We start from the raw sequence: 57671 nt of genomic DNA on the forward strand, positions 1-57671 counted from the left end.
TAACATAGAAGGCACAGCTCTATGAAGCAGGAAAAATTCTTAGATAAGACTAAGAAGCCACCGTTTCTAAGTCGATAGGTGAAAGTGGTGGAGGTTCACTGAAATAACCAAGGATTATAAAATAATCCTTGGTTATTAATATAACTTAAACTATATTTATTTTTATAATACAGTTTTTACGCAAGCTCTTTATGCGCTTCTTTCAAATGCTCAATTATAGGTAAGTTTTGCGGACATTGAGCTTCGCAATTACCACACTCAACACATTTAGATGCATGTTTATCAGCTTTAGTCATTCTTTGATATGTATCCTTTGATTCTTCAGGAATATCATACATATACATAGCGTTATAAGTACTGAAAATATTAGGGATAGCAATATCTTCTGGACATGGTATACAATATCCACATGATGTACAATCCACTTTGGTTTTACTCTTAATTATATCTTTAACGTCGTCTATTAAACTTATTTCCTTTTGAGATAGTGAGTTTACAAATGCATCCTCAGCAGTTTTTATATTTTCCTTTACTTGATCCATTGTACTCATGCCACTGAGAAGTAAAGAAACCTCTGGATGATTCCATACCCATCTTAGAGCCCAATCTGCTGGCATTCTCGATGTTTCTGCCTTATCCCATATTTCCTTTATTTCCTTATTAGGTTCCTTAGCTAGCTTCCCACCCTTAAGAGGCTCCATAATTACTATTGCTAAATTCCTATCTGCAGCATATTTCATTCCTTCTATACCAGCTTGATAGTCTTCATCCATATAATTAAGTTGAATTTGTGCAAAAGTCCAATCATATGCATCTACTATTTCTTTAAATAAATCCAATTCGTCATGAAAAGAAAAACCGGCATACTTAATCTTTCCATCTTTAATAGCTCTATCTAAGAATGAAAAAACATCTAACTCTTTACACTTTTTCCAAGTGTTTTGATTTAATGCATGAACCAAGTAAAAATCAATATAATCAGTTTGAAGCTTTTCTAATTGTTCATCTAATAATTTATTGAAATCTTCATATTCCTCACACAACCAAATCGGCAGCTTAGTTGCAAGCTTAACTTTCTCTCTATACCCACCCTTTAAAGCTTCTCCTACAAATGGTTCACTCATTTTTTGATGATAAGGATACGCTGTGTCAATATAGTTTACACCATTATCAATGGCATAGTGAAGCATTGCTGTAGCTTCATCTTTATTAATCTTACTAGAATCTCCGTCAATTACAGGAAACCTCATACATCCAAATCCTAAAGCTGAAATCTCTAAATCTGTTTTTCCAAACTTTCTATATTGCATTTTACAACCCCCTAGAATTTAATTCCTTTTATTAACATTTCCATCATTATACTAAATTGCACCTTATATTATGTACATATACACCTTATATAATTATTCTTCGTGTGTCTAAATAATCCTTTTTTTTGATATTATATATTCACTCTCTAATATTTATATCTTACTATTTAATATGGTTATTTCATTACAAATAATAGAATTTCAGTCATAATTATATCTTTTAGATTAAATCACCTTCCTTTTTCCTTATAAATCTTATAAAATATTTATTGATATACAAAGATTTATTAGATAAAAACACCAAAATTAAATCTATTTAGTTTTTATTTAGTATTAATGGGTAAAAATCATAAATATATATGTATTAAGGGAGGTATCAAATGCTACAGGATATATTTCAAATTATATTAAAGAGCGCTGAAAATGCATTTCTACAAGTTACCGTATTTGTAGGAGCTGTACTTCTAATATTTGGTTATATTAATTATAAGAAATCTGGAGCTTTTATTGAAGGAATTGAAAAGTCAAAAAAATGGCAGCCGATAATTGGAGCATTATTGGGACTTTCTCCTGGATGCGGTGGCGCAATATTCGTAATGCCGCTATTCGTAAAAGGATCAGTCTCCTATGGAACTGTAATAGCAACACTAATCGCTACCATGGGTGATTCCGCCTTCGTAATAATTTCTACACTACCTTTACACTATGCTTTAGTAAGTATAATATCCTTTATAGCAGCTATTATCACAGGTTATTTAGTTGATTATTTTAAGATTGGGGATATTTTGCTATCTAGGATTAAAAAACTTTCTAAAGAAGAAAGAAATGAGATACACAGCAAAGCTGACCATATGCTTCTAAATATGGAGTGCAAGGATAATGTCAATTGCCATATAGGTCATGAAGAAGGAGATGAAGTAGACCTAGCTCTTCATCATAAAGCTAAAGGTCATCAAAAACTAGAAACAATAGGATATAAATTTACACATAAAGGTTTCTTATTCTATTGGGTTATGATTTCTCTTGGTCTAGTATTAGGTATTATGCTACTATTCCAAGTCGATGTTAACAGTTTCTCTATTCCAAATTTAGGTTCTATAATTGGTGTCTTTGGAACTATACTATCTATTGCTATGATGTTAATGGGAAAAAAGTTTATACAAGATGATACTCATGAAGAGACAGAGCTCAAGTCAATGTCATTAAAAGAAACTTTAATTCACAATGCTCAGGAAACTGCCTTTGTTGCAACATGGGTTTTTGTAGCATACCTGATATATGAAGTAGGTGTATACGGTTTAGGTGGAGGAAATTATGCTGCCGGTGAAGAGTTGATGAAAGGCTTTATGTCAAGTGCAGGACTTTTGGCAGTAATAGTAGGTGCATTAATTGGTTTAATCCCTGGTTGTGGACCACAGGTAATTTTCGTTGCGTTGTTCACTAAAGGAATGGTTCCATTTGCAGCACTATTAGCTAATGCAATATCTCAAGATGGAGATGCATTATTCCCTCTATTAGCTATAGACCGAAAATCTTCACTCTGGGCTACAGTAATAACTACTGTTCCAGCCTTGATATTAGGAGTTATTGTTTACTTTATCGAGATAAATATATAAAAGAAGTGGAGTCTTCCACTTCTTTTTTTAATAAAGTCTTTTCCTCTATTTACTTTTTTACCTTTAATTTCATCAATAATCTGCCTCGTTTATCTTTTTTCTACGATTCACAAAATATAAATATATAGACTCAAATGCCTCTGATGATATTTTGCCTATAATCCCTACAATTGCTGGATTCCCAGGTCTTAATAGAGTTACACCAAATATAGTTAAAGCTAATGCAATGAGATTCACTATCTTACCATTACTTACATATTTAGTCATATGCTTTTTCATTAATATACCCCAATAATATTGTCTTACAATAACTATCATAGGCAATAATGTCATTACTTTTAGAACATCTAATGACATATTACAAATCTCTTTTGATACTCCAATCAAATTTTTTAATATATAGAAACCAATAGGTGTAAAACCTAATGTTGCTAATATTAAAGATGAAACAATTCCTAGATAAAGGGCAAATCTCTTTACTGGTTCTTTATCCTTTGATGATTCTATAAAATTTAATGGCACTTGATGAAACATCATTAATGGACTCACTATTGTTACCCCTAATCCCCATGCAACTGCATATGTTGAGATAGCTACTTCTGGGCTTATAGTTCTAGCTAAGCCAGAATCTATTATGGGTTTTGCCAAGGATTTAATAAATGAAGTTATAACCAATGGAGCAAAAAACGTAATTATCATCCTATAAGAAATTTCTCTTTTATATTCTTGGGATTTATTAAAAGTCAAGCGATCCATCATTCTAGGAATGTCCTTTATAGTAAACTTAACACCTAAGAGCATAACAATAGCTTCTGTGGCTATTGCCCCTAAGAACATAACTCCAGCTATTACTCCAGGTGGAAGAAACATCAGCTTGTCAATTGAAGTTACTATAATTACTACAAAAGCAACTCTTGCTATAGTGGCAATAGGTGTTAAAAATGTCATTCTAGATTTAATTGCTATCCCTTGCATAAAATTCCTTAATGATACTGCAATAGGGAAAAACACAAATACTCGTAGAATAATTATAGCTTCATCTAATACTCTTCCCTCTACTCCCATAAATCTAGTGAAAATAAACTTAGCTCCTCCACTAAAAGCCAATACAGCAAACATAATTACTATAATAGAAACTAAAGATACAATAAATTTCTTAACTTTATAATAACTTTCACTATCATGTATTAAAGCAGCCATTGTCTGCCTTATCATTGTGGCAGGATTCTGTAACACCTGTAATAAGCTTTTAGCTATATTAAAACCTGCCATATATATTTCAGGTGAAGGTAACCTAGCTAAAGCTGCATTAAATAGGGAATGGGTAATACTGATTAAAAAGAAAGAAGCCGCTAAAGGTAAAAAGAAGAATAATTGGTCAGCTATTGAAAGCTTAGATTTTTCTTCTTTACAGCTCTCTTTCGCTAAAGTTTCTATGCTATCACCCTCTTTATTTTATTTAACGGTTACAGTCTATTATAAATGAGAGTTTTATTCAATTTTGATAACCTTATCTATATTAGTCATTTATAGACTGTCAATTGTTTAAAAAGGTATTTCTTTCGGTTCCCTAAATATACTCCCATTTCCTATATCATTTTAGCATGTCTATATTTATTCTAATAAACAAAATGGACATAGTCCTATAATACTATGTCTATTAGTACCTCTGTACAAGCCACAGATAAAATAGTATAATAAATTTATAAGTAACGGGGGGGTAGGATAAACATGGATACACCAATATCAAGACTTTTTAATTTGTTTTCCAATTGGATAGTTTATGTGCTAAGCTTATTAGCATGTGGGGGACTAGGTTACATCATCTATAATATAAATACTCATATCGGAATATTGGATATAAGTAGTTGGAATACTTTTCTAAAGCTAGTAAAATCAAGTCCTCAAGAAGTGTTTTTAGTACTGGGATCGGCAATATTAATGCTCGCTTTATTAATACTTTTAATTCCAATTACATTAAAAAAATTTGGAAAAATACATATTATAGTACCTGCTTTATTAATTATAGGAAATATAATAGGATATTATCTAGGATTCGGAGTTATAGTTTTTCTAATAAACATCTCTATATTAGTGCTTGCAGTTATAATAGTTGCTCTTTCTATTGCAATTTCTTTACCTAATTAAGAGTTAAAATTTAATATTTAATGTTATAGACTGGATTAATATCTAGTCTTTTTTTTATGAACATACATTCGATATTTTTTCAAAAAACTCTTTACTTATCATTAGTTTTGGTATATAGTTTTATATTAGTTGGAATTATTATTATTTTTGTTTTATTTTTAACTGCGGGGGTAAATAATTAAAAGCTTGAATTCATTATTATATTAACTAAGAGGATTAGCTAAAAGAGGTGGAATAATTATGACAAGAATTATAAACAGATTAAAATACATACTAAGTTTTCCTAATAAGAAAAAGTCTAATTTATCTAATTATCTTATAAGTTACAATATTAAAAAGACTACATATAATAGATAATATTCTCTTACATTAACAAGACCAGTACATAGTTCACTGGTCTTGTTTGTTTCATACGAAGTGGTTTTTTTATGAAAAGAGTTATATAATTAGATTAAATAAAGTTAAAGGGGGATTTCATAATGTTAGTAAGAAAAGCTATGTTAAAAAGAAATGAATTAACGCTTTTAGAAGATGAAATGACTTTAAAACATGCTTTAGACGTTATCGAAGGCAAAGGTTTCTTATCATTACCAGTTACTCAGGAGAATGAGTTTGTTGGTACAGTATCAATATATGATATCTATAGAAAATATTATAGGAATATAGAAACTAGAGAACAGTTTCTAAACTCAAAAATCAATGATTTTGTGAAAACTGATTATAAAACTTTATCACCTTATGATCCTATTGAAGATGCAGCAATAATATTTGCTCAAAAAGACTATCCTTTTATTCCTGTTGTAGAAGAAGGAAAGTTTCAAGGTATTGTAACTCAAAAAGAGATATTCAAATCCTACAGTGACTTATTTGATTTAAACAATAAAGTAGGAACTAGGGTTACAATTCAAGCTTATGAAATGAGGGGAATACTAAGTAAGCTTACAAAGACTATTACAGATCAAGGTGCTAACATACTATCATTAGTTGTAAATGAAGTAGAGACAGCTATGAATATAAGAGAAATTGTAGTTAAATTTGAGGGAGCAGACAAAGAAAAGGTTATTAATGCCCTTGGTAAAGCAGGCTTCAAAATTCAAGAAACTAGATAATAAGTTGAAAATTAATAACATAGTAACAAAAGCTATCAAAAATTTGATAGCTTTTTCTTTTTTCATAATTCTAAGACCTTCGTCATAAGCTTTAGTTAAGAAACTATCTTTCATTATTTATATAGAAATCTAAATTAAAACCTCTAAATCAAGAAATTAATATATAGGTTTGAAAATATATTTTTATAGAAATAATAGATATGTACTTTGCTTAAAGGAGATGTATTATGAATTGGTCTTTCAGTAACTCAAAAAAGAAATACAATTTTTTTATGTTATTAATAATTATGATTATGACTTTTGACTATCTTATTTCATATTGGGGCATTAAAATATTAGGTTATATTCAAGAGGCAAATCCTTTAATGATGCCCTTTATGGAATTACCCCTTTTAAAAGGCGTTTCTTTTCGTATAATATATATTAGCCTTCTGCTATTAATTATAAAAGTTGCTTGTAATAAAACACAGTCCCCATACATATTTAATACTATACTAAGGCTTTTATTAATTGTGCAAATAATCCCTTATACAGTTCATATAGTCTGGATATATAAATATTTTATATACTAACTACTTAACACACTTCGTAAAACAGGTATCAATACAATAGAAATTCCAAGTAAAGAAATAAACATCCCTGCGAATTTATTCCCTTCTTTCCACACAATTACTGCGAATGAGATTGTGTAGTATGCAAAGTATAAAAGAATTAATAATGTTATCCATTTCACTTGTATCATTCCTTTATTTTATTAATATTAATCGGTTTAAGTTGCTTACCAAAGTTTGTTATCTGAACCTTGAAGTTAACCCTTACATCTGCCTGTGGAAATTTATCTATCCAATTATAATCTTCAAATTCAGGTATAGTGAGAAACTCTTTTCTAGCAGATAATGACCATTGAAATATATCTACCTTTAGTTCATTTTGAGCTTTTTTCACTAAGACCATTGAAGCCTCATTTAAATATCCCTCGATAGCCTTTGTAAGAAACTTTTGTTTTTCTTGGTCATCTACATAATCAATAAAGCTTCTCATTAATAATATTTGCATTTTCACTGGCGCTTCAACTGTTATTATAGGTTTAGATTGGCTCACATCTACTTTTATTTTGGGCTTTCCTTGCCTTAAAATTCTTGCCGTTAAATGCTTTTCCTTCTTATAGGGATCTGGATAAGTAGCATACCAACTGGTTGCCTCTGTATGGGGTCTTAAAAGAAGTGTAAGTCTATTTTCTTCTCCATTTATAGTTCCTATCATTCTTCCCTCTTTTATTACTGCTGCACCTATCATTTGTAAAGTATTACCACCAGTTTTATCTACCTCTCCTGCTTTATATTTATCCTCCATTCCATTTGCTTTTGTATCAGTTTTCCCTATTGTAGCATATATAGCTAAAAATCCGCCAGCATCCTCCTCTTCTCTTTGTAAAAATCTATTGATTGTTGATGCTGGAACTAATCCTGAAGCTTTCCACCTTTCATCCATAAGTTCATAATTCTTATGTGGTCTTGTTTCTAAAACTGGATTATTATTCCTTATAAAATCTTCTGCTCTTTCCTTACTTATAATTATATCCATTTGCCTTTTAATTTGAGGATCCCTAGTAACAGCTTCAAAAACCTCAAGAAATTTTTCACTCTTAGCTAGTTCTTCACTTATAATAAATGTTTTGGCATGGGAGAAAGTAACCCTTCTACTTACAGATACATTTGCTAATTCCCTAGCTGAAATTTTGTCTGGTGCAAGAACTGTTATAATTTCTGAAGCTGGCTCTCGCTCTGCATTTGCTCTATCAGAAGATCCAACCTGAGGATTTCCAATTTGATAAGTAATATAATAATTATCCCCTTCTCCCAAATCCATCCCTACTGCTACCACATAGGCTTGTTCCTCTAATTCTAAAGCGTCCCAGCAACCAGTTAAAAATAAAGATAAAATTAATAGTAAACTCATTTTTAAGAATCTCATTTCTTTACTTCTCCTCTAATTTTTGAAATAATCCATAATACCAAAGGTAATGCGAAAAAATATATCCATGTTTTCTTAATTAGAAAATTATCTCTAAGTATAAGAATAGTTTGACTCGGATTACTTGGAATTAAACCAACTATAATCGTCAGAACTGTAATAGGTAATATTAAGGGTTCATACTCCTTAATTTTTAACGTATATCCAAGAATGGCTCCTCCACCATATAAATAAAAAGAGAATCTTATTATTCCGGTTAGTATCCATAGTCCAAAGAAAAATGCATCTAAGCTTGTTATGAACATCCCTATTTCTGTGACTCGAGTTAATTGTGAATAGGGGTGCATCATCATTTGTGGGGCAACATAGTCAAAAATTAATATATATTCGATAAATAGTAAGCTGATTATCAAGCAAGATAGTAGTAATCCCCATAATGTTCCTTTTTTATAAGATTTGTAATCTCTGACATTGGGAAAAAATATAGCTAACAATAAAAATTCACCTATTAATGAACTATGGGTAATTCCACTCTTAATGACTTTTGTTATCCCTGGACCTGTAATTGGATATAAGTATTCAATAATTATGTTATCTCCGAGAATAATAAATAATAGTACTATACCCCCTACCAAATATGGTAAAAGTAACCAACTAGTTCTTCCAATTGTTTCAAGCCCTCTATTAGCAATAAAATAACTACTTCCAATAAGAACTGCATATAATACAATAATTGGAGTTGTTGGAAATATCATAACATTCATTATATCCACATAACTTCTACTATTAAGTACTGTTGCAGTAAAAAGAAGAGCTAAAAGAGATAAACAAATTATAAATCCAATATACTTTCCAGTTAATAAATATATAATTTCAACTATATTTTTTTCTTTATATTTTTTTAATAATGAAAGTGTTGCCCATATAGGTATGGTCATTATCACAAGCCAGACAATAGGAAACATCCAAGTTGCACTTTGTCCACTTGGAAATAAATTTGCAGGCGTCATATCGGCCCCTTTTATTCCAATTATAATTATAACGATAGAAAACAATTCTCTAGCTCCAATTTTTCCATCCAACTTATCCATTATTGATTAGACCTCCCCCTTGGCTTCTTTTTCCTAATATTATTCTTAGGCTTCACATGTGCTGGCCTTATCCATTGCATCCAAACTGGCAACCGAAAAATTGTATCCTTTGAGGAAGGATAATATGGTGCTAAGGGAGCTAGAAACGGCACCCCGAACGATTTAACAGATACAAGATAGCTAACCGTAATGGCTATTCCAGCCATAATTCCAAAGGCACCTAACATGCTACTTAAAATTAAAAACATAAATCTGCTAATCCTAATCATAAAATTTAAGCTATTGTTTGGAATAGCAAATGATGCTAATCCTGTTAATGCTACAATTATCACTAAAATAGGACTAACTATGTTTGCTTCAACTGCAGCCTGACCTAGTATAAGAGCCCCAACAATACCTATTGTAGGACCTATGGGGGTGGGAATTCTAATTCCTGCCTCCCTTAATAGTTCGAAAGCACTTTCCATTATCATCACTTCGATTATAACGGGAAAAGGCACCCTCTCTCTTGTAGCAGTTATTGCCAACAGCAAGTCTGTAGGTAGCATTTCGGAATGAAAAGTAGAGACAGCTATATATATAGAAGGTGTAAGTAATGCTATAAATAGAGATATCATACGAATAATCCTAATAAAATTTCCATATGCCCATCTCTGATACATATCCTCACCAGTATGAAATAATGACCAAAAAGTAACAGGAAGTACCAAGCAATCTGATGAGCTATCCATTAAAACTGCCACATGTCCTTCCATTAAAAATGCAGCTACCCTATCTGGCCTCTCTGTATATAAAACTGTTGGGACAAGTGAATATGGTCTTTCCTCAATATGCTGTTCTAATATATCAATTGTATGTATTGTATCTGCTTGAATTTCATTTATTCTATCCTTTACTTCATTAACGATGTCTGAGTTAGCTAAGTCATCTATATATATAATTTCTACTACACTCTTTGACCTTTCGCCAATCGTAAGTCTCTCAGTAATTAGCTTCTCATTTCTTAATCTCTTCCTGAGTAATGATAAATTAATTTGTGAAGATTCTACAAAGCCTTCCTGAGGACCTTTTATTACATTTTCTCTTATTGGTTTTTCTACTTGCCTATGCTCAAATTTAGATGTATCAACGGAAAAACCGACACTATGCCCTTCAATTAACACTATAGTATTTCCTATTAGAATATCGTCTATAATTTCATGAAAACAGTCTAATTCTTTTATATCTTTTGCTTTAATGATATTTTTTATATTCTTAGCTTCTTCTTTTAAAGTACTTATATCTTCCGATAGTGGATATATTATATGGTCAATAATATTCTTATCATTAGCCATTCCATCTATAAAAAAGATATTAGCTTTTTTATTTATTGATTTTACATATATTTCTCTAAAAATTAATCCCTTATTTCGAGGATAACAAAACGTTGTTTTTAAGTATCTAGCATTTTTCTCAAGATTATTAAATAATACCTTTTTATTCAATTCATTCTTATTATTTTCCTTGTTAAATTTAAAAAATGGTGACAAGTATACCACCTCAGCTTTTATTTCAAATTAATTTATGAAATTACATTTATATTTTATTATTGTTTTTAGGTTTAACTCTAAGTTATTATTTATATTAGCTCTTTTTTATCTAAAATATATAGAACTATAAATCCAACAATAATAAAGACAATTGTAAAAATAGCTTCATATAATAATCCCATATGATTTCACCTTTCCAAATTTTATTTTTTTCTTCTGAGTATAGTATTCTCAAATAGTAGAAAAATAAAAGTATACTTTATATAGAATGGAGGATTACATGAAATTATTAGCAGAAATTATAATACAAACTTTTTTAGCTTTTTTTACAATCTTATTTATAACTAGACTTTTAGGTAGACAGCAAGTAGCTCAATTAACCTTTTTTGAATACATAAATGGAATAACCTTTGGTTCAATTGCAGCAACATTAGCTACGGATATAAACCAAAAAACATACCAACACTTTATTGGTTTATTATTATTTGGAGTATTAACTGGTTTTGTGTCATATCTCTCATTAAAAAGAAGGAGCTTTAGTAAAGTAATTGAAGGTGAACCCATTTTAGTTATACAAAATGGAAAAATACTTGAAAAAAACTTAAAAAGGACACGTTATAGTATAGATGAGTTAAATCTCCTCTTGAGAGATAAAGATATTTTTTCGCCTGAAGATGTGGATTATGCGCTTCTAGAGATAAATGGAAAAGTTTCCGTAATGAAAAAAACAGCTAAAAGAAATGTCACCATTGAAGACCTAGGACTTAACGGCGGTACTCAGTCACTTCCTACTGAAATTATCATTGGCGGACAAGTAATATATGAAAACCTAAGAAAGAGAAAGTTATCTGGGAAAGATTTAATAGATTTACTAAAACCTTTTGGTATAAATAGAATTAATGAAGTATCATATGCTACAATTGATAAAAATAGCAAAATATACGTAGATAAATACGAGGATAATCTTCCGAGTAATATTGATTTGAGTGAAAATAATGATTGAACGAAAAAATTATTTAAATGCCGTATCTGATTCTAGTAAACTTAAATATTAATCAATTAATAGGTGGTGAAAAGATGGTTAATGAAGAAATTAGATATAATGATTCTAACCAAATTTTAGAAATTAGGATGAACAATGAACATATCCTTCAATATCAAAATGTCCCTTATTTTGTATATCAAGGTTTATTAATGTCAGATTCAAAAGAGCATTATAAAAACAATGTTTTAGATTCCCAATATGATAAATCAGAATTCCATTTTAAATAAAAAAGATAAGGCATAAAACATGCCTTATCTTAAAAATTAACACCCCAAAATTTTGCTTTTTCGATTAATAATTCATCATTAGTATTATTAGAACTTGCATGTGTAAGATTTCTATCATTAGTAATATATTCAAATGAGATTAACATAACAACTATTAGCAAAATAATAATTAAGTCTTTTAATTTGTCAAAGCTTATCTTCATAATATGCCTCCTATAAATAGAACACTATCAAGTAAATTGTTGATATTATCAGTGATAATATCATAATAGGGAATCCTACCTTAAAGAATCTCCCAAATGATATTCTATACTCAGTCTTCTCCACCATACCTGCTACTATTAGGTTTGGTGAAGCTCCAACCAAACTACCATTTCCACCTAGACAAGCACCCAATGCTAATGCCCACCAAAGAGGCATAATACTCATTGATGTCATTGTACCAATACTGTTAATTAAAGGAATCATTGTCGCAACAAAAGGTATATTGTCTATAAATGCTGAAGCTATTGCAGATACCCATAATACTAAGATAGTTGTTAAAAATAAATTGCCATTAGTTATTGAAATCAAAGCTTTTGCCATACTTTCAATAATACCAACCTCTTCTAAGGCACCTACTAAAATAAATAACCCCACAAAGAAGAAAATTGTTTGCCATTCAATTTCCAATAAAATCTCTTCTGGATTAAGCTTACTAATAAATAATAAAAGTGCCGCCCCAATAATTGCTATGGTTGCTGACTCAAAGTGAAGATATTGATGAATCACAAAGCCTAAAACAGTTAAAGCCAAAACAAACAAACTCTTTCTTAATAAGACTTTATCCTCTATAGATTTGTTTTCATCAAATTTCAATATTTTTTCTTTTAGCTCTTCCTTTACATGGAGCTCCTTACCATACATAAATTTTAATACAAATATAATAGCTACAATTATCACTGTAACAATTGGTCCTAAGTTTATTATAAAATCCATAAATCCTAAATCTGTAGCACTGCCAATCATAATATTAGGTGGATCACCAATTAATGTTGCAGTACCACCTATATTAGCCATTAATATTTGTGACATTAAAAATGGTAATGGGCTTATTTCTAAGGTTTCAGTTATAACTAGTGTTATTGGTGTTATTAAAAGTACAATTGTAACATTTGCTAAGAATGCTGATGATACAGCTGTTAATATTGAAAAGGCTAATAGTATCTTCCATGGGTCACCCTTTGCAACTTTAGCTGCCTTTATAGCTACATATTGAAATATACCTGTTCTCTTTGTTATTATAACAATAATCATCATACCTATTAAAACGCCAATTGTATTAAAATCAATTGCCTCAAAAGCATGCTCTTGACTAACAATTTTGAAAGCAAGCATTGTAGCTGCTCCTAATAATGCTAAAGATGTTCTATTAAACTTTTCAGAAACAATTAATGCATAAGTAATAATGAATATTGCTGTAGTTATTAGAATACTTGCGGAACTAAACATAAAAACATCTCCTTAAGATATATTGATAATAGCAACATCCTCTATTATACTCCTGTGGTTTTCTTTTTTAAAATGGAATAACTCTTGAAAAACTGTCAAATATCTTCAAATATCACTATTGTATTAGATTAATACTAATATTTGCAACTATGCTTGATATGACTTTTTATCTTTTACAATCATTAGCAATTTAACTACCAAAAATATGGTTTAGATATTTACCGAAACAAAAAAAGAGAACTATGTTAATAGTTCCCCCTATTTTTCTTCTAATGCCTTAGGTTCAGTTTTAAAATATACTCTTTTACTTTCACTTTTAGCTTTTTTAATTAGTTTTTGTATTTCATCTATCTTCTTTTTAATTTCTTCAGTGTATTCATGAGGCACATTGTAGTATAAGTAAAGATCTTCAAATTCTCTAACTGATTTACTAACCTTCTTATTAATATCAATGAATAAAGAAAAATCATGGGACTCAGTAGCATTTTTAAACTGTTCAATATCTGTATATATAATATTTATAACGTCTTCTTCAGACTTAAATGTACCAGCTACTTCTGGATAAGGTTTTATTCTTTCTAGAAAATAATCACCCTTCTTGTTCACATTGTAGCAATATGCTATTTCTGTATTTTTTACATTAAAAGTCACATAACACATAAAGGAATTAATAACTTCAACTTGAGCACCCATTTGTTTTAATAGAAATTTTTGCTTATCTATTTCTGCTCCCATAAATCTTCTCATAAAATCACTCCTTCTTCTTCATCTCAAAACAAAATAATTCATACTAGATAAATTATATCATAAATATATTTATAGTATACATAAAAACCTGTTGAATTAACAACAGGTTTTTATGTAACTCCCTTATTTTATTATATTCAAGTAGATTTTAAATTTTTTTAATTAAATCACATGTTGATTGTGAATAATACCAACTAGATACCATTCTCCATTGTATTCTTCAAACACGAGTCTTAAGCTTCCCCAGTCAAGTCCTTCATAATCAGGATTTGTTCCTTCAAGATAATACTCTACTATTATAGAGTTTGAATATACATTAAACTGATTTTCTTTTATTAGTGACTTGCCGATTATTTCATTATAGCTAATTTCATCTGCATTTTCATAATCCTTATCATAAACAAACTCACCCCAATATTCTCTAGGAGTTAGTTTAATTTCCTTTCCACTTCCATCATAATAACCCCATAAATATTTATTAGAATCTTTTAAGAAGTCTGCTATTTGATTCTGCTTAAATACTAAATCATTCTTTAATGATACATGAGTATATGGAGTAAATCTAACACCTCTCTCTGGATGAACATATTGTGCTAACTCTTCCATATTTCCTTCATTAATTATATTCATAACTTCATTTGCCCTGTCTTTTATTATCTCTTGTGCAGTATCCTCTTCTATAGAAGATTTTTCCTCTCCTTCTACCCCAGGATTAAAAGTTTTAATAACGTTTAAAATCACATCATCATATTCATTAGCATACTCTTTTGTCACCTTGGCATAGAAATGATATTCTATATTATCTTTAACAAATACCATTTCATATATATCCATATCATTTTCCTCACCAGTAATTAAAGTTGCAGTTTGACCTGAATTTAACTTAATATCGCTTTTTGTAAAACCATCTTTTTCTGAGTTCTTATATGGTTTTGATATGTCTTCAAGATAATTTGCACCATAAACCCTTATATCAAAGCTAGAATTATCAGTGTGGAGTACAATTCCGTCATTATTTTGTGAGCTATCTCCTTTATACCATGTCTTAGGAAAATTAATTGAAAATCCAAAGCGAGAATTAACATATTCTTGCCATTGTGATTGATCTCTTATTCCAGAATCAGAGATATCATCTACTTTATCTTTATCTATTGTTTTGTTTGGTTGTTGCGTACTGCATCCAGATGCAATAATCGTTAAAGAAATTAAAACTGTAAATATTGTTAGAATTTTTTTATTTCTAAACATAATTTTCACCCTTCCTATTTTTTTGATGTAATATTCTGTGTTTATTATTTCCTTACAAGTACATTATAGTTGGATGACCATTCAAATCCACTACAACAATGTATCAATCTTGTAACAGTTGTTTTGATATGGGCAAAATTATAGTCACAATAGTTCCACTTTCTTGTTCACTTTTTATTTCAATACTACCTTTATGAGCTTCTACAATCTCTTTAGCTATAGCTAACCCTAAACCAGTTCCTTTATTAGACTTAGTATTTTGTGCTCTATAAAATCTATGAAAGATTTTATCTAATTCATTTTCTGGTATACCGATTCCTCTATCTTTAACTTCTAAAATCACATTATTATCATCCTTTAATAAAGATATCTTGACTATCTGTAACTCTAACGAGTATTTAATAGCATTATCAATTACATTAATTATAACCTGAGAAAATTTTTCCCTATCTCCAATTATATATATTTTTTCATCAACAAAACATTCTAATGAAATAGATTCCAAAGTTGCTCTCATAGTCATAGAGTCAACTACGTTTTTTACAAGATTAGTCAAATTAAATTTACCCATATTATAGTATTCATCTTCAGAATCTAATCTAGATAAAGTAAGTAATTCATTAACCATTTTAGTCAATCTTTCTGTTTCATTATTTAAATGATATACTGCTGTCTCTAAATCCTCATTCCCTTTAACTTCATCAATCAAAAAATCTGAATATCCCTTTATTGCAGTTAATGGAGTACGTAATTCGTGGGAGACATTAGACACAAATTGCTTTTGTCTATTTACATATTCCTGGGTTTTCTGTCCCATTTTACTCAGACTTCCAGACAATTGCTGTATTTCATAAGGACCTTCAATATCAATATGCTTAAAATTTTGCTTAGCATACTGATGAGCTATATATACTAGCTTTTTTATTGGTTTTACAGTAATTCTTGCCAAATAGAAGCTTAATATTATAATAAAAATACTAAATAAAATACCTGCAACTAATAATACTACGGTGGTTTTAGATAGTATGTGATTTAAAAGATTTAATGGATACACAATCTCAAAAACACCTATAGTCTTTTCATTTAGAATAATAGGAGCAGCAAAGTATATATTATCACCATCTGACACATAAGTGTAATTCCCACTAAAGGCATTTCCTATGTTATTCTCCATTATTTTAGTTTCAAACGAGCTTTGTCTAATTCCATCAATATATGAACTTATTAAATTAAGATTTTCATCATATAACCTTATTATTCTATTACCTGCGCTTAAATTCTTACCTATTTCATTAGATAAATCTAAAGTTATATTATCTGGAAATTTACTCTGAAAATATATCGTCTGCTTAATATAATCTAATGAAGATATAGTTTGTTCAATTAATTGATCTTCCACTGTACTCATACCAAAATATCTAACACTAGTATTTACTGCAAATCCAATAATCAAAAGAAAAATAAGAGTTGTTGTTAGATAATACAATATTAATTTTGTACCAAGCTTCATTTTGCTCTTATTTCTATAGCTCATATGTATTACTTACCCCCTTAAAGCTCATTTATTCCCAAATCTGTAACCAAATCCATAAACAGTAATTATGTATTTAGGTTCATTACTATCATCTTCTATTTTCTTTCTTAATCTTGTTATATAAATATCTACTGCTCTGCTGTCACCTGCATAGTCATATCCCCAAGCCTTCTCCATTAACTCATCACGACTAAAAACCTTATTTTGATTTTTAGCTATTACTTCTAAAAGCTGAAATTCTCTCGGGGTTAAACTAATTACCTCATTATTCTTCTTAACAGTTTTATTCGGAAAATTAATTGCAATATCTGAGTATTTAACTATATCTGTATTATTACGACGTTCTTTTTCTTTATTTGACCTTCTGAGTAATGCTTTGATTCGTGCTAGAAGTTCTCTATTATCAAAAGGTTTAGTAATGTAATCATCTGCTCCAAACTCTAGTCCCAATACCTTATCTATAGTTTCAGTTTTTGCGGTCAGCATAATGGTTGGTAAATCATGATTTTTATGAATTTTTTTACATATTTCATGTCCATCTATGTCTGGTAACATCAAATCTAATAATACTAAATCTGGCTCATATGAATCTACTAAAGCCAAACCAGAATACCCATCAATAGCTGTCTCAACCTTGTATCCTTCTCTCTTTAGTACCATACTAAGTAGGTCACGTACTGCTACTTCATCATCTATGACTAAAATTTTATACATATTTTCACTCCTTATTTCATTAAAATACCAATTGAGAAAATTATATAATTACAAATTGAGTGTATTTTAGATTATTGCGTATAGTTTTAATATGTAATCTCGTCAACTACATATCTTAGAATTTTATATTTTAAAGTTGTGTAATACATTAATTACTAAATTTCTCCATACATTATATCATAAGTATCTCCATAATCATGGTGATACAAAACAAACCTACTACTAACTATTTATAGATTTAGTAATAGGTTTGTTTAATTTATAATTAAATCCTTTCCCTTGCCTCAAAGTGAGTATGCAATAATTTATGGGCTTTATCTCCAAATGGTTTGCCTAGGAATTCTTTATAGAGCTTAATTATTTCAGGATTTTCATGACACTTTCTAATTTTCTTGTTTCTGTCTTCTTCATAAATGGCATCCTTTCGTTTTCTAATTATTTCCCTATTGCCATGATGATAAGGCTGTCCTCCACCACCAATACATCCTCCAGGACATGCCATAATTTCTATAGCATCATACTCAGACTTACCTTCCCTTATTTCCTCTAAGATAATACGAGCATTTCCTAAACCACTTGCTATACCTATTCTTAGCTCTTTCTCTCCAATTTGTACAGTAGCTTTTCTTAACCCATCCATTCCTCTAAGTTGTTCAAATTCAACATTTTCAAGTTCATCTCCCGTTATCCATTCATATGCTGTACGAACAGCTGCTTCAATTACTCCTCCAGCAGTACCAAATATAACTGAAGCTCCAGTGGTTTCTCCTAGTGGTCTATCAAATTCACTATCGGGTAAAGACTTAAAATTGATTCCTGCTTCTTTAATCATAGCACCAAGCTCACGGGTAGTTATTACAATATCAACATTATTACGCTCATCTTTAGTTAATTCTGGCCTCTTAGCTTCAGCTTTTTTAGCTATACATGGCATTATAGAAACAACTACAATATTATCTGGATCTATATTATTTTTCTCAGCATAGTAAGTCTTTGCTATAGTTCCAAACATTATATGAGGTGATTTACAAGTTGAAGGAACATGTATTAGCTCTGGAAATTGATGCTCAATAAACTTAACCCATGCAGGACAACAATTTGTTAATATTGGTAATGTTTTATTGTTTTCTAGGCGATAGATAAGCTCGGACGCTTCCTCCATTATAGTTAAGTCAGCCCCAAAATCTGTGTCAAATACACCATCAAATCCCATACGTTTTAAAGCAGTTACCATTTTTCCTGTAACTATCGTGCCTGCTTCCATCCCAAATAACTCTCCAAGAGCTACACGAATTGCTGGCGCCGTTTGTACTATTACATGCTTATCAGGGTCATCGATTGCTTTCCAAACCTTATCTGTGTGAAACATTTCAGTTAGAGCTGCTGTTGGACAAACCTGAACACACTGTCCACAGTATGTACAAGATGATTCTACCATTGGAATATTAAATGCTGGGCCCACAAAGGAATCAAATCCCCTACCGATTCCAGATAGAATTCCACAGGTCTGAACTTCATTACATGCGGTTTCACATCGCCTACAATATATACATTTATTAGAATCCTTAACTATAGCGTCGCTGGATAAATCCTTAGGATAATCCATCCGCTCCCCTTCCCATCTAATCTCTCTAACATTTAACTCTTCTGCTAGAGCTTGTAATTCACATTCTAGATTTTTGGGACATGTAAAGCACTCATTGGGATGATTAGATAAAAGAAGCTCTACTGCCATTCTTCTAGCAGTTATTGCCTTGATTGTATCTGTCCTAATAACCATTCCATCATAGGCTTTTGTTACGCAAGCTGGTACTAACCTGCTATTATTATTTTTATCAATAAGCTCTACCATGCAAACTCTACATGATGCGGTTTTATTATATAATTGTAAATCTTCTAAATCTAAATGACAAAGAGTTGGTATCTTCACACCTATCTTTTGAGATGCTTCTAAAACAGTAATTCCCTCTGTTACAGTTAACTCCTCATGATTAATTTCAATATTTATCATTTTCTTGCTTTCGTATTTTTCTTGTGTCTCACCTTTTCCTATGTCTTTTGCCATAATCTCTTTCACCCCTCCTTATGCTTTTAACATCAAATTATCTTTATTTTTTGCACCATCGTATTCTCCTTCACCTTGAGAATGGTCAACATCCTTAATAAATGCTAGATATTCATCCCAGAAATGTTTCATAGTGCTTATAATTGGATTTGGTGCAGTTTGACATAGCCCACAAAGAGAGCTTCCTTTAACCATATAAGATAGTTGTTTCAATGCATCTAAATCTGCCATTGTAGCTTTGCCACTAGTAATCTTATTCAATATCTCATATAATCTCTTAGTACCAATCCTTCCTGCTGCACATTTACCACATGCTTCATCCATAGTAAATTCTAGATAAAACTTAGCTATATTAACCATATTATCCGTTTCGTCCATAACTATCATTCCGCCTGATCCCATCATTGAACCTATAGAAAGAAGGCTATCATAATCTATGGGTGTGTCCAAATATTCCTCTGTTATTACGCCTCCTGATGGACCTCCCGTCTGAACTGCCTTAAACTTTTTACCACCTTGTATCCCACCACCAATGTCAAAGATTATTTCCCTTAATGTAGTCCCCATTGGAACCTCTACAAGGCCTACATTATTAATTTTTCCAGCAAGGGCAAATACTTTAGTTCCTTTACTCTTTTCAGTTCCTATGGAAGAAAACCACTCTGATCCCTTTGTTATTATAGGCGGTATATTTGCAAAGGTTTCAACATTATTAACATTAGTTGGATGTCCCCAGTATCCTTCTTGAGCTGGAAAGGGTGGTTTAAAGTCTGGTTCACCCCTTTTACCTTCGCAGGAATTGATAAGAGCAGTTTCTTCACCACATACAAAAGCTCCAGCTCCAAATTTAATATCAATATCAAAGCTAAAATCACTATCAAATATATTTTTCCCTAATAGACCGAGCTCTCTTGACTGCTTAATGGCAGTCTTTAATCTAGATATGGCTAAAGGATATTCTGCACGTATATACACTATTCCCTTATCAGCACCTATTGCATATCCGCCTATTGCCATTGCCTCTATTACACTATGAGGATCTCCCTCTAATATGCTTCTATCCATAAATGCTCCAGGGTCTCCCTCATCTGCATTACATATAATGAATTTAACTTCACTTTCTTGAGACTTTGTTATCTCCCATTTAACCCCAGTGGGAAAGCCTCCACCACCTCTACCTCTAAGTCCTGATTCTTTAACTTCTTTAACTACTTCATCTCTAGACATCTGAGTTAAAGCTTTACCTAAAGCTTCATATCCTCCTAAAGCTATATATTCATATATATCTTCTGGATTAATTAACCCACAATTTCTTAATGCAATTCTAAGCTGTTTTTTATAGAATTCCATATCTTCTTGTTTCCCAATTTTTTTATTATGATGTGGCTCCTTATATAAGAGTCTTTCTACTTTCCTTCCCTTTACTATATGCTCATCAACTATGTCCTTTGCATCCTTTGGTCCTACCCTTACATAAAAGACATTATCTGGCTCAATTTTAACTATGGGTCCTTGCTCACAAAAGCCAAAACATCCTGTTTGTATAACCTTAGCTTCTTCCTCATATCCCCTAGCTTTTATAATTAATTCTAAATTTTTAGCAACCTTTTCACTATCACTTGCTAAGCAACCAGTTCCTCCACATACCATTATATTTGTCCTTGTTTTAGACATTATAAACCTCCTTTCCTATGCTCTTTCGAAATCTATATCTAAAACCATATTTTCTACAACTTCACCGTTCTGAAGATGTTTCTCGAATATTTCATGAACTTTGTCCTTCTTGACATTCCCATATAATATAGGCTTTTGTCCTGGTATATTAACTTGTACAGTTGGTTCTGAATGACAGTATCCAATGCATCCAACAGGCACTACCTTGATGTTATTAATCTTAGATTTATCTATTTCTTCTATAAATTCAGTCAGCGTTTCTCTAGCTCCCGATGATATTCCACATGTTGACATACCAACAAGTATTTCTACTTTATCTCCTTTGACATCACCTTTTTCCCGTAAATTCACTTTTTCCAATGATTCTTCTCTAATCTTTTTCAATTCATCTAGCGATTTTACCTTCATATTCCTACCTCCTAGCTACGATAAGCTTCAATAATGTCATCAAGGTCTTCTTCTTTAACCCTGCCAAAAACTTTATCATCGACCATCACGACTGGAGCTAATCCACATGCCCCAACACAACGTACATCCTTTAAAGTAAAAAGACCATCTTCTGTGATTTCATTTGATTCAACTTCTAGCTTCTCTTTAAGTCTCTCAATGATTTTATCTGCACCCCTTACAAAACAAGCAGTTCCCATACATACGCTAATTGTGTGTTTTCCATTGGGTTTAGTAGTAAAGTATGAGTAAAAGCTTACTACACCAAACACCTCAGCTCCAGGAATACCGAGCTTCCTAGCAATATATAGTTGGACATCCCTTGGTAAATATCCAAATATATTCTGTGCCTTATGAAGTATCTCAATTAATGCTCCTTTTGTAGTCTCCATGTTATCTATGAACTCCTCTAATTCATCGAATTTTTCCTTTGGAAGTTCTTCACTTACTGGTTTAGTGACACTAATGGCTTGTGGTTTTGTCAAAGATTTCACCATCCCTTCTAAATTTTTATTAGTACATTAATAGTTTTCATTGCTTTAATTTTATTAGAATATCTAAAGTGTAGTATTGTGTAAAAGAACAATAATTATAGCTCCAATTAGCAATTTTATTTAAGAAGCCCCCATTTTAACACTTTTATAATAATGCAGTTTTAATACTTGAGGAGATCGTATATGTGCAAATCAAATAATTAGTTTTCTACACAAAAAAACTGACACTAGAAAAAGTGTCAGTTATAAGTTTTAAAAGGCTATTAATTTATAGCACTATATCTTCTATTTCTTAAGTCCGTATAGTAATAATTCTATTGTATCTTCAATTTCCTTATCATCATCCCATTCATTATTGGGCAATATTAAAAATCTTGCAATCAAAAATCCTACTACTGTAGTTGTCATGAACCTAATAATTGTCTCTGTAGGGTATTCCTTTATTTCATTTTTATCCTTAAACCTCTCAACTAACTGAAAGACTCTTACCTTTACATGAGTTGTAAGTGCATCTATATACTCCTCTTTGATTTCTGGATGAAAAGCAATTTCTTGAAGAAAAATTTTAATTACAGGTGCTCTTTTTTTCATAAATTCAAATCTATTTTTTATTAGCACTTTTAGAAAATCTTCAAAGGATGCATAATCATCTTTAAAAACACTGTTTACAAAATCCTTGGCTATAAACGGAGCTACTATCTTTGCCAACGTGGGAGTTACTATAGATAGTAATAATTCCTTTTTTGTTTTAAAATGCCTAAATACAGTTCCTTCTGCAACTCCTGCCTTCTTAGCAATTTCACTAGTTGAAGCACCAGAAAATCCTTTCTCTGAAAATACTTGTATAGCTGCTTCAACTATCTTTATCTGTTTTTCACTTAATTTTACATCTTCATCATCAGTGGAAAGTATATCCTTTATCCATTGTTCATCCGTCATTATCTCCATCCTCTCTATTTCAAGTATTTTCAGTAAAGAAACTAATTAATTAAATTGATCTATACCTTTTCAATGCTAGTATATTTAAGATTATAAACAATACAGAAAAGGCAAGCAAGAACAATATATCCATATAAATACTACTCCATCCCTTGCCTCTAATCATTACCTCTCTTAAAGCATTAGCACCATAAGTTAAAGGCATAATCTTACTAACTCCTCTCAAAATTTTATTAAATGTGTCCAAGTTAAATATACCTGAGAAAAAAACTTGAGGAATTACTACGATTGGTATAAACTGCATCATTTGAAGCTCATTATTTGCAAAAGTTGATAATAGAGTTCCTAATGTTAATGCGGACATTGATAAAAGGAAAGTTATCAATAGAACATAAATAAATGAGCCTTTCATCATTATGCCAAGTACACTAATAGCATACCAGGATATGATAGCAGATTGAATAGTTGTAAATAATCCAAACCCAAAAACATAGCCAAGAACTATTTCATATCTTCTTAGTGGAGTAGATAAAAGCTTCTCTAGTGTTCCACTAGATCTCTCCCTAAGTAAGGAAATACCTGCAATTAGAAACACAAAGAAAAATATAAAAAATCCTATTAATACTGGTCCAAGATTATCAAACAACTCCATATCCTCTCCGCCATATATAAATTGTATATCTGGTTTAGGATTATTTTGACTCTGACTTAATTCTTGCAAAGCATTTTGAAAAACTTCTACAACTCTCTTATTGACACTAGGATCGCTTCCCTCTAATGCTATTTTACTTTTCAATCCATCTCTCTCTATTATAGCATCAATCTCTTTATTCTTTATTAATTCATTAGCCTTATCTAATGAAACATCCTTTAAAATAGCACCATTTTCCACAAGACTATCTTCTATCTGTTCAGGAAAATCATATACTGCAATCTTAGGATCATATTCTTCTCCATTGAAGGTCAAGTTTACTAGGAATAATACTAAAATTGGAGCTAATATCATTAATCCTAGAGTTCTTTTATCTCGAAAAAACTGAGTTATTATTCTAGTTATTAGTGCACTAATTCTCATTTTTTACACCTCCATAATAAAGGAAAGCTTCTTCAATAGAATTTGAATTTGTCTTATCCTTTAACTCTTGTGGTGTCCCAACAGCAATAAGTTTTCCATTTCTTATCATTCCTAATCTATCGCACTTTTCAGCCTCATCCATAACGTGGGTAGTTACTATGATTGTTTTGCCAAGAGCTTTCAACTTATTTAGTTCATCCCAAATCGCTTTTCTTAGAACTGGATCAATACCAACTGTTGGCTCATCTAGTATAAGTATATCTGGATCATGTAAAAGGGCAGTTGCTAGTGATAGCCTTCTTTTCATACCACCCGAATAATTAGAAACAATTTTCTTTAAATCTTCATTAAGATCAACTAAACTAATAACCTCAGTTATTCTTTCTGATAATCTCTTACCTTTAAGTCCATATATTTTACCAAAAAACTTTAAATTCTCTATTGCGCTAAGTTCTTCATAAAGGGCATCAGACTGTGCCATGAAGCCAATATTATTCATTATATTTAAGTCTGGCATCCTAGTATTCAAGACCTCTACATTTCCCCCAGAAGAATTTATTATTCCAGAGATTATCTTAACTAATGTTGTCTTTCCTGCTCCTGAAGGTCCTAATAATCCCAATATTTCTTTAGACTTTACCTTAAGATTAATATCATCCAAAACCTTTTTCTTACCATAAAGCTTATCAATATTACTAATGGATATACAATATTTGTCATCCATAAATACACCTCCTTGCAAAATGAGTGATTACTCACTCTATATTACCCCAGTAAGTTGAATATGTCAAGTGAGTACTCACTCATTGTCTTTTCAATAAAAAAGAATGTCTTTTTTTCATCATTAGACATTCTTTTTATCACTTTATTTATTATCTATTACTTGAGATGTTTCACAATTCGACTTTATATTTAATCTAGTATAAACCAACTATGTACAATCAATAGTTAACACCAAATATTGCTGCTATAAGGTAAAATATCCAAGTACTAAAAAATTAAAAAGTAGTTAACCACTTATCTTTATTTTCTATAGTCTTTTCCACTTTTTATATGATTGTCTCATATCTAAGAATTCCCTCTATGGCATGAACAAAGTCTTTTGTTGCTTTTTCTCTCCACTCTTTGTCCTTTGGATAGAACATCTCAAGAAAATCATCCTCTATTTTTTCTTTGGCTTTTTCATCCTTAGTACTATTGAAATATAATCTATTTTCATCGATCATTGTTTTTAATGATTTTATTGATGCACCCAAGCTATCTCCAAAAGTGCCAAATTCAAAGCATGTACCATAATAATTCTTGTCCTTATGATTTTCTTTCATGTAACGATAGAAATAATCTATCATATCTCCTTGTATTGCATAAAACTCATCTAGATTTGCCTTTTGAACTAATGGATAAGAAAATTTCTCAACCAAATCTTGTGATTTCCTAGTCTCAAGAGAAGAATTAACAATGCTCATTTGATTTCTAGGACCATATCCTGTATGAATATCTATATGGATAATTTTTTCAAAATTCTTCACATGATGGTTATATAAATCTATCATATATTCTGTAGATAACTCATAACCATTTCCTCCATAATATATTCCATTTGGAGTCTCATATTGACCAAGTATAGGAGCTGCCTTAAAATTACTTATACCTGATTTTAATATAGATTGAATCAGGTTTTTATAAAAAACAGCATCATTTAAAGTTTTATTCTTTATTTCACCTTCTGGAGCAAAGAATTTATGTAGCTTCTTATAAAAGACATTAATCTTTTTATCAAATCTATTCCAATTCCAAATAAAGTTTCTATTAAGGTCTATATTATTTTCATTAACCCTTCTCTTATACTTCATTCCCCATGGATTTAATCCATGTACAAGTAAAATTCCAGTATTATTGCTATCTAACTGAGACAAATATGTATCAATGAACCTGTGTAACATTGCTACACCTACATAGGCTTCAATTCCATGTTCACCTGTTGTAATTATAATTAAGTTCTTATTATATTCATTAGGATAAGCAGTAATAGTATCAATAGATATGCTTTTATCATCTTTGCTTATTGGATATTCATGATATTCACACTTTGGCCAAATATTCTTAATATCATCAAATGATTTAAGAAATCTTTGTTTAGATTCTTGGTAATTCTCAAGAAAATATTTATCAGTATTCATTTTTTCCCTCCTAAAATGATCCATAGTTTATAATATAGGCTAGGCCTAGTAATAAAGCGGTAATGACCATAGTAACAATTTGTAGCTTAATAATCCATTTAAACCATTTTGGATAGCTCACTACTGTTAGTCCCAAGCCTATAAGTAAAACGGCATTTGTAGGATAAAGAACATTGGAAAAACCATCTCCAAATGCAAAGGCTAAAATAGTTAGCTGATGATTTACACCAACTAAATCTGCTAGAGGCGTAACGATTGGCATGATTAAAAATGCCTTTGCAGAGCCAGAGCTAATAAAGAAATTCATTATTAAAACTAATAAATATATCAAGAATAGTGACATCATCGGCGTAGTAGTTGATATCTTCATTGCTGCATAATGAAGTATAGTGTCCATAATTCCCCCTTGAGATATAATATGCTTAACACTTGTTGCCATCAAAATTAAAATAACACCTGGAGCTATCCCCAAAACTCCTGTCCAAAATATCTTCACTATTTTTTTATTGGTCAATTCTGATAGCTTCCCTGCACCTACTCCACCTATTAAAAATAAAAGTGCTACTATTGGTAGAGAATAATCCGATAAACCCTGAATAAAAGAAGAAATCATAATAAATATAAACATTAGTAATATGGAACTTCCAAACCATATCGAAGCTCTATAAATCGATTTTTCATTACTTATATCTAAATCCATATGATTATTCTCATTATTTTTCATACTTTTATCTTCTTCATAAACTGGTGATAAAGCTGGATCTTTCTCTATTTTTTTAGCATATTTAACTAAAAAGGTAGTGAGTATAGTATATATAACTATGAATACCAGTAGCCTAAATCCTAATCCTGAAAACATGGGTAACCCAGCTAATTTCTGAGCTACTCCCACAGTAAATGGGTTGGCTACACCAGCTGCAAACCCAAATCCTGCTGCTAATAGGCTCATTCCCAATCCTGTTAATGCATCCCAACCAAAGGAATATGACAAAGCTATGAGTATTGGAATTAGAGGTATAAGCTCTTCAAATATACCGACAACAGAACCTAATAACATAAATGATAATACGATTATTCCCAATAGATAATATTTTCGATGACCAAATTTGCTTATGATTTTTCCAATAATAAATTGCAATAAATTACAACCATTTAATATAGCAAAAGATCCACCTATAATAAGTAAAAACAAGATAATAACAATTACTATTAGTCCATCATCACTCCATAGAACCTCAACTGGAGCTGTGAACCATTTCCATATTGGATATGTGACTTCTTTTGTATAGTGAAATGAATCTGGATTAATGGTCTCTCTTCCATTTATTAATTCTCTTTCATAACTTCCCGATGGAATAATCTGAGTCAATACTCCAGCAATTAATATTAAGACTAATAAAATAAGTACCGATGAAATAAAAGACTTCTTACTAATATTTAAACTATTACTCACCTGTTCCAAAGTGATCTCCCCCTTAATTTAACTCTCAACATTCAATTCTAGCATTATAATCCGTCCTCGAGCCAGTTAACTTTATTATACTATTATTTCTATTGTTAATTGTTAAATCCTTCCTTATCTTTCTAATATAAAAAATATAAGCTCTGGTTTTACCCAGAGCTTATATTTTAAAAATTAAAAAAGTGATTTATTACTTTACCTTCAATTTAAATGTCTTGATTTCATAAGGCTTAATATCAAAAATAAAAGTACCATTGTTTACTTTTATCTCATCAATTTCTTTTTCCATCAGATTACATTCATAGACTTCTTCAAGCTCTTTGTAGAAATCTATGCTTACATTTGTCCTTCTGTTACAAAACTCATACATTCTAATAATTATCTCATCGCTATCCTCTGCTTTTTTTACGGTTTCTATAATCACATTATCTACATCAATATCTATAAAGGCTACTTCTTGTGGTAGATATCCATTGTGACCATCTTCTACTTTTCCATACATGGGACAATTAAGATTATATGCCATTTGAGGTGTTTTTCCTGCTTTCCAATCGCCACTATGGGGATATAAAGAATAAGTAAATCGGTGGACTTCCTTATCTGCATCAGGATTTGGCCATATTGCCGATTTAAGTAAGCTTAATCTCATAACACCATCTTTAATGTCATATCCATATTTACAGTCATTAAGTAGACTAACTCCATAATTATCCTCTGATAAATCTCCCCATTTATGACCACACACTTCAAATCTAGCTAAATCCCAACTAGTATTCCAATGGGTAGGTCTTTCTACATTACCGTATTGAATCTCATAGGTTGCTTTATCAGTATGGATATCTACTGGAAAAGCTACCTTCAATAGAATTTGCTTCTCCTTCCAATCAACTTCATTTTCAAAATCAATACGTGGTATATTATTATAAATATGTATGTACTGAGTAATGGTAGAATCTAAGAATTTCTTTTTGATTCTAATTGTTCCCCTTACAGGGCCATTACTAATTACTTTAATCTCCTCTACATCATTGACTTCCCACATCTTCTCTTGATAATATACATTAATATCCCATGCATCCCAAAGATGTGGTTTATCTTCAAATGCCTGTAAAACATTAGCTCTTTCATTAACTTGTAATACTTCTCTATGATTTTTCTTATCATATATTGAACTAATATTACCTTCTGCATCTAATGCAATATCAAAATAATCATTACTTATTTTATCTGTAGATATGTCCAATAGTTTAATAACTTCACAATTGGCTTCACGTATAACAAATGTCTTATAACCCTTAGCAGGTATATTTTCTACATATGCTATTCCCTTATTTTCATCAATTATTTGAACGGGATAAGCTACACCATCTTTATCAACTAATTCAATATTATCCATACCTTGTGGTATATCAAATGTCACTATATCATCTCTGTTAAAACCTAACTGATTAAATGCAATTAATGATTTTTCCTGTAAATTAACCTTATTAGCAATTCCAACTAATGAATTATCCAATAATTTATTACCTTTATTGATAACCTCTTCATATTGTTCCTTTGACTCTTCATATACTTCTTTAATGGAGCTACCAGGTATAATATCATGGAATTGATTTAGTAGAATAGTCTCCCAACCATCATTGATTTCTTTCTGTGGATATTTTGTATCTTTGTTGATATATGAATTAAATACATTAAAAAACTCTATATCTTGATATAAAAATTCACTTTTTCTATTATATCTTTTATTTCTTGCCATAGAAGTATATGTTCCTCTATGATACTCTAAGTATAATTCACCAACCCATTTTGGTAATCTTTTGTTATCAATTACCCTTTCATTTAACTGATCAAAGTAATCCCTTGTCTTTGTCATCTTCACAGCTGGACATCCTGGAATACCCTTTTCTAAACGTCTAGCGTATTCTAGCATTTCCTTTGTAGGACCTCCGCCACCATCTCCATATCCGAAGCTTACTAAAACTTCATCATTTATATTCTTCTGCTGATATCTATGCCAAGCACCTTTTGCCTGAGCTGGGGTTATATGACCTTCATATCTTGTTTTATGGGAGCCAGCTTTAAAGTCATTATAATCACCAGTAGTAATAAAATATGAAAGTATAGATGATCCATCCAATCCTTCCCATAAGAAAGTATCATATGGTAACTTATTATATTCATTCCAGCTAATCTTTGTAGTCATAAAATAATCTATATCAAATTTCTTAAGTATTTGTGGTAAAGCAGCACTGTAACCGAATACATCAGGTAACCATAGAATTTTATTATCTACTCCAAACTCTTCCTTAAAGAATCGTAAACCAAATAATAATTGTCTTATTAAAGATTCACCAGAAGCAAGATTGCAATCGGCTTCTAACCACATTCCACCTTCAGCTTCCCATCTTCCCTCTTTAATTTTTCCTTTGACTTTTTCATATATTTCAGGATGCTCTTCTTTCAAGAATTTATATAGCTGAGGTTGACTAGACATAAACAGATACTCAGGATACTCTTCCATCAGATTTAATGCAGTTGAAAAGCTTCTAGCAACCTTTTCTCTGGTTTGCTTTAATGTCCATAGCCATGCAACATCAATATGAGTGTGACCAATACATGCAGCCACTACATCTCTATGTCCACAATATTTATTATAAAAATTCTCAGATAAATATTCCCCTACTTTCTCTAAAGATAAATGGTATTCCTTGGAATGGGGCTTTCTTAAATCTAAAATATTAACTGCTTCTGTCAAGTAATTTAATATATCTATATATTCCTTATCATCTTTATCTAGTAAGTTGGTTACCTCTAACGGAACCTTAATATCATAATATACTTTTTCTGTTAATCTATCTAAAACAGCTATTTTCCCTTTAAGCTCTAGCTTACCTTCTTTCATTCCTGTGTAAGCATGCATATCAATTCTGCACTTTTCTCCTGCTTTAGCTTTTTCGCTAATAATTATTTCTCTATGGTTCACATCTAACCCTTGAACTATTTCTCCATTTAAGTAAATGAGAAATTGAGGGTTTATTGCATCCCATTCTCCTTCTCTCCCTGTTTCTACTCCAAAAATAACGGTTTCTCCCTCAAGTTCTGCTGGAATAGTGACCTCTGTTTTAAACCAATATCTCTGATCTTTCCCACCCCATGTACTATTTAAATCAAAGTTAGTCCATCCTTTACTATTTTCCTCTGCCTCTTTGAGATCTTTAAAATCTCCTTGTTTCATTTGAAATTCTTTAATTGATTCTGTTTTGGGATATATATATTCCTTTAAGTCCTTTAGTAATCTATTAATTCGTTCTTGTTGAAAAAACATCCTAAAACTCCCCTCCAACTCTTTAAATTGAGAAAATTGTATGATTACATATTAAATATATTTTTATATAAAATCTTAATATGTAATTCCCTCAACTATATTATAAGCCATTAAATAATCTATAAAATATTAAAAATAGACGGTTTTTTAAGATTATTAGACATTATGAATTTTTTTTCGAAATAAACTCGGTGAGCAACCTTCCCTTGTTTTGAAGAATTGATTAAAATAGTATTGACTTGAAAAGCCTAGTTTTTCAGATATCTGACCTATAGAATATTTTGTGTTTTTTAGTAACTCTTTTGACTTTAAGAATTTAAGCTTACACATGAATTCTTTAGTTGACATTTCTTTGTTTTGTTGAACTATACGACATACTTGCTTGTCACTTAAATGCATATACTCTGCTATATCTTTAGTAGTAATTGTGTTATTAATATTATCTAAAATATATCTCTCAATCTGTATAAATCTATAGTCTTTTTTCTTATATTGTGTATGTAATTGATATGGATAGTCCATGGTTGTGGTAATAGCCCTTGTACTTTCTATTAACAGCATCTGTACAATACTTTTTATTTTATTATAAAAACCAAAATTCTTAGAATATGCTTCCTCTAAAGCTGATTCAAAAAGCCTAAGCAGATGATTAATATCTTTATAGGGCTTACATTGTGAATAATTCAATATATCTAATAGTTGTTTTTCTTCACTTATACTTTCTCCATTCACCTTAATATCACAGTTTAAGCTATACTCTAAATAATCATCTCTTTCATTGTTCATCTGAGTATGATAAACCCCTGGGGCTGTTAAATAAAATTCTCCAGTATTAACATCAAATTCACTATCATCAAGTAATACCTTGCATCCCCCCGATGCAACAAAATGGAATTCATGGCTAGAATGTCTATGACGACTTATATTCCATTCTCCCTTTTTTTCCATTACTCTAAACCATAATATTTCAATATCCATATACTCTGTATTAATCTTTAAATCCAATCTAGATAAAGAATCTGAAGCTTTTAAAATATCAATTTCCATACAATAGCTCCTCTCTCTATACCTGTTTAACATTATGAATACAATTAATCAAATTATATAATTCAAATTTATAAACATTCTTCACAAATCAGGAGATTTCATAAGCTTTTAATTTGTAATTCTCTAAAGCTTCAATAATAGAAATTCCTTATATAATAAAATTGTATAGCAATTTTAGATAAATTACTATACAATTCTATTTAATCTAGTTTATAGTTATTAAAGTTAAATAAATAAGGCTAAGGATTTTATCCCTAGCCCTTATAAAATATTTAAATTGATTTATTATTTTACTTGCTCTACTTCATATCCTAAATTTCTTAAGCTTTCTACTATACCATTATCATTTAACATATGTCCTGCCCCGACTACAAGAAAATAATCATTTTCACTATCTTGTTCAAGCATATCTAAAACTTTTTCAACCATATGTGCATTTCTTACGTCCCATAGCTTCTCATTAAACTCTTTTTCGAGCTCAGATTCTTCTTCTGTCTCTGCAAAGACCAATTGCTCAAGATCTTCCATATCTCCTGATTTCCAATCTTTTAACATTTGACCCATAAGATCATTGGAAGCTTCTTCCCCTTCTAAAACACTCATCAAATACCCTTCTTGTAATTCAGCTGAAAATGAATCAAACATATCTATTTGATATTTTATTCCTTCAAGCTCAATAATCGACTTTCTTCCTGTTGCCATGGATAAAAAGTATAAATCAACTCCCATAGCAGCATTATATGACTGATTTGCCATCTGTAGATTCTGAACTACCATAGCTCCATACCATGGTTTAAGTTTATTATAAACCTCTGGGGCTATTCCATAAGGTGAAAGTATTTCTACATATTTCTTGTAGGTATCTTCTGATATTAACTGGTCAATTGTAGTATCACCTTCCAGCATCATTATTTGTTGTATGTATGCAGTGTCTTCTTGACTAGGTGATAATATATTTGCCTCAACAGCTAAGGCACTAGAGCTATTAAAAGCATCTAATATCTCCTTACTCATTGGATAAACTGATCCATCCGTTGCATGAATTGAGCCTAGAAGATATACAGTATTATCTTCATCATTTACTGTCCAAAAAGCTCCCTTAGCATCAAGCTCTAATGAATATATAAGATGGTCATATACTCTTTTAGCTAAGACTAACATTTCTTGATTTGTACATTCATCCTCTAAGGCATAATTATCATTACCTCTGCCATTAATAAGACCTTGATCTATAAAGTATGTTAGTGCTTCATTTTTAGTATCTCCATCTAAATTTTCAAGCTCTAATGTAGCCTGAATAATATCATAAAATTCTTCTACTACATTACCTCTAGTAATATTAACATCTTTACTTAGTTTTGATTCATCAGTAACGTTAAATCTACTTTCAAAACTTTCTTCAATAGCTAAAAACTGATCACTAATAACTACATTAGTATAGTTTTTATAATTCTCAATAGTTCCAAGATTATATACATTTGACATCTGAATGTCCCAAATTGCCCACGCACTAGGTGACTCAGCTCTTTTAACTTCTGAACTCACTGTTGATGAATCTGCCATAACACTTTGAGACATTATCATCATAATAAGGCCCATAATTAAAAGTACTTTAGAAAATTTCTTCATTATTTCTCCCCATTTCATATTAAATTTATATATGAAGAATTTGCATAAATAATTAAGCAACTCCTTCATTCAATAGCTAAAAATTGCTATTAAATTTAGTTTAAATAATAAATTATAAAACTATTGTATGTAGTTAGTATTTTACATATTTGATAATAATTTGTCAATTGTTTAAGTTAACCTATTATAATAGATAAAGACACTCATTTCATCAATTTAATCTTAATATTATTTTTATTTGCCTTTTCTAAATATATCTAATGTAATAGAAGTTCTCTCAAATGTCCTAATCTGAATTTATCATCAGATAACTTATATACCTTTTCTTTTTGTCCCCATTTATCTATTGCTAAGTAATTCTCTCCTATTATTTGTAAGGAAATATTTTCAGTGTTTGTACTCGGAATAAAATGTAATCTGAAACTCATATCCCCTTTTACAATCTTCTTTTTGCTATGTGTTCTCTTAACCTCATATTCAGAAATTATTTTTACTATTTCTTCAATTTTTTCTTTATCATATATTTCATTTTCTTTTACTATAAATTCACCAGATTCAAATGAAACAAGTTGAACTTGTAGCTCTTTATATGAAAGCTTTGTTTGTGCTTGAAGTAAATCTGATACTTTAACGTACTCCCATGATTTAAATGTTAGCTTTATAATAAATAAAATCATTAGTAATGCTATTATTATGCCTTTCTTATTCAGTACTTTCACTCCCTTATTAATTATCCATAATTCCATTGTTCTAAACTCAATTCTTTATTTATTTTCCTTCCTTGAGAGCTTATCTACTTCAACTATAAGATAAATTAATAGCCCTGCAATTATACCAGAAAAAAATCCGTTAAGTGGTGAACCACTTTGGATATCAGCGGCACTTCTCACAGTTAAATCAATCATTGTTCCTAAAAATCCCCCGACTATTATGCTAAATAAAATTTTCGAAACCATTTTATCTCCCCCTTACACCATGTTTGAAATATTATATATTTATGGAATAAATTTCTATAACTTAATTATAGCATATCTCTTTAAGATGTACATATGTTACCTAATAATCAAGTGATAGAAAATTATATATTAAAAACAATATAAAATAAGCACCTCATCCATAACTATATGAAGTACTTATCTTTATTTCTCAAATAATATTTAGTTTTCTATATTTTAATCCATTTTAAGCTTTGCAAGAGCATCGGCAAGAGCCGTATTAATCGGTTCCTCTTTTTGTTTTTTCTGCTTCTTTAAATATTTATTAACTTCACGCTTAGACACTTTTTGATTATTCTTTTTATTTTCTTGAAATACTGATAATTTCTCTCTGAAGCCACATTTACATACAAAAATTTGTCCATCGCCTTTACCTCGTAATTCTAATTTTTTATGACAGGTAGGACACCTTCTATTAGTTATTCTAGAAATACCTTTTCTATAGCCACATGATCGATCTTGGCAAACTAGCATTTTCCCCTTCTTATTCTTTATCTCAAGCATATACTTACCACAGTCTGGACATTTAGTTCTGGTTAAATTATCATGCCTAAAGGTTTCGTCACTATTTTTAATCTCCTTTACAACCTCTTTAGAATAGTTTTTCATTTCATTAATAAAGGAATTTTTACTTAGTTTTCCCTTAGCAATACGTCCTAACTTCTGCTCCCATTCGGCTGTTAATGCAGGAGATTTTAAGTCCTCAGGTACTAAATCTAAAAGTTGTTTTCCCTTTGAGGTTATATATATTGATTTTCCTTTTTGCTCTATAAAATGGCTATTAAAGAGCTTCTCAATAATATCAGCCCTTGTGGCCACTGTGCCTAATCCTCCAGTTTCACCAATGATTTCGATTAGGTCTTTACTTTCTCCGCCCATATATCTTTTGGGATTTTCCATGGCTGAGAGCAAAGTACCTTCATTAAATGGTGCTGGTGGCTTAGTTTCACCTTGAGTTTCAACTAGCTTTGTAATTTTTATGCTATCACCTTCACTAATTTGGGGTAATATTTGATCCTTTAGATTACTGTCTTCTTCATCTTCATATCCATTATCATAAACTTCTTTCCATCCCTGTTTTTTCACGATTTTACCCTTTGCAGTAAATTGACTATCTCCTATTTCAGCTGTAATAGTGGTTTGCTCATATTCAAAGGGTGGATAAAGCACTGCTAAAAACCTTTTAACTACCAAATCATAAATCTGTCTTTCCTTATATGATAGAGAAACAAGAGAAGCTGATTCCTCAGTTGGAATAATAGCATGATGATCAGATACCTTACTATTATCAACAAAGGATTTATTACCTCTAATTGTTTTTTTCATTACTTTTGAGGTTAATCCTTTATATTCCCCGAAGCTACATGCCTTAAGTCTATCCTTAAGAGTGTCTACTATATCCGTAGTTAAATACCTAGAATCAGTCCTTGGATAAGTTAAAAGCTTATGTCTTTCATATAGATTTTGCATAATAGATAGTGTCTCTTTAGCCGAAAAGTCAAAGATTCTATTAGCGTCTCTTTGAAGTTCTGTTAAATCATAAAGTTTTGGTGAATATGTTTTCTTGTGTTTTCTATCTACTTTAATAACATTTGCAGTCTTGCCTTTAACAGATTTAAAAATCTTATCTCTTTTCTCCTTATTAAAGGTTCTAATATATTTAGACTTATTATCCTGCCAAGTGAGTTTTAGCTCCTGTGCATAAGCTGTTATCCCATAATATGTTTTAGGTTTAAAATTATTAATCTCATCTTGTCTTTGAGCTATCATATTTAATGTAGGGGTTTGTACCCTACCACAAGAAAGCTGTGCATTAAATTTACAAGTTAAGGCCCTAGTTGCATTCATTCCAACATACCAATCTGTCTCTGCCCTAGCAACTGCCGATGCATAAAGATTATTATACTCTTTACCATCTCTTAGTTTATTAAATCCTTCCTTAATAGCTTTATCAGTAACGGAGGAAATCCATAATCGTTTAATAGGCTTGTTTACTCTAGCTTTGTCAATAATCCATCTTGCTACTAGCTCGCCTTCTCGTCCTGCGTCTGTAGCTATGATAATTTCCCTAACATCTTTTCTATGCATAAGACTCTTCACAGTCCCAAATTGTTTACCAGTTTTTTTAATTACTTCTAGCCTCAAAGGAGATGGTAGCATAGGTAAATCTTCTAGTTTCCATGACTTGTATTTGTCATCATATTTCTCAGGCTCAGCTAATGTAACTAAATGCCCTAATGCCCATGTAACTATATATCTGTCCCCTTCAATATATCCATTTTTATTTCTATTACATTTTAACACCCGTGCAATATCCTTACCTACTGATGGTTTTTCAGCTAATACTAATGTACGCATAATTACAAAGTCAACTCCATTCTATACTTTCAATTCTTCTTAATCATATTACAATTGTTCCCTCTATGCAATGTGTAATACATACCTATTTCCTATTTAAAAATAGTTTAGATTATATTTTACTAGGTATAATTTATATATAAGTTATTAAAGTGAACATTGCATATTAAGGTTTTGTGCAATATTGTATTCTCAATAAATACAAATGGGGTGTAAAAATGGCAAATAAAATAATCAATATCAAGGAATTTAAATTTAGAGAGGACGTTGGAGATCCTTTTTTAGCAAGAATGCATCATATAGACTATTATCCTAATGGCAATGAAAATCAAGAAGTACGTAAAGAAGACTTAGAAGGGAAAGTACTAGGTGAAGATTTTAATTTTGATGATGATTGGAAAATGTATTATGGACAAAAAGTACCGGGATTTCCTATGCATCCCCATAGAGGATTTGAAACTGTAACAGTAGTTTTACAAGGTTATGTAGATCATTCTGATTCTTTTGGGGCAACGGGTAGATATGGTGCTGGAGATGTTCAATGGATGACTGCTGGAAGTGGAATGCAGCATGCTGAAATGTTTCCTTTAGTTTATGAAGATAAGGAAAATACCATGGAACTGTTTCAAATATGGTTAAATCTTCCCAGTAAGAATAAGTTCGTAGATCCATATTATAAAATGCTTTGGGCGGAAGATATACCAACTGTAGTAGAAGAAAATGAAACTGGTAGTAAGGCAAAAATAAATGTAATAGCTGGTTCGTATAAGAATAGAGAAAGTTTACCACCTAATCCTGATTCTTGGGCTAATAAAAAGGAAAACAATGTTGGAATTCTAACTATAGAGCTAGAAGCAAACGCAAGCTTTACTCTCCCCAAGATATCACAAACATTAAACAGAAATTTGTACTTTTACAAAGGAGCTAGTATAAATATCCATGGAACTGATATTAAATCAATGAGTAGTATCAAATTAAATGGTAATGAAGAAATTGAAATTATAAATGGAAATAAGAAAAGCTACTTGCTACTCCTAGAGGGTGAACCAATAAATGAATCGGTAGTTAATTATGGTCCTTTTGTTATGAATACTATGAATGAAATCAAACAGGCTTATAAAGACTTTGATGATACTCAATTTGGCGGATGGCCTTGGGATAGAAAAGATCCTGTGAATCCAAAGGATATTGGTAGGTTTGCAAAGTATGACCATAACAACGTAGATTATCGTAAATAGAAAAAAATAATGGTTAGCCAAAAGCTAACCATTATTTTTTAGTTTCTGATATTTTTAAATAGCATCAACTAATCAAAAATATTATACTCTTCTCTATATTCTTCAATTTCATCTGTCAGCTTAAAATTATTTTCTTCAGCTATATTCACAAACTCCTCTATTATTTTAATTAACTCACTATCATTATTACTTCCAATCACTTCCATGTAAGCTTTTCTAGCATCATCTGACATAGCTTTAGAATTATGACCGAAAAGAGGAGTATTATCTGTACCGAAAAGAATAAACCAAACATATTTTTCATATAGTTTTTTAATATCTTCAGTCTTAATTGATTCAGAATATTGATTTAAAAATTCTTCTTGCTTTAATGCTCTTTCCAACACTTCATTCCATTTTATAACTAATGCTCCATCCTTAGCTGGTACTTTATTTGATTCAATTGCCATAATATCAATATAAAGCTTTATATCCGACGTCAAATAGGATTTATACTTATCATAAAACTCATAATTTATTATTGGAAAGTACATTCCTTCAGCTGTTTCAATCTTATAACCAGTCTTGAGTATTCCATTTAAAAATGACTTTAGTTCTTCATCTTCTATTTCTTTAACATTAGTAATATCAGATTCTAATTCATAGATATTCCTTAACTGATTTTGCAAATTCTCATCTTCATAAAATTTCTCTTCCAATTCTGTTAAATCCTTTTTCTGTAATTCTTCAAATTCATTTATCATAATAGATGCGTTAGTTTCTGAAAGAAAATCAATATTCTCATTTATAAATTGAACAATAAAATCTAATTCAACATTCTCTTCAACTAACCTATCAAACTCATTCATTATCTCTTTATTTTGATTTTCATTTTTTTTATCCTCTGAATCTTCGTTTATCTCTTCATTAATAGTATCTGAGCCTGTTTCAATTATGAAACTAGAGCATCCCATTTGAAATACTAATGTAGTTGCCAAAACTAAACCAATAATTCCTTTTTTATATCTCATTTAAGGCCTCCTTATTATATTGACATTTCTAAACATATAATTATATCTTTACTCTTTATTTAGACGAACTAATATCATAATAGTTCCCTTATTTTCTTAATCTACTTCTCGTCTACAGGATCATAGCCAATAACAGTCCATATACCTGTTGCATCTTGCCTTACAACCTTTTGTAAATAAACCTTCTCTATAGGAGTAACATCTCCACTTACCTCTACGATAGCATCTTTACCATTATTTTGAATTATTTTTAAATCTTCCTTTTTAATTGGATACTCTCCAGTTATACCCTCTGGGGAAATCTCTAGACTTATAAAAACTTGAACAACATAGACAGGATCAAGTTTCCATGGTGAACTTCCAGAATCAACACTTCTTTGAGTAGCTTCTTCCACCTCTAAATCTACAGGTATTTCTACTTGTGGTATGTTTAAATATTCTTCATTAGATGGCGAAACTTTAAACTCTCCATCACTTAAATCCTCTACAAATAATGTCAATTCCTCAATTGAAGTGTCTCCTAAAACAGCATATTCAAAATCAGCTTCCTTCCAACGTATAGAAGTAATATTAGTCATACCTTCATATAATCCACTTCCCCTTAGGATTCCCACATTTTCAAATATTGGAGATTGAATTTCAGCAATATTCCCATTAACCTTTCCTAAAATAGCTGTACTAGAATATTTAAACTTACTATCCGATTTACCCTGTACAATCAAAATCTTTTTTCCTGTTTCTTGGTCTACATAATGGAACTTTACAATCTTCTTACTAGTAATAATTCCTATTCTGTCTTGAATGTATCCAGTAGGTATATCCTGTGGTATTTTAGGCATAAATCCAATAATCTCTTTAGCTTCTTCCACGCTATTTACTAATTGCTCAGAATTTTCATTAACCTCATCAAATCCATCAGGTAATTTATATACTGTTAATTCTTCTGGTATATCATTGTTAAACTCAATATCTGTATAGGTTATAGTATATTGAATTGCCTTTTGCATTGCATTTTCTTTCTGTAATGGTAATTTTGTTTCTTGATCAATCCACAATTTATAAGGAGTCCCTCCTTTTGGAGATACCTCTAGGATATAAGTGTCTCTTCCAGCTATAACATCTTCTCCAATAACTTCAGTTGATAATGCATTCTTTGCATCTTCAATTTCATTTCCTAACTCAAACATAAACTTATATCCATCAGGAAAGGCTGGAAACACATGGACTTGCTTCTCCTCAGGTCGAATCTGCCATTTCTTCTCACCATTATTCACTGTTACTAAATCTTTTTGTGCTCCTTCTAACCCTTTCATATAATAATGACCTTCTTTATCTATCCATACTTCTATTTTACTTTGTGTTGTTTTCTTACCATTTCCACTGGTTTCAACTATTTTAAGAAACCCATGATATGCCTCAACTTCTTTATATGCTTGCTCCATAGCATAAATAACGTTATTTTTTTCAAACGATGGGATGAAATTTACCATAATTGCTATAACTAAAATTGCTGCTATGCTTGCTACACTATTAAATAATACTCTCTTTCTTTTTTTAGTAGATTTCTTTTCTTCCAATTTGCTTTCTATATTACGAATTATTTTTTTAGGGAAATCTTTCTCTGGCATGTCAGGCTCTTTGAGACTATGAACCTTTCTAGCAACATGAAAAAGCTCCTGTAATTCTTTTGAATTATCTGTGGATTGCTGTTCGTCGTAGCCTTTTCCTTTATTCAAACTATCAATATAATCAGATATCTTTTTTTCATCATGATTCATCCAAATTTCCTCCTTCAACTAATTATCCTTCTCAATTATTTGGGCAAGCTTTTTCAGTGCACGATATTGTAATACACGAATGGCACCTTCTGTTTTTTCCATCTTGTTAGCTGTTTCAGCTACTGAAAAACCACTAATTATCCTTAACTCCACTACCCTACGCTGCTCATCAGTTAAATCCTTTAGTGCATTCTCTATAAGCATACGTTGAGTACTATTTTCTGCAGGATCATCTACTGCTGTTTTAGACGGATTAATCAACTCCAAGTTAACCCTTGGACCATAACGTTTGTTTTTTCGCCATCTATCTCTAATAATATTCAGTGCTACAGTTTTAAAAAAAGCAATATAACTATCAGGATTAGTGCCTTTCTTCTGAATATAAGATAATGCTTTAATATAGGTTTCTTGAGTTATGTCCTCTGCTTCTTCGCGATTTTGAACTTTATAGTATATATAGCGATATAAAGATTCCCATGTAGATAGACAAATTTCTTCTATATTATTCAAGGCACTATCTTGTCTTTTCTTGAAGCTTCCTATTTTGAACATAAGTTAAAATCCCTTCTTTCCTGGCCAGTTTGTTTACACTATTAATGACGAATAAAGGGGTAAAATGTTACTTACTAATTTCATTATTTTAATTATATATATATTCAATGTACTTCTAGCGCCATATAATACTCTAATTTTCGTCATTTCAGCTAATTTTTATGATTTAATTGCGGTAGCAATTAATCTATGGTATAATAGTTGCGATAGCAATTAACTAGGAGGTGTATTATGAAACTGGACTCAATTGGTAGATATATTTCTTCAATCTATAGACATCAAAGCATATTAATAAATAAGTATTTTGAAAAATATGGTTTTGGAAGTGGCCAATATATTTTTCTTATTAATATCTCCAAGAATGAAGGAATAAATCAGAAGCAATTAAGTGAAAATGTAAAGATTGATAGGGCCAATACCAATAGAGCTATTAAAAAGCTTGAAAAACTAGGCTATATTTATACTGTGGAGGATAAAGAAGATAGAAGAAGTAGAAAATCTTTTCTCACTGAGAAAGGAAAAGAAATAATTCCTCTAGTGATAAAAGATTTAGCAAATATAACAGAAATCATGGCTCAAGGTATGGACGATAATCAAAGAGAAAAGTTACTTGAATTGTTACAACTAATTGAAAAGAATATTATGCTAGAAGTCGACAACATAAGAAAGGATAAATGCAAATGAAATCAAAACGAAGGACAAATATGACTGAAGGAAATATAGGAAAAACCCTAAGGGATTTAACTATCCCTATGATATTAGGAATCTTAGGAATGGTTTCTTTTAATTTAGCAGACACATATTTTGTAGGACAGTTAGGAACAAAACAAATAGCAGCACTAACATTTACTTTCCCTGTAGTATTAGTACTTAATAGCTTAAACCTAGGAATTGGTATAGGTGCTTCTGCCGTTATTTCTAAAGCAGTTGGTGAAAAGAATAGAGATAAAGTTGTGAGACTTGCAACTGATAGCTTAACTCTAGGACTGATTTTTGCTATAATTGCAATGATAATTGGAGAACTAACTATTGAGCCTTTATTCACCTTATTAGGTGCTGATCAAGGAACTATACCTTATATCACTGAATATATGAGTATATGGTACGCAGGAGTTCCTTTCGTCGTAATCCCTATGATTGGTAATAATGCCATTAGGGCATTGGGAGATACAAAGACACCTAGTATGGTTATGATGACGTCTGCAGGTGTGAACATTTTACTAGATCCATTATTGATTTTCGGAGTAGGTCTTTTCCCAGAATTAGGTGTATCTGGTGCAGCTTTAGCAACAGTATTTGCAAGGGCTCTTACGTTCTTTGTAGCATTATACATTTTAATAATAAGGGAGAAAGTAATTTCATTAAAAGTTATCAAATTTAAAGAGCTGATTGACTCATGGAAAACTATCTTATTCATTGGGATGCCCAATGCAGTAGCAAAAATGGTTATTCCAATAGGAGCTGGAATAATCACTGGCCTAATCGCAAATTTCGGAACTGAAGCCGTAGCTGGTTATGGAATAGCAACTAAGCTAGAGTATTTTGCAATATGTATAGTAAATGCTTTATCATCAGTTATGCCTGTATATGTAGGCCAAAATTTTGGTGCTAAAAAAATAGATAGAATTAAAGATGGAGTAACAATCAGTGAAAAGTTTTCTATTATATCAGGACTAGTAATTTATGCTATTTTAGCTATTGTAGCAAGACCACTTTCCTATCTATTTACAGATAGTAAGGCTGTTTCTGATGTTATAGTTACTTATTTAAGAATTGTACCTTTAGGATATACTTTCCAAGGAGTACTTCTCATTATTAATGGAGCTTTAAACGCTCTTCATAAGCCATTTAAAGCGGCTTTAGTAAATATATCACAGATGCTAATTCTATATGTACCTCTAGCAATCATTACTTCTAAGTATTTTGGTATAAAGGGGATCTTTACTTCATTGGTAGCTTCATATATAACTGTAGGTGCTATATCTCACTTTATCATTCATAAAGATATAAGTAGAATAAAGCGTAGATTATCAGCTTAGTATATTCTTCTATAAAAATATATTTTATGTTTATCTAAGCAAGAAGAACCGGCAGTATGAATTACAAACTGCCGGTTTTATAATACTTATTATCTCTCAATTATTTTTGTTTACGTACAATAAATGTAGCTCCTCCGATGGCAATTACTGAACCTGCTGCTACTAGCGGAGTAGTAGTTCCCATTCCATCATCTTTTTTATCTTCTTCAGAACCAGTTTTATCAGAGTCATCAGCTAAATCAGAGTCATCAGTTAAATCTGTTGAATACATTAATTCAGCTTGCTGTCCTTCAACTACTTTAACCTCATCTCTACCAAAAATTCCATATAGGTATTCAGCATTTTCTTCTGTATATGGTTTTATTCCTATTTCTACATAATTATCAAATGGACCTGTATGTGTAACTATAAATCCCTTGTCTGCTATCTCATCTTTATTATCTTCAAAAAGATATTTATCAACCTCTCCTTGCTTTTTAATGATGTCTTCATCTACTGATGCTTTTTCTAATTCAGGACTTAATGCTGTCGCTGTTGTTAAACCTGATGTTCTCATCAGTACTGCTTCTTCTCCTTCAATTACCTTTATTTGATCTTTTCCAAATATGTTATAGAGATATTCTGCATTTTCCTCAGTATATGGTGATATCCCTATTTCGATAATATTTTTTAATGGTCCTGTATATGTCACCTTAAATCCTTGATTAGCTATCTCATCTGAATGATCTTCAAATAAATACTTATCTATTTCTCTTTGCTTTTTAAGAATATCTTCATCTACTGATGATTTATTCAATACAGAGCTTGATACAGTTATGTTTGATCCCACTGTAGCTTTTATTTCTAATTGTTTAAGTCCTGTATCAGATGGTGAATCTCCCCCACCTGTATCTGCAAATGCCACTCCTGTTGACAGTACTGTTATACATGAACCTAAAATTAGTGTTTTTATAACTTTTGAATTTATCATAATTTTTCCTCCTTAATGGCTTAATCTTATAAAAGTTAATTTAGTTACTTAGTTATCTCATTATTTACATCTTAATTCTATATTATGATTCTTTTATCCGATTTCAAGAAGATGTCTTAATCTTTCCTAATCGGATAAATTCTCTGTTTAGCTCTTAACTACTTTGAATTAATTAGTATTCAATATTTGGACATCGTCATTATAATATAATAAAGTGAATAAATTACCTCCTTTCTCCATATGTCTTTACTGATTAGACGTTACAATGAATGTTTTGTTCCTAATTGGTTATATTCCATTTTTTTACATAACACATGTGATTTATTAAATGTAACATTAAAAATTTAATTCTAATTCAATAAAATTAGCATTGATGCAATAAAAGTGTCTTTTTATAAAGTACATATAAAAAAGCGATTGATCTTTGACCAATCGCTTCAAATTTTAATTATCCAACAACCATAAAAACTAATGGTAAAATTCCAAAAGCTAAATTTACAATGAAATGACAAATAATTAGAGGTAATAACCTTTTCTGTTTTAAATATATTATGCCACTCACAATCCCCCAAAAGAAAAATGCTACCCCATATACCAAAGCTCCTTGTAATGATACCGCCAAAACTATGTGCTGCAAAGCAAATCCAATAGAAGGGATTAAAATACCAATCCAAACTTTTTTATATTTAGATATAAATTTATTTTGAGCATATCCTCTATACATTAGCTCTTCCATTGGAGCATTTAAAAATGGAAATATAAAAGATATATCTAAGTTTAAAATTCTATGTCTTATAGACCTACTACTCTTTTAAGAAATCAACTACCATACTACAGAAAAGTTCAACTCCTATAGGTAATATATCTTCATCAATAGTATATTCTGGATGATGAATTGGTTTATTTATTTCCTTTTCTTCATTTTTAGTACCTAAGAAGAAAAACGTACCAGGAACCTTTTCTAGATAAAAACTAAAATCCTCTGCCCCCATTGAAGGTCTCTCTATCTCAAACACTTTTTCTTGCCCTAGAATGTCCTTTGCTATATTTTCAAAATAGCTAGTAAACTCCTTATCATTTATTGTTGCGGGATAATAATATTCATATTTAAAATCATATTTACATCTCATTGAGTTTGCAATGCCTGAAATTATACTTTCCATTCTCCTTGGAACTTCTTCTCTAATTTTAGGATTGAAAGTTCTAACAGTACCAGACAAATTGGCTTCTTCAGGTATAACGTTGAATCTATTCCCAGAATTAAATGAACAATTAGATATTACCGTTGAATCTAGTGGATCTAACTCTCTACTTACAATTGATTGTAAAGTGGTTACAATATGACTAGCTGCAATTATTGGATCAATAGCTAAATGAGGCTTAGCTCCATGTCCCCCTAACCCTTTAATTGTCATTTCATATCTATCAGCAGCAGCCATAATTGGTCCTTTACTAATTCCAACAAAGCCCGACTCTATTTCAGGCCAAATATGTAACCCAATTATAGCATCTACACTAGGATTTTCTAAAACTCCTTCTTCTATCATTTTTTCAGCTCCACCAGGACCTTCTTCAGCTGGTTGGAATATAAATTTTACATTGCCTTTTAAATGTTCTTTTATTTCAGATAATATTTTTGCCGTCCCTAAGCACATGGCTATATGACCATCGTGACTACAAGCATGCATAACCCCTTCATTCTGTGAAGCAAATTCTAATCCTGTTGCTTCCTTGATAGGTAATGCATCAATATCTGCTCTTATTGCAATTGTCCTTCCCACTTTATTTCCCTTTAAAACTCCTACTACACCAGTGGTGGCTACCCCCTCTTGAACCTCTAGACCCCACTCCTTTAATAATTCTGCTATTTTCTTAGCAGTTTCATGCTCTTGATATCCCAATTCGGGGTGTTTATGAAAATGTCTTCGTAAATTCACAAACAAGTCCTTTGAATTACTTATTCTTTCTTTTAATATCTCTTTCACTAAAATCCCCCTTCACTATTTTTCTCTTACTTATAATTAAACTATTCTTATGAAATATTTCTCAAATGTAAAGGTGTTTCTGTAATATTTAGCTTACAAAAACACCTTTAATACCTTATTATTAGTCTACTGGTATTTGTGACTCCTCAATAAATTTATTAACATGCTCTTTATCCTGTGGCTTAGTTAAAAGACTAGCTAATATAAGAACAATAACGTTTCCTAAAAGTCCCCATACTCCTGCGTGAATATCATAGAATGATACTCCAGTAATTACTATATAGAAATTAATACCTACACCTGTTAACAGTCCTAATATAGCCCCTTGCTTAGTTGCCCTAGGCCAGAAAAATACAGCAATCATTATAGGTAAGAACTGAACAATTGCTCCATATGCTCCTAATAATAATGATACTAAAGACTTTGCTCCAAATACTGCTATATAGTATGCAATACTACAGAATACTACTATTGCTACACGTGTTACTATCAATGATTTTCTATCATCCATATTTGGATTGATTATCTTCTTATGAAAATCAAACGTGTATACTGATGCAGCCCCATGGGTAATTGTGTCTGATGAGGACATTGCTGCCGCCAGTGTAGCAGCTGCCACTAATCCTAAAACAATCGCAGGAAGATTTAATTGGGTCAACATATATGGTAATATCTGATCAGCCGATTCTAAAGTACCATTTGCCACTATACCTATACCTGAAAATCCAATAAATAAAACTGGAACCATGAAAATAGCGAAGGTTGGATACAAAGCAACAGTTCTTTTTAATGTTCTTTCAGATTTTACAGTAAATGATTTCATGAATAGATGTGGCCACATTGTAAATCCCAGGATTGAAACAATTAAAGCCGACGAAAATGCTGGCCATGACATTTTTGCACCTATTATTAAATGCTCCGGATTAGAAGCTGCTATTTTTGTAAACATATCACTTACTCCACCATGGAATTTAATGGGTAGCCAGATCCCTAGAATCCATGCCATAACTAACATCATTAGACCTTGGAGAACATTAGTCCATGCAACTCCCCTTACTCCACTGGTAAATACATATACTAGTACAACACCATATGCAACTAATGCTCCTAGCCAAAATGGTATTAGTCCATCGGTTGTTACATTTAGTACATAGGCCATTCCTTTTAGCTGTAGTGCGATATATTGAATAAATGCTAAAATACTTATTATTGCCATAATTGCTGATAAACCCTTGGACTGAAATCTGTCTGCAACTAACTCAGCTTGAGTTACATAATTATACCTTCTTCCCATTCTATATGCCTTAGGTCCCCAAAGTAACCAAGGAATTAATCCCATGGCACAATAACCTAGTATATAAAATGAGGCAGCTCCTTTGGAGTATGCCCATCCAGGTCCTCCTAAGAATGCAAATGCACTAAATATAGCTCCTCCCATTAGAAAATACATAGTAAATGTAGTCAAGCTTCTTCCTGCTGTAACAAACTCTTCAACACTCTTATCTTTATTTAATCCTGCACGAATTCCCATCACCATTACTATTGCTAAATAACAAAATACAATAAGTAAAACTATTACAGTGCTACCCAAACTAATCACCCCCATACTCTTGATTATACTTGGTAATTGTACCAATGAAGATAATAACTATCCACATTACGACCCAGAACATACTAAGTGGCATTCCCAATATCATAGGCTTAACTCTATTTGCCAACAAATAAATAGGCCAGATTTGAGCAAGTCCACAGATAGTAAAATAAACAAACCAGAATATACTTCTTTTTTTCACTTTACTATCAATATCTTTTCGGAAGAAAACCAAACCAGTTTTAACCTTATTACTATTCAAATTATTCCCTCCCAACATATTTATTTGGTATAATCCTTTATTAAATAATATGTATGAAATTTTTGATTATTCTATTGGCAAGCCTTATTTAATAGTAATAAGTATAATAAATTAACATAAGCAGACACTAAAAAGAATGCATTTATTTCGCTAATATGGGTAGTCAATACCTAAAGCAATATTGTGTAAAGTTTTATATAAAATTAGATTCTCGTAACTCTAATATTCGTGAACTATATTCTTTAATTTCTGTTAATATAATTTCTGAAAAGGAAGCTAAAAAAGAAGGGAGATATGATGATAAATAGAAAAGTAATAAATGAAACAGGATGGAATCTTGACAATAGTTACTCTCGTCTACCTAATTTGTTTTTTTCTAATGTTAATTTAAATCCTGTGACCTCACCAAATTTAATTATCCTTAATCATTCTTTGGCTACATCTTTAGGCTTAAATATTCAGTACCTAGAAAGCAATAACGGTATAGCAATATTTGCTGGGAATCGAGCTCCAGAGGGATCTTTACCTATTGCTCAAGCTTATGCAGGACACCAGTTTGGACATTTTACCAAACTAGGAGATGGTCGTGCTATTCTACTCGGAGAACAAATTACTCCTCAAAATAATCGCTTTGATATTCAACTTAAGGGCTCAGGTAGAACCCCTTACTCTCGTAGAGGAGATGGGCGAGCAACTCTTGGTCCAATGCTAAGAGAATATATAATTAGTGAAGCAATGTATGGACTTGGTATTCCCACTACTCGCAGTCTTGCAATAGTAACAACTGGCGAGTCAGTAATTAGAGAAACTGAACTACCAGGTTCAATTTTAACTCGAGTAGCTTCAAGTCATATAAGGGTTGGAACTTTTGAATATGCTTCTCAATGGAGTACAGTTGAAGATTTAAAAGCTCTAGCTGATTATACAATAAAAAGACATTATCCCTACATTGATTCCGACGAAAACCCTTATATTTTATTGCTTCAAGAAGTAATTAAAAGACAAGCTAGTCTGATTGCTAAATGGCAGTTAGTTGGCTTTATTCACGGTGTTATGAATACTGACAATATGACTATTAGTGGAGAAACTATCGATTATGGACCATGTGCCTTTATGGATAAATATGATCCTGCCACAGTTTTTAGTTCTATTGATACCCATGGTCGATATGCTTACGGTAATCAGCCTACAATTGCAGCATGGAATTTGGCAAGATTTGCAGAAACTTTATTGCCACTACTTGATGGTAATCAAGAGAGAGCTATAGAAGTAGCACAAAAAGAAATAGCAGACTTTCACAAACTGTATCGTAATAATTGGATTAAAGGAATAAGAGCTAAATTAGGAATTTTTAATGAAGAGTCTCAAGATGAGTTTCTTATTGAAGAACTTCTTAATCTGATGAATAAGTATAATGCAGATTATACAAATACCTTTCTTGCTTTGACCTTTGACACATTAGATAATATGGATCTATTTAATACTGAGGAATTTAAAAACTGGTATAAAAAATGGCAAGAACGATTGGATAGACAACAGGAGTCAAAGGACTCTTCTCATCAATTGATGAAAGATAGTAATCCTGCTTTAATTCCTCGTAATCACAGGGTAGAGGAAGCATTAGAAGTAGCTGTTGAAAAAGAGGATTATACTGTTATGGAAAGACTGCTTCATGCTCTTTCAAAACCTTATGCCCATTTGCCAGAACAAGCTGATTATTCTACTTTACCTCCGCCATCGAATGAGCCTTATAGAACATTTTGTGGAACTTAAAAAAGGGCAATTAATAGCCCTTTTTGTATTACTTTTATCTACTTGCCCTCTACTAAAACTCAAACAAATGTCTTGAAAGAAGTCTCTTCTATTCTAATTTAGTACAGTTTACATTCCAGCTACCTCTTCTTCAGAATCTTCTTCATCAGACCATTGCTCATAATATTTTCTCAAATATATGTCTAGAGTATTAGATTCTGGAATACAGATAGGCTTGTTATTATTTTCTTCTCTTTTATAAGGACATCCCCCGTGACACATTGGTAATGAAAAACAATCATTGCATTCTTTTGGCCAATACTCATTTATATACTTTTGATTTCTCTCAGCATTATCATTTACATTATCAATAGTCCCTATAGCATACTCTTCTTTTCCTATCTCTTCCCAACATTTATACACTAATCCCTTTGGATCTACAACATAGGAATCCTTACTTTGAGCTCCACAAGCAAAATTTAATGGTGAGGGATAATATTTTTCAACATTAACATCATTCATGTAGTCGTCATATATATTTCTATAAAATGCTAAATACTCATTCATTGGAATTGATGTAGAACATCCACTTACACGAGCTAGAATTACCCAAATTCTATTGTTATTTGTATAATCTAAAGTGTTATATAGATATTGAAGCAAATCTTTAATTTCATTTTTATTCTTGTCATCAACGTTAACACGAATAACTATAATTATGTGTTTATATGCTACTTTTACATTATTCAATATGATTTCAAAACTATTTAAGTTGTCCAAAGAAATTCGTCGTTTATTATGACTCTCAGCGAATCCATCAATTGTAACCTGGGTTTCTCGTATTTTCATTTCCTTTAAAAACTTAGCATTTTCTTCAGTTAAAAGTAATCCATTTGTTATTATAGTTCCATGATATTCAATGTCCATATCCTCGGTAATCTTAATCAAAGGCTTACTTATATACTCTATCATTTTAATATTTAATAAGGGTTCTCCACCAGTCCATGTAACTTGGAGCTTTTCATAATTTCCTTCTGATATTCTTCTTTTTACAAATTCAATTATCTTATCACCAATAGCTTCATCTAAATAATGTTTATTTTTTTCTTCAAAGCAATAATAGCATGCCATATTGCAATCCAAAGTAGTAGCAATAGTAATAGAGAAGACATCATTTTTAAATCTTATATTTCTAGAAGCCTCTTGAAGGGATAGGAGTTCATCTAAATCTTTATCAACTATAAATCCCATTTCTAATAAATTTGTGATTATTTCTTCATCATACTTATTTACTTCATTTATATCTTCTAAGAATCCCTGTGTATCTTCATCTAATACAACAAAGGAACATTCCCTTGAATTAAAAAGTATAACTTCATTACTTTCTTCTAAAGGTACTGTTAAATTAAATCTAGACAGTTTATAACTCACAAAACTTCCTCCTTTATAAAACAAAGCAATTAAGATAATTATCTCAATTGCTTTGCTCTGTGTGAATTTTAATGGTTCAAAATTTCTTCTTATAATTGATGTTCTGGTAATGGATAATAGCACTTAAGGTTAGCTGCTTTTTTATTTCTTTTTACTATCTTCATTTATTTTCACCTCCTATTGATTAACACTAAAAAATCTAGTTAATATTACTTATATTAATTGTAAATTTCTTAACTATATTGAATTATATTTGAGCATAGTAAATAATATTCCATATTTTTTTAATACATTTTTATAGTTTTATATATTTGGACATCTGAAATAATCAAAATTGGCAAAAAAAGAACACCCAATGAATTTGAGTGTTAAATCTTATCTATTTTTCATCAATTTAATTAGTATTGTTTTTTAAGGTTAAATCACTAGATTAGCTTTTTAATAATCCTATAGATTTTAAAGGTTTAACTATTTTTTCTCCCATTGGTAGAAGTTCAAAATCCTTTGAAGTTATACTCCCAGATAATAATAATATTAACCCATAAACTATTGCACCTATTATAATTGCTAATATAGTTGTAATTTTCTCTCCTAATATTGGACTTAAATAACTATATGTGCTCCAAACAATAATCATCATAGTAATAACTGCTAGAATAGGCTTTAGAAAAACATTAACAACATTAATACTTATTTTAGTATGTTTCTTAACAGCTATAAAGTTTAAAATTGCAGCAACCATAAAAGCCAATACTGTTCCAATAGCAGCTCCTTTAACATTGATAGATTGTATTCCTGTTAAAGTGAAAGTCGCTACTATTTTTACTAATGACCCTACCATCAAATTTTTTACTGGTATATGGGGTTTGCCTAAACCTTGTAAAATGGCTGTTAATGACTGTACTAGTGTTAAAAATATTACACTAATAGAAAGAATTTTTAAAATCTCGCCTGAGCTTTTAATAGTCTCAATATCATTTGCAAAGTATAATAATTTCATAATAGGTGTTGATAATATAAAAAGTCCACAGGCTGAAGGAATTCCTATTAGTATTGTTAATCTAATACCTGCCAAACTCATTCTTTTTATACTATTATAATTTTTTTGAGCTAGTGCATGGGATATGGCAGGGACTAAGCTAATTGCTAATGCCAATGAAAATATCTGAGGAAAGTTAATAAGCGTCTTGGCGAATCCCCCTAGTTGCCCTAACAGACTCGAAGCCTCAATTGAAGAGTATCCAATTGATCTTAGCCTTCTTGTGACAATAATAACATCACTAAAATCTACTATTGGAACTATCGCTGCTCCGATAGTAATTGGCACTGCTATTGATAATAATCTCTTAGCAATACTTCTAGAGCTTTCTATTGAATTATCTAAACTTTGGTCTAAATCACTAATTATTCTTTTTCTCTTAAATAAATAAATTATTATTATACATATAGTACCTGCTATGGCTCCCACTGATGCTCCGAATGCAGCTCCTCCTGCTGCCTCTGGTAATCCAAAATCCACAAGGTACATAGCAAGCATAATTCCACAAATCACCCTAAATAATTGTTCAACTACTTGAGATATTGCAGTAGGTATCATTGTCTGTCTTCCTTGAAAATATCCCTTAAAGGTAGCCATTATAGGAACAAAAAGTAATGCAGGAGTTAATGCAATAAAGGAATAATACGAATTCTCATTTTGAATTACTCGACTGGCTATAAAATGGGAATTGAAGTAAATAAAAATAGAAGTGAAAATTCCTACTAAAGTCATTAAAACTAAAGATACCTTAAATACTTTATGAGATTCTCTATATTTTCCTAGAGCTCTTTTTTCTGAAACAACTTTTGCTATTGCAGTTGGAAATCCTGAAGTAGATATAGTTAGTAAAAATATATAAACAGGTGCCGACATTTGGTAATACCCAAGACCTTCATCTGTCAAAATATTACCCAATGGAATTCTGTAAAATGCACCAATTAATTTAACAATAACACCAGCTACACCTAGTATTGCTGCCCCTTTAATAATTTTTCCTTTAGTCATCGTGTATCCTCCATTTGTCCAGTTACCTATATCTTAAATAAACTCAAAAAAGAGTTAAGTAAACTTTAATTTAAAGAAATCTCGAATATATCTGTCTTCTCAATTCCTAAGATTCTATAAGTTATTAATATTTTCATAAATTACAAAATCTACATCTATATTATCATAGTTTAAGTTATTAGCAACTTGATTATGCTCATCTAATAAATAGACATCTTTAATAACTGGATTAACAAAGGATTCCCAGTGTATTTCATATCCAAGATAATACTCAACATCTTTTTCATATTTATTTATGTAAGAAGTGCTCACACATTGAAAATCACAAGTTATTACTATAACTGAGAAAGCTACAATAATTAATATTAGCACTAATGTTATGCTGGGATAAAGAATTTTTTTATTTATCTAATTAATTTTATTAACTTTATTATAGCAAATATTTGTAGATTGCAAAATATTTCAATTTTTGTTTTCCTCACTGATTCTAGCATACAATAATTCAATTCAAATGACCCCAAAACATATAAGTTCTTACTCTTTGAATTTCTAACGTACTTTATGATTTATACTTTTTTTATCCTTTCAATTATCCTATCTTAAATCAACCAATACGTAATTCCTATATTAATCTTACTAGTATATATCATAATATATCGATATCATCAGCATTGATCAGTTTAGAGGGGTTAATAGTTTAATTGTATTATCATACATTTTAATTAACCATAATCCAATGTCCCAAAATCAAGCTGAGCCTAAAGTTATACTCTAACTTTAGGCTCAGCTATTATATCTACTTATATTCAAACTTCTACTTATCTTTATCTACTAACTCTGTACACCTATCGTATACTTCCCTGTATTCCTCTTTTGTTTTAGCAGGAAGTGCGATATTATATTCTTCGCCAATAGTTAGTACCTTCTCAAAATTATCTAAAATATAAATACCTATCGATTGATTTTCTTCATTTTTAATCATTCCAAATAAATATTTGTTTTTCTTGCCATAGACCAAGTCTAATTCAATGGCTTTCTCTCCATTTATTGTTATACGACCATCAAATTTGTCACTCCAGAATGGTAAACTTCTTTTAAGATAGCCATCAATTTTGACATTTAGTCCTTCAACAATTTCTTCTGAACTTTTACCATATTTTATACCAACATACTCTTTTGTAACTCTGATAGGTTGTTTATAATTAACGTAACAAGATACTATTAAAACTATTATTAAGAGAACACCTATAGCATACTTTTTCTTAATATTCATATTACTCGTACCTATCACTTACAAATACATTGGCTAATATGCTTACTACTACATTTTTATTCATACTTCTTCCTCCTCATATAACCAGTTCTAATAAGACATTTTTTAATTATATTAAACTTAAATATCATAAGTCCCCACTAAATCCTACTAATATAATTACTTGATAGGATCAACTTTTTTAAATTAGATCTCTATATTAAGCATTTAATTTTAAGTTATAGTTTATTTCTTTCTTCAGAAGCTTGTACATCTTATCTTCTTCAAAACTCATAAGTCTATTTTCCCTCTCTTATTTAATTAGCACAAAGTTCCAATATAATTCAATATATTGTTTTTGCAAATTATTAATTTCTATAAACTAATCTTTTATCTTTTATTGTAATATATATTCACTAATTGTAAACAGGTTTATTTTGTCGCATTTTGTCAGTCATTAAATTTCTATTGTATTATTTGCGCAAATTTCAAGTTATTTCTCTTTAATGATTTTTAATATTAAAGAAATATTAATCATAAAAAGCTCTGGTAAGTCTACTTACCAGAGCTTTTTATGATTCTTCAAAACACTTATTTTTTTTAGGATATATAAGTTAGATTATCCTAGACAATTCTGCTGCTTCTGAAATAGCATTCACAGCCCTTCTTGCTTTTTTAGCATCTCCAATTACATAATAAGGCATATCATTTGTTTCGCAAAATTGCTTTATTTCATCATATTTCTTCGATTTAGAACCAATAGCAATTACTACATAGTCACAAGAAAGCTTTTGGGTTTCGCTACCTTTTTCAAGTTCAACGGAATCCTTGTTAATCTTAGAACATTTTGTACTAACCATGGTTTTAATGCCTTCAGAAGCTAGATTCTCCATTACGGACACTTTTCTCAATAATCCAAGATCTTTACCTACGCCATCAAGCATTTCCACTACAGCTATATTGCTAGATTTACTTTTTTCTGAAATGTATTCTGCTACTTCCAAACCAACTAAACCTCCGCCGATAATGACAACATTTCCTTCTGGCAATACTTTCCCTTCAAGTACATCAAAAGAACTGACTACGTGGGAAAAATCTGTTCCGGGAATATTAGGTTTTATCGGTTCTGCTCCAGTAGCTACAATGACTGAATCAGGAGATATTTCTTGCAGAACATCCGATGTTACCTTAGTATTTAATCGTATGTCAACTCCTAATTTCCTTGCCTGTTGTCCTCTTGAAATAGCAGCCTCTCTCATTTCGCCTTTTCTTGGTGCAAGTCCGGCTAATAAAAATTGCCCTCCTAATAGACCTGATTCTTCAAGAAGGATTGGTTCATGTCCTCTTAGTTTTAATGTAATGGCAGCTTCTAATCCGGCTAAACCACCTCCTGCAACCAGTACTTTTTTAGGAGAATTGGTTTTTACTATGGCGAACTCCTTTTCTCTGCCCACAGCTGGATTTCTCATACAGCTAATTCTTCTATATTCACGTGCTGTTAATCTATCATAACAGCCCTGATTACATGCCACGCATTTAATAATGCTATCTTCTTCCCCATCATATGCTTTCTTACAAAACTCGGAATCTGCTATCAAACCTCTGCCAATAACCACCATATCAGTTTTGCCGGAATCAAGAATTTCTTCAGCCTGATCGGGAGAATTAATTCTTCCAACACCAATGGTAATCATTCCAGTTTCTTCTTTGATTCTTGCAGCGTTATCAACATTAAAACCTTTGGGAACATCAATCGGTGGAACTTCAAGTTTCATGCCAAAATTATTTGTTCCTATTGGGAATTTATTTCCTCTAGACACATCTAAAACATTTACTCCTGCTTCCTTTGCCATATTACAGAATTTAATAATATCTCCTATTGTTAATCCATCTTCTACATAATCATCCTGTGATACAACACGCATTAGTAAAGGCATATCCTCTGGTATATTTTTACGAATGGATTCGATAATCTCTAGAGAATATCTGGCACGATTTTCTAAAGATCCACCATATTCATCTGTTCTTTTATTCATTGCTGCACTTAAGAAACAGTGAGGAGAATAACCATGGGCCACATGAAACTCAACACAGTCAAAGCCAGCCTCTACAGCACGTTTCGCTGCAGTTCCAAATGCATCGACTACGTCACGAATAGTTTCTAAAGACGCACCAGGAATAGTTTTGCCATAAACATTAGTATCGCTAGGAATAATAAACATAGCTTCCGGATCAGATAGCCCAGCTGCTGGTCCTCCTTGCCATAATTGCACACAAGCTTTACCTCCAGC

Annotated in this window: 50 protein-coding genes (1 of these 50 running past the window's edge); 11 read left to right on the forward strand and 39 right to left on the reverse strand. The window is 30.9% G+C overall.

Features of this window, described 5'->3' with window-relative positions; translation table 11 throughout:
- Positions 1-176 precede the first annotated feature (176 nt).
- Positions 177-1310, reverse strand: coding sequence for an aldo/keto reductase (locus tag JMO20_RS02675; RefSeq protein ID WP_202707938.1), 1134 nt, complete (start codon positions 1308-1310; stop codon positions 177-179).
- A gap of 380 nt (positions 1311-1690) precedes the next feature.
- Here JMO20_RS02675 and JMO20_RS02680 point away from each other — a divergent pair, with 380 nt between their 5' ends.
- Positions 1691-2926 carry a putative manganese transporter gene (locus JMO20_RS02680; protein WP_202707940.1) on the forward strand — a complete coding sequence of 412 codons (1236 nt, stop codon included), beginning with the start codon at positions 1691-1693 and terminating at the stop codon, positions 2924-2926.
- A gap of 72 nt (positions 2927-2998) precedes the next feature.
- Here the strand turns inward: JMO20_RS02680 and JMO20_RS02685 are convergent, their stop codons facing one another.
- Complete coding sequence (locus JMO20_RS02685) at positions 2999-4126, reverse strand: hypothetical protein (RefSeq protein ID WP_207753417.1); 1128 nt, start codon at positions 4124-4126, stop codon at positions 2999-3001.
- 16 nt (positions 4127-4142) lie between these two features.
- On the opposite strand from JMO20_RS02685, the gene JMO20_RS02690 reads away from it, so the two are divergent.
- From JMO20_RS02690 to JMO20_RS20730, 4 genes are all read left to right on the forward strand, one after another.
- Complete coding sequence (locus JMO20_RS02690; protein WP_202707944.1) at positions 4143-4412, forward strand: hypothetical protein; 270 nt, start codon at positions 4143-4145, stop codon at positions 4410-4412.
- 245 nt (positions 4413-4657) lie between these two features.
- Positions 4658-5074: a hypothetical protein gene (locus JMO20_RS02695; protein ID WP_202707946.1), complete on the forward strand. Its 417-nt coding sequence runs from the start codon at positions 4658-4660 to the stop codon at positions 5072-5074.
- Between the two features lie 479 nt (positions 5075-5553).
- Positions 5554-6183, forward strand: coding sequence for a CBS domain-containing protein (locus tag JMO20_RS02700; protein ID WP_202707950.1), 630 nt, complete (start codon positions 5554-5556; stop codon positions 6181-6183).
- Positions 6184-6470: 287 nt separating this feature from the next.
- A complete protein-coding gene (locus JMO20_RS20730) occupies positions 6471-6755 on the forward strand; it encodes a DUF5658 family protein (protein WP_481133357.1) in 285 nt (94 codons plus the stop codon).
- Positions 6756-6921: 166 nt separating this feature from the next.
- Here the strand turns inward: JMO20_RS20730 and JMO20_RS02705 are convergent, their stop codons facing one another.
- The 3 genes from JMO20_RS02705 to JMO20_RS02715 are packed head-to-tail and all read right to left on the reverse strand — an operon-like array spanning position 6922 to position 10777.
- Positions 6922-8142 carry a Ger(x)C family spore germination protein gene (locus JMO20_RS02705; protein WP_202707952.1) on the reverse strand — a complete coding sequence of 407 codons (1221 nt, stop codon included), beginning with the start codon at positions 8140-8142 and terminating at the stop codon, positions 6922-6924.
- A gap of 11 nt (positions 8143-8153) precedes the next feature.
- On the reverse strand, positions 8154-9248 hold the full coding sequence (locus JMO20_RS02710) for a GerAB/ArcD/ProY family transporter (protein ID WP_202707954.1): 1095 nt from the start codon (positions 9246-9248) through the stop codon (positions 8154-8156).
- Positions 9248-10777, reverse strand: a complete 1530-nt coding sequence (locus JMO20_RS02715; RefSeq protein ID WP_202707956.1) for a spore germination protein — start codon at positions 10775-10777, stop codon at positions 9248-9250. Before JMO20_RS02715 ends, JMO20_RS02710 begins: the two co-directional genes overlap by 1 nt.
- A 280-nt stretch (positions 10778-11057) precedes the next feature.
- Between JMO20_RS02715 and JMO20_RS02720 the strand changes: the two genes are divergently transcribed.
- Both JMO20_RS02720 and JMO20_RS02725 read left to right on the forward strand, forming a co-directional pair.
- Entirely contained in the window at positions 11058-11780 is a 723-nt protein-coding gene (locus tag JMO20_RS02720) for a DUF421 domain-containing protein (RefSeq protein WP_202707958.1), read from the forward strand.
- 17 nt (positions 11781-11797) lie between these two features.
- Positions 11798-12049, forward strand: a complete 252-nt coding sequence (locus JMO20_RS02725; RefSeq protein WP_207753418.1) for a KTSC domain-containing protein — start codon at positions 11798-11800, stop codon at positions 12047-12049.
- A gap of 29 nt (positions 12050-12078) precedes the next feature.
- Here the strand turns inward: JMO20_RS02725 and JMO20_RS02730 are convergent, their stop codons facing one another.
- The 21 genes from JMO20_RS02730 to JMO20_RS02830 form a co-directional block, all read right to left on the reverse strand.
- On the reverse strand, positions 12079-12252 hold the full coding sequence (locus JMO20_RS02730; protein ID WP_202707960.1) for a hypothetical protein: 174 nt from the start codon (positions 12250-12252) through the stop codon (positions 12079-12081).
- A gap of 10 nt (positions 12253-12262) precedes the next feature.
- Positions 12263-13540, reverse strand: a complete 1278-nt coding sequence (locus JMO20_RS02735; RefSeq protein WP_207753419.1) for an ArsB/NhaD family transporter — start codon at positions 13538-13540, stop codon at positions 12263-12265.
- Positions 13541-13798: 258 nt separating this feature from the next.
- Positions 13799-14287, reverse strand: coding sequence for a hypothetical protein (locus JMO20_RS02740; RefSeq protein ID WP_202707961.1), 489 nt, complete (start codon positions 14285-14287; stop codon positions 13799-13801).
- A gap of 162 nt (positions 14288-14449) precedes the next feature.
- Complete coding sequence (locus JMO20_RS02745; RefSeq protein ID WP_202707963.1) at positions 14450-15535, reverse strand: hypothetical protein; 1086 nt, start codon at positions 15533-15535, stop codon at positions 14450-14452.
- Positions 15536-15638: 103 nt separating this feature from the next.
- Positions 15639-17069: a HAMP domain-containing sensor histidine kinase gene (locus JMO20_RS02750; RefSeq protein ID WP_202707964.1), complete on the reverse strand. Its 1431-nt coding sequence runs from the start codon at positions 17067-17069 to the stop codon at positions 15639-15641.
- Positions 17070-17093: 24 nt separating this feature from the next.
- Entirely contained in the window at positions 17094-17783 is a 690-nt protein-coding gene (locus JMO20_RS02755) for a response regulator transcription factor (RefSeq protein WP_202707965.1), read from the reverse strand.
- A 265-nt stretch (positions 17784-18048) separates the two neighbouring features.
- Positions 18049-19848, reverse strand: a complete 1800-nt coding sequence (locus tag JMO20_RS02760) for an NADH-dependent [FeFe] hydrogenase, group A6 (RefSeq protein WP_243414611.1) — start codon at positions 19846-19848, stop codon at positions 18049-18051.
- A gap of 18 nt (positions 19849-19866) precedes the next feature.
- Positions 19867-21522 carry a NuoF family protein gene (locus JMO20_RS02765; RefSeq protein WP_202707966.1) on the reverse strand — a complete coding sequence of 552 codons (1656 nt, stop codon included), beginning with the start codon at positions 21520-21522 and terminating at the stop codon, positions 19867-19869.
- Positions 21523-21537: 15 nt separating this feature from the next.
- Positions 21538-21930 carry a (2Fe-2S) ferredoxin domain-containing protein gene (locus JMO20_RS02770; protein WP_202707967.1) on the reverse strand — a complete coding sequence of 131 codons (393 nt, stop codon included), beginning with the start codon at positions 21928-21930 and terminating at the stop codon, positions 21538-21540.
- 11 nt (positions 21931-21941) lie between these two features.
- The gene (locus JMO20_RS02775; RefSeq protein WP_202707969.1) at positions 21942-22454 is read right to left on the reverse strand and encodes an NADH-quinone oxidoreductase subunit NuoE family protein; all 513 of its coding nucleotides are present in this window, start codon (positions 22452-22454) and stop codon (positions 21942-21944) included.
- Between the two features lie 294 nt (positions 22455-22748).
- The gene (locus tag JMO20_RS02780) at positions 22749-23402 is read right to left on the reverse strand and encodes a TetR/AcrR family transcriptional regulator (protein ID WP_202707970.1); all 654 of its coding nucleotides are present in this window, start codon (positions 23400-23402) and stop codon (positions 22749-22751) included.
- Between the two features lie 49 nt (positions 23403-23451).
- Entirely contained in the window at positions 23452-24477 is a 1026-nt protein-coding gene (locus JMO20_RS02785; protein ID WP_202707971.1) for an ABC transporter permease, read from the reverse strand.
- Complete coding sequence (locus tag JMO20_RS02790; protein WP_202707972.1) at positions 24467-25201, reverse strand: ABC transporter ATP-binding protein; 735 nt, start codon at positions 25199-25201, stop codon at positions 24467-24469. The genes JMO20_RS02785 and JMO20_RS02790 overlap by 11 nt, the downstream gene beginning before the upstream one ends.
- Before the next feature lie 325 nt (positions 25202-25526).
- The gene (locus tag JMO20_RS02795; protein ID WP_202707973.1) at positions 25527-26657 is read right to left on the reverse strand and encodes a M14 family metallopeptidase; all 1131 of its coding nucleotides are present in this window, start codon (positions 26655-26657) and stop codon (positions 25527-25529) included.
- Positions 26658-26667: 10 nt separating this feature from the next.
- Positions 26668-28110, reverse strand: a complete 1443-nt coding sequence (locus tag JMO20_RS02800) for a YfcC family protein (RefSeq protein ID WP_341533972.1) — start codon at positions 28108-28110, stop codon at positions 26668-26670.
- A 199-nt stretch (positions 28111-28309) separates the two neighbouring features.
- Positions 28310-31447, reverse strand: coding sequence for an alpha-mannosidase (locus JMO20_RS02805; RefSeq protein WP_202707976.1), 3138 nt, complete (start codon positions 31445-31447; stop codon positions 28310-28312).
- A 156-nt stretch (positions 31448-31603) separates the two neighbouring features.
- The gene (locus JMO20_RS02810; RefSeq protein ID WP_202707978.1) at positions 31604-32494 is read right to left on the reverse strand and encodes an AraC family transcriptional regulator; all 891 of its coding nucleotides are present in this window, start codon (positions 32492-32494) and stop codon (positions 31604-31606) included.
- A gap of 285 nt (positions 32495-32779) precedes the next feature.
- On the reverse strand, positions 32780-34123 hold the full coding sequence (locus JMO20_RS02815; RefSeq protein ID WP_202707980.1) for a TraB/GumN family protein: 1344 nt from the start codon (positions 34121-34123) through the stop codon (positions 32780-32782).
- A gap of 257 nt (positions 34124-34380) precedes the next feature.
- Positions 34381-34869 (reverse strand): hypothetical protein, encoded by a 489-nt coding sequence (locus tag JMO20_RS02820; protein ID WP_202707982.1) that lies wholly within the window; start codon positions 34867-34869, stop codon positions 34381-34383.
- Between the two features lie 18 nt (positions 34870-34887).
- Positions 34888-35079 (reverse strand): hypothetical protein, encoded by a 192-nt coding sequence (locus JMO20_RS02825; RefSeq protein WP_202707984.1) that lies wholly within the window; start codon positions 35077-35079, stop codon positions 34888-34890.
- A 216-nt stretch (positions 35080-35295) separates the two neighbouring features.
- A complete protein-coding gene (locus JMO20_RS02830) occupies positions 35296-37476 on the reverse strand; it encodes a DNA topoisomerase III (protein ID WP_207753420.1) in 2181 nt (726 codons plus the stop codon).
- 218 nt (positions 37477-37694) lie between these two features.
- On the opposite strand from JMO20_RS02830, the gene JMO20_RS02835 reads away from it, so the two are divergent.
- A complete protein-coding gene (locus JMO20_RS02835) occupies positions 37695-38714 on the forward strand; it encodes a pirin family protein (protein ID WP_202707986.1) in 1020 nt (339 codons plus the stop codon).
- A gap of 68 nt (positions 38715-38782) precedes the next feature.
- On the opposite strand, the gene JMO20_RS02840 is transcribed toward JMO20_RS02835, so the two are convergent.
- The 3 genes from JMO20_RS02840 to JMO20_RS02850 all read right to left on the reverse strand — a co-directional run bounded on the left by JMO20_RS02840 (position 38783) and on the right by JMO20_RS02850 (position 42054).
- Entirely contained in the window at positions 38783-39724 is a 942-nt protein-coding gene (locus JMO20_RS02840; RefSeq protein ID WP_202707988.1) for a hypothetical protein, read from the reverse strand.
- A gap of 101 nt (positions 39725-39825) precedes the next feature.
- On the reverse strand, positions 39826-41502 hold the full coding sequence (locus JMO20_RS02845; RefSeq protein ID WP_202707990.1) for a LolA family protein: 1677 nt from the start codon (positions 41500-41502) through the stop codon (positions 39826-39828).
- Positions 41503-41520: 18 nt separating this feature from the next.
- Positions 41521-42054 (reverse strand): RNA polymerase sigma factor, encoded by a 534-nt coding sequence (locus JMO20_RS02850; RefSeq protein ID WP_202707992.1) that lies wholly within the window; start codon positions 42052-42054, stop codon positions 41521-41523.
- A 231-nt stretch (positions 42055-42285) separates the two neighbouring features.
- Here JMO20_RS02850 and JMO20_RS02855 point away from each other — a divergent pair, with 231 nt between their 5' ends.
- Positions 42286-42738: a MarR family winged helix-turn-helix transcriptional regulator gene (locus JMO20_RS02855; protein ID WP_202707994.1), complete on the forward strand. Its 453-nt coding sequence runs from the start codon at positions 42286-42288 to the stop codon at positions 42736-42738.
- Positions 42739-42758: 20 nt separating this feature from the next.
- Positions 42759-44093, forward strand: coding sequence for an MATE family efflux transporter (locus tag JMO20_RS02860; protein WP_202707996.1), 1335 nt, complete (start codon positions 42759-42761; stop codon positions 44091-44093).
- 100 nt (positions 44094-44193) lie between these two features.
- On the opposite strand, the gene JMO20_RS02865 is transcribed toward JMO20_RS02860, so the two are convergent.
- The 5 genes from JMO20_RS02865 to JMO20_RS02885 form a co-directional block, all read right to left on the reverse strand.
- On the reverse strand, positions 44194-45063 hold the full coding sequence (locus tag JMO20_RS02865; protein WP_202707998.1) for a hypothetical protein: 870 nt from the start codon (positions 45061-45063) through the stop codon (positions 44194-44196).
- Positions 45064-45511: 448 nt separating this feature from the next.
- Positions 45512-45859 (reverse strand): CPBP family intramembrane glutamic endopeptidase, encoded by a 348-nt coding sequence (locus tag JMO20_RS02870; RefSeq protein ID WP_341533973.1) that lies wholly within the window; start codon positions 45857-45859, stop codon positions 45512-45514.
- A 7-nt stretch (positions 45860-45866) separates the two neighbouring features.
- Positions 45867-47048 carry an amidohydrolase gene (locus JMO20_RS02875; RefSeq protein ID WP_202708002.1) on the reverse strand — a complete coding sequence of 394 codons (1182 nt, stop codon included), beginning with the start codon at positions 47046-47048 and terminating at the stop codon, positions 45867-45869.
- A 121-nt stretch (positions 47049-47169) separates the two neighbouring features.
- Positions 47170-48639 carry a sodium:solute symporter family protein gene (locus JMO20_RS02880; RefSeq protein WP_202708004.1) on the reverse strand — a complete coding sequence of 490 codons (1470 nt, stop codon included), beginning with the start codon at positions 48637-48639 and terminating at the stop codon, positions 47170-47172.
- Position 48640: 1 nt separating this feature from the next.
- Positions 48641-48901 (reverse strand): hypothetical protein, encoded by a 261-nt coding sequence (locus JMO20_RS02885; protein WP_202708006.1) that lies wholly within the window; start codon positions 48899-48901, stop codon positions 48641-48643.
- A gap of 297 nt (positions 48902-49198) precedes the next feature.
- Between JMO20_RS02885 and JMO20_RS02895 the strand changes: the two genes are divergently transcribed.
- Entirely contained in the window at positions 49199-50674 is a 1476-nt protein-coding gene (locus tag JMO20_RS02895; RefSeq protein WP_202708009.1) for a protein adenylyltransferase SelO, read from the forward strand.
- Positions 50675-50782: 108 nt separating this feature from the next.
- Here the strand turns inward: JMO20_RS02895 and JMO20_RS02900 are convergent, their stop codons facing one another.
- From JMO20_RS02900 to baiCD, 5 genes are all read right to left on the reverse strand, one after another.
- Positions 50783-52084, reverse strand: a complete 1302-nt coding sequence (locus JMO20_RS02900) for a radical SAM/SPASM domain-containing protein (protein WP_202708012.1) — start codon at positions 52082-52084, stop codon at positions 50783-50785.
- Between the two features lie 430 nt (positions 52085-52514).
- Positions 52515-54128, reverse strand: a complete 1614-nt coding sequence (locus JMO20_RS02905; protein ID WP_202708013.1) for a putative polysaccharide biosynthesis protein — start codon at positions 54126-54128, stop codon at positions 52515-52517.
- 114 nt (positions 54129-54242) lie between these two features.
- Positions 54243-54500: a hypothetical protein gene (locus JMO20_RS02910; RefSeq protein WP_202708014.1), complete on the reverse strand. Its 258-nt coding sequence runs from the start codon at positions 54498-54500 to the stop codon at positions 54243-54245.
- Positions 54501-54942: 442 nt separating this feature from the next.
- Positions 54943-55401 (reverse strand): hypothetical protein, encoded by a 459-nt coding sequence (locus JMO20_RS02915; protein WP_202708016.1) that lies wholly within the window; start codon positions 55399-55401, stop codon positions 54943-54945.
- A gap of 593 nt (positions 55402-55994) precedes the next feature.
- Positions 55995-57671, reverse strand: partial view of a bile acid Fe-S flavoenzyme BaiCD gene (gene baiCD, locus JMO20_RS02920; protein WP_202708024.1) — the 3' portion only. 180 nt of this gene lie beyond the right edge of the window; the window shows 1677 of its 1857 coding nt (coding positions 181-1857); its start codon lies beyond the right edge, outside the window; the stop codon is at positions 55995-55997.

Source organism: Sporosalibacterium faouarense, assembly GCF_016765695.1.
Lineage (GTDB): Bacteria > Bacillota > Clostridia > Tissierellales > VENL01 > Sporosalibacterium > Sporosalibacterium faouarense.

Bases quoted from the DNA above. Each gene is read 5' to 3' on its own strand.
- JMO20_RS02675 (WP_202707938.1), bottom strand. From the start codon at position 1,310: ATGCAATATAGAAAGTTTGGAAAAACAGATTTAGAGATTTCAGCTTTA.
- JMO20_RS02680 (WP_202707940.1), top strand. From the start codon at position 1,691: ATGCTACAGGATATATTTCAAATTATATTAAAGAGCGCTGAAAATGCA.
- JMO20_RS02685 (WP_207753417.1), bottom strand. From the start codon at position 4,126: ATGGCTGCTTTAATACATGATAGTGAAAGTTATTATAAAGTTAAGAAA.
- JMO20_RS02695 (WP_202707946.1), top strand. From the start codon at position 4,658: ATGGATACACCAATATCAAGACTTTTTAATTTGTTTTCCAATTGGATA.
- JMO20_RS02700 (WP_202707950.1), top strand. From the start codon at position 5,554: ATGTTAGTAAGAAAAGCTATGTTAAAAAGAAATGAATTAACGCTTTTA.
- JMO20_RS20730 (WP_481133357.1), top strand. From the start codon at position 6,471: ATGATTATGACTTTTGACTATCTTATTTCATATTGGGGCATTAAAATA.
- JMO20_RS02705 (WP_202707952.1), bottom strand. From the start codon at position 8,142: ATGAGTTTACTATTAATTTTATCTTTATTTTTAACTGGTTGCTGGGAC.
- JMO20_RS02710 (WP_202707954.1), bottom strand. From the start codon at position 9,248: ATGGATAAGTTGGATGGAAAAATTGGAGCTAGAGAATTGTTTTCTATC.
- JMO20_RS02720 (WP_202707958.1), top strand. From the start codon at position 11,058: ATGAAATTATTAGCAGAAATTATAATACAAACTTTTTTAGCTTTTTTT.
- JMO20_RS02725 (WP_207753418.1), top strand. From the start codon at position 11,798: ATGCCGTATCTGATTCTAGTAAACTTAAATATTAATCAATTAATAGGT.
- JMO20_RS02730 (WP_202707960.1), bottom strand. From the start codon at position 12,252: ATGAAGATAAGCTTTGACAAATTAAAAGACTTAATTATTATTTTGCTA.
- JMO20_RS02735 (WP_207753419.1), bottom strand. From the start codon at position 13,540: ATGTTTAGTTCCGCAAGTATTCTAATAACTACAGCAATATTCATTATT.
- JMO20_RS02740 (WP_202707961.1), bottom strand. From the start codon at position 14,287: ATGAGAAGATTTATGGGAGCAGAAATAGATAAGCAAAAATTTCTATTA.
- JMO20_RS02745 (WP_202707963.1), bottom strand. From the start codon at position 15,535: ATGTTTAGAAATAAAAAAATTCTAACAATATTTACAGTTTTAATTTCT.
- JMO20_RS02750 (WP_202707964.1), bottom strand. From the start codon at position 17,069: ATGAGCTATAGAAATAAGAGCAAAATGAAGCTTGGTACAAAATTAATA.
- JMO20_RS02755 (WP_202707965.1), bottom strand. From the start codon at position 17,783: ATGTATAAAATTTTAGTCATAGATGATGAAGTAGCAGTACGTGACCTA.
- JMO20_RS02760 (WP_243414611.1), bottom strand. From the start codon at position 19,848: ATGGCAAAAGACATAGGAAAAGGTGAGACACAAGAAAAATACGAAAGC.
- JMO20_RS02765 (WP_202707966.1), bottom strand. From the start codon at position 21,522: ATGTCTAAAACAAGGACAAATATAATGGTATGTGGAGGAACTGGTTGC.
- JMO20_RS02770 (WP_202707967.1), bottom strand. From the start codon at position 21,930: ATGAAGGTAAAATCGCTAGATGAATTGAAAAAGATTAGAGAAGAATCA.
- JMO20_RS02780 (WP_202707970.1), bottom strand. From the start codon at position 23,402: ATGACGGATGAACAATGGATAAAGGATATACTTTCCACTGATGATGAA.
- JMO20_RS02785 (WP_202707971.1), bottom strand. From the start codon at position 24,477: ATGAGAATTAGTGCACTAATAACTAGAATAATAACTCAGTTTTTTCGA.
- JMO20_RS02790 (WP_202707972.1), bottom strand. From the start codon at position 25,201: ATGGATGACAAATATTGTATATCCATTAGTAATATTGATAAGCTTTAT.
- JMO20_RS02795 (WP_202707973.1), bottom strand. From the start codon at position 26,657: ATGAATACTGATAAATATTTTCTTGAGAATTACCAAGAATCTAAACAA.
- JMO20_RS02805 (WP_202707976.1), bottom strand. From the start codon at position 31,447: ATGTTTTTTCAACAAGAACGAATTAATAGATTACTAAAGGACTTAAAG.
- JMO20_RS02810 (WP_202707978.1), bottom strand. From the start codon at position 32,494: ATGGAAATTGATATTTTAAAAGCTTCAGATTCTTTATCTAGATTGGAT.
- JMO20_RS02815 (WP_202707980.1), bottom strand. From the start codon at position 34,123: ATGAAGAAATTTTCTAAAGTACTTTTAATTATGGGCCTTATTATGATG.
- JMO20_RS02820 (WP_202707982.1), bottom strand. From the start codon at position 34,869: ATGGAATTATGGATAATTAATAAGGGAGTGAAAGTACTGAATAAGAAA.
- JMO20_RS02825 (WP_202707984.1), bottom strand. From the start codon at position 35,079: ATGGTTTCGAAAATTTTATTTAGCATAATAGTCGGGGGATTTTTAGGA.
- JMO20_RS02830 (WP_207753420.1), bottom strand. From the start codon at position 37,476: ATGCGTACATTAGTATTAGCTGAAAAACCATCAGTAGGTAAGGATATT.
- JMO20_RS02835 (WP_202707986.1), top strand. From the start codon at position 37,695: ATGGCAAATAAAATAATCAATATCAAGGAATTTAAATTTAGAGAGGAC.
- JMO20_RS02840 (WP_202707988.1), bottom strand. From the start codon at position 39,724: ATGAGATATAAAAAAGGAATTATTGGTTTAGTTTTGGCAACTACATTA.
- JMO20_RS02845 (WP_202707990.1), bottom strand. From the start codon at position 41,502: ATGAATCATGATGAAAAAAAGATATCTGATTATATTGATAGTTTGAAT.
- JMO20_RS02850 (WP_202707992.1), bottom strand. From the start codon at position 42,054: ATGTTCAAAATAGGAAGCTTCAAGAAAAGACAAGATAGTGCCTTGAAT.
- JMO20_RS02855 (WP_202707994.1), top strand. From the start codon at position 42,286: ATGAAACTGGACTCAATTGGTAGATATATTTCTTCAATCTATAGACAT.
- JMO20_RS02860 (WP_202707996.1), top strand. From the start codon at position 42,759: ATGACTGAAGGAAATATAGGAAAAACCCTAAGGGATTTAACTATCCCT.
- JMO20_RS02865 (WP_202707998.1), bottom strand. From the start codon at position 45,063: ATGATAAATTCAAAAGTTATAAAAACACTAATTTTAGGTTCATGTATA.
- JMO20_RS02895 (WP_202708009.1), top strand. From the start codon at position 49,199: ATGATAAATAGAAAAGTAATAAATGAAACAGGATGGAATCTTGACAAT.
- JMO20_RS02905 (WP_202708013.1), bottom strand. From the start codon at position 54,128: ATGACTAAAGGAAAAATTATTAAAGGGGCAGCAATACTAGGTGTAGCT.
- JMO20_RS02915 (WP_202708016.1), bottom strand. From the start codon at position 55,401: ATGAATATTAAGAAAAAGTATGCTATAGGTGTTCTCTTAATAATAGTT.